At 66.2% G+C, this 45,360-nt stretch carries 38 protein-coding genes; 21 read left to right on the forward strand and 17 right to left on the reverse strand.

From position 1 onward, the window contains the following. The 4 genes from AAF184_10685 to AAF184_10700 form a co-directional block, all read right to left on the reverse strand. A partial coding sequence (locus AAF184_10685) for a MoxR family ATPase (GenBank protein ID MEO0422793.1) occupies positions 1-950 on the reverse strand: 950 nt, incomplete at its 3' end. Between the two features lie 27 nt (positions 951-977). Continuing rightward, positions 978-1,676, reverse strand: a complete 699-nt coding sequence (locus AAF184_10690) for a DUF4159 domain-containing protein (protein ID MEO0422794.1) — start codon at positions 1,674-1,676, stop codon at positions 978-980. Between the two features lie 50 nt (positions 1,677-1,726). Continuing rightward, positions 1,727-3,088 (reverse strand): TldD/PmbA family protein, encoded by a 1,362-nt coding sequence (locus AAF184_10695; GenBank protein MEO0422795.1) that lies wholly within the window; start codon positions 3,086-3,088, stop codon positions 1,727-1,729. A 39-nt stretch (positions 3,089-3,127) separates the two neighbouring features. Beyond that, positions 3,128-4,756, reverse strand: coding sequence for a metallopeptidase TldD-related protein (locus tag AAF184_10700; GenBank protein ID MEO0422796.1), 1,629 nt, complete (start codon positions 4,754-4,756; stop codon positions 3,128-3,130). Between the two features lie 274 nt (positions 4,757-5,030). Here AAF184_10700 and AAF184_10705 point away from each other — a divergent pair, with 274 nt between their 5' ends. The 3 genes from AAF184_10705 to AAF184_10715 all read left to right on the forward strand — a co-directional run bounded on the left by AAF184_10705 (position 5,031) and on the right by AAF184_10715 (position 9,280). Next, a complete protein-coding gene (locus AAF184_10705) occupies positions 5,031-6,296 on the forward strand; it encodes a hypothetical protein (protein ID MEO0422797.1) in 1,266 nt (421 codons plus the stop codon). Beyond that, positions 6,293-6,904, forward strand: a complete 612-nt coding sequence (locus AAF184_10710; GenBank protein MEO0422798.1) for an ABC transporter ATP-binding protein — start codon at positions 6,293-6,295, stop codon at positions 6,902-6,904. Before AAF184_10705 ends, AAF184_10710 begins: the two co-directional genes overlap by 4 nt. A 399-nt stretch (positions 6,905-7,303) precedes the next feature. Further along, positions 7,304-9,280, forward strand: coding sequence for a hypothetical protein (locus tag AAF184_10715; GenBank protein ID MEO0422799.1), 1,977 nt, complete (start codon positions 7,304-7,306; stop codon positions 9,278-9,280). 95 nt (positions 9,281-9,375) lie between these two features. Here AAF184_10715 and AAF184_10720 read toward each other — a convergent pair whose 3' ends face one another. Next, positions 9,376-10,296, reverse strand: coding sequence for a hypothetical protein (locus AAF184_10720; GenBank protein ID MEO0422800.1), 921 nt, complete (start codon positions 10,294-10,296; stop codon positions 9,376-9,378). 117 nt (positions 10,297-10,413) lie between these two features. Next, positions 10,414-11,034: an alpha/beta family hydrolase gene (locus AAF184_10725; GenBank protein ID MEO0422801.1), complete on the reverse strand. Its 621-nt coding sequence runs from the start codon at positions 11,032-11,034 to the stop codon at positions 10,414-10,416. 239 nt (positions 11,035-11,273) lie between these two features. Between AAF184_10725 and AAF184_10730 the strand changes: the two genes are divergently transcribed. Continuing rightward, positions 11,274-11,678, forward strand: a complete 405-nt coding sequence (locus tag AAF184_10730; GenBank protein ID MEO0422802.1) for a hypothetical protein — start codon at positions 11,274-11,276, stop codon at positions 11,676-11,678. A 115-nt stretch (positions 11,679-11,793) separates the two neighbouring features. Here the strand turns inward: AAF184_10730 and AAF184_10735 are convergent, their stop codons facing one another. The 3 genes from AAF184_10735 to AAF184_10745 form a co-directional block, all read right to left on the reverse strand. Then, positions 11,794-12,525 (reverse strand): hypothetical protein, encoded by a 732-nt coding sequence (locus AAF184_10735; protein MEO0422803.1) that lies wholly within the window; start codon positions 12,523-12,525, stop codon positions 11,794-11,796. A 334-nt stretch (positions 12,526-12,859) separates the two neighbouring features. Next, positions 12,860-13,666 (reverse strand): WecB/TagA/CpsF family glycosyltransferase, encoded by an 807-nt coding sequence (locus AAF184_10740; protein ID MEO0422804.1) that lies wholly within the window; start codon positions 13,664-13,666, stop codon positions 12,860-12,862. Between the two features lie 14 nt (positions 13,667-13,680). Further along, complete coding sequence (locus AAF184_10745) at positions 13,681-14,685, reverse strand: DUF3187 family protein (protein MEO0422805.1); 1,005 nt, start codon at positions 14,683-14,685, stop codon at positions 13,681-13,683. A gap of 50 nt (positions 14,686-14,735) precedes the next feature. Here AAF184_10745 and AAF184_10750 point away from each other — a divergent pair, with 50 nt between their 5' ends. Next, entirely contained in the window at positions 14,736-14,984 is a 249-nt protein-coding gene (locus AAF184_10750) for a GlsB/YeaQ/YmgE family stress response membrane protein (protein MEO0422806.1), read from the forward strand. Positions 14,985-15,043: 59 nt separating this feature from the next. On the opposite strand, the gene AAF184_10755 is transcribed toward AAF184_10750, so the two are convergent. From AAF184_10755 to AAF184_10765, 3 genes are read right to left on the reverse strand one after another with little or no spacing between them, the layout of a single operon-like run. After that, positions 15,044-16,408, reverse strand: a complete 1,365-nt coding sequence (locus AAF184_10755; protein ID MEO0422807.1) for a M24 family metallopeptidase — start codon at positions 16,406-16,408, stop codon at positions 15,044-15,046. A 25-nt stretch (positions 16,409-16,433) separates the two neighbouring features. Beyond that, positions 16,434-17,369 carry an EamA family transporter RarD gene (rarD, locus tag AAF184_10760; protein MEO0422808.1) on the reverse strand — a complete coding sequence of 312 codons (936 nt, stop codon included), beginning with the start codon at positions 17,367-17,369 and terminating at the stop codon, positions 16,434-16,436. 60 nt (positions 17,370-17,429) lie between these two features. Beyond that, positions 17,430-18,317, reverse strand: coding sequence for an alpha/beta hydrolase (locus AAF184_10765; GenBank protein ID MEO0422809.1), 888 nt, complete (start codon positions 18,315-18,317; stop codon positions 17,430-17,432). Between the two features lie 88 nt (positions 18,318-18,405). Here AAF184_10765 and AAF184_10770 point away from each other — a divergent pair, with 88 nt between their 5' ends. Further along, entirely contained in the window at positions 18,406-20,433 is a 2,028-nt protein-coding gene (locus AAF184_10770; protein MEO0422810.1) for a UvrD-helicase domain-containing protein, read from the forward strand. A gap of 1 nt (position 20,434) precedes the next feature. On the opposite strand, the gene AAF184_10775 is transcribed toward AAF184_10770, so the two are convergent. The 4 genes from AAF184_10775 to AAF184_10790 all read right to left on the reverse strand — a co-directional run bounded on the left by AAF184_10775 (position 20,435) and on the right by AAF184_10790 (position 25,218). Continuing rightward, on the reverse strand, positions 20,435-22,303 hold the full coding sequence (locus AAF184_10775; GenBank protein ID MEO0422811.1) for an AMP-binding protein: 1,869 nt from the start codon (positions 22,301-22,303) through the stop codon (positions 20,435-20,437). A gap of 34 nt (positions 22,304-22,337) precedes the next feature. Next, positions 22,338-24,071: an alpha/beta fold hydrolase gene (locus tag AAF184_10780; GenBank protein ID MEO0422812.1), complete on the reverse strand. Its 1,734-nt coding sequence runs from the start codon at positions 24,069-24,071 to the stop codon at positions 22,338-22,340. Between the two features lie 157 nt (positions 24,072-24,228). Beyond that, positions 24,229-24,798: a hypothetical protein gene (locus AAF184_10785; GenBank protein ID MEO0422813.1), complete on the reverse strand. Its 570-nt coding sequence runs from the start codon at positions 24,796-24,798 to the stop codon at positions 24,229-24,231. A 90-nt stretch (positions 24,799-24,888) separates the two neighbouring features. Beyond that, the gene (locus AAF184_10790; GenBank protein ID MEO0422814.1) at positions 24,889-25,218 is read right to left on the reverse strand and encodes a DUF2834 domain-containing protein; all 330 of its coding nucleotides are present in this window, start codon (positions 25,216-25,218) and stop codon (positions 24,889-24,891) included. Positions 25,219-25,346: 128 nt separating this feature from the next. On the opposite strand from AAF184_10790, the gene AAF184_10795 reads away from it, so the two are divergent. From AAF184_10795 to AAF184_10860, 14 genes are all read left to right on the forward strand, one after another. Continuing rightward, the gene (locus AAF184_10795) at positions 25,347-26,180 is read left to right on the forward strand and encodes a helix-turn-helix transcriptional regulator (GenBank protein ID MEO0422815.1); all 834 of its coding nucleotides are present in this window, start codon (positions 25,347-25,349) and stop codon (positions 26,178-26,180) included. 117 nt (positions 26,181-26,297) lie between these two features. Continuing rightward, positions 26,298-26,486 carry a hypothetical protein gene (locus AAF184_10800; protein MEO0422816.1) on the forward strand — a complete coding sequence of 63 codons (189 nt, stop codon included), beginning with the start codon at positions 26,298-26,300 and terminating at the stop codon, positions 26,484-26,486. 1 nt (position 26,487) lies between these two features. Then, positions 26,488-28,461, forward strand: coding sequence for a thiamine pyrophosphate-binding protein (locus AAF184_10805; GenBank protein MEO0422817.1), 1,974 nt, complete (start codon positions 26,488-26,490; stop codon positions 28,459-28,461). 3 nt (positions 28,462-28,464) lie between these two features. Then, the gene (locus AAF184_10810) at positions 28,465-28,704 is read left to right on the forward strand and encodes a hypothetical protein (protein MEO0422818.1); all 240 of its coding nucleotides are present in this window, start codon (positions 28,465-28,467) and stop codon (positions 28,702-28,704) included. Beyond that, positions 28,701-28,865: a hypothetical protein gene (locus tag AAF184_10815; GenBank protein MEO0422819.1), complete on the forward strand. Its 165-nt coding sequence runs from the start codon at positions 28,701-28,703 to the stop codon at positions 28,863-28,865. Before AAF184_10810 ends, AAF184_10815 begins: the two co-directional genes overlap by 4 nt. Then, the gene (locus tag AAF184_10820) at positions 28,858-29,934 is read left to right on the forward strand and encodes a ferric reductase-like transmembrane domain-containing protein (GenBank protein ID MEO0422820.1); all 1,077 of its coding nucleotides are present in this window, start codon (positions 28,858-28,860) and stop codon (positions 29,932-29,934) included. The genes AAF184_10815 and AAF184_10820 overlap by 8 nt, the downstream gene beginning before the upstream one ends. After that, entirely contained in the window at positions 29,931-30,689 is a 759-nt protein-coding gene (locus AAF184_10825; GenBank protein ID MEO0422821.1) for a hypothetical protein, read from the forward strand. Before AAF184_10820 ends, AAF184_10825 begins: the two co-directional genes overlap by 4 nt. Positions 30,690-30,721: 32 nt before the next feature. Then, positions 30,722-32,338 carry a glutamate synthase-related protein gene (locus tag AAF184_10830; GenBank protein MEO0422822.1) on the forward strand — a complete coding sequence of 539 codons (1,617 nt, stop codon included), beginning with the start codon at positions 30,722-30,724 and terminating at the stop codon, positions 32,336-32,338. Between the two features lie 438 nt (positions 32,339-32,776). After that, positions 32,777-35,743, forward strand: a complete 2,967-nt coding sequence (locus AAF184_10835) for a TonB-dependent receptor (GenBank protein ID MEO0422823.1) — start codon at positions 32,777-32,779, stop codon at positions 35,741-35,743. A gap of 751 nt (positions 35,744-36,494) precedes the next feature. Continuing rightward, entirely contained in the window at positions 36,495-38,432 is a 1,938-nt protein-coding gene (locus AAF184_10840; GenBank protein ID MEO0422824.1) for a nucleoside-diphosphate sugar epimerase/dehydratase, read from the forward strand. Next, on the forward strand, positions 38,429-39,973 hold the full coding sequence (locus tag AAF184_10845; GenBank protein MEO0422825.1) for a capsule assembly Wzi family protein: 1,545 nt from the start codon (positions 38,429-38,431) through the stop codon (positions 39,971-39,973). The genes AAF184_10840 and AAF184_10845 overlap by 4 nt, the downstream gene beginning before the upstream one ends. A gap of 91 nt (positions 39,974-40,064) precedes the next feature. Beyond that, complete coding sequence (locus tag AAF184_10850; GenBank protein MEO0422826.1) at positions 40,065-41,285, forward strand: DegT/DnrJ/EryC1/StrS aminotransferase family protein; 1,221 nt, start codon at positions 40,065-40,067, stop codon at positions 41,283-41,285. 104 nt (positions 41,286-41,389) lie between these two features. Beyond that, positions 41,390-42,685 carry a homogentisate 1,2-dioxygenase gene (hmgA, locus tag AAF184_10855; GenBank protein ID MEO0422827.1) on the forward strand — a complete coding sequence of 432 codons (1,296 nt, stop codon included), beginning with the start codon at positions 41,390-41,392 and terminating at the stop codon, positions 42,683-42,685. 252 nt (positions 42,686-42,937) lie between these two features. Further along, positions 42,938-43,741 carry a sugar transferase gene (locus AAF184_10860; protein MEO0422828.1) on the forward strand — a complete coding sequence of 268 codons (804 nt, stop codon included), beginning with the start codon at positions 42,938-42,940 and terminating at the stop codon, positions 43,739-43,741. Positions 43,742-43,751: 10 nt separating this feature from the next. Here the strand turns inward: AAF184_10860 and AAF184_10865 are convergent, their stop codons facing one another. Continuing rightward, complete coding sequence (locus tag AAF184_10865; protein ID MEO0422829.1) at positions 43,752-44,633, reverse strand: hypothetical protein; 882 nt, start codon at positions 44,631-44,633, stop codon at positions 43,752-43,754. Between the two features lie 260 nt (positions 44,634-44,893). On the opposite strand from AAF184_10865, the gene AAF184_10870 reads away from it, so the two are divergent. Beyond that, positions 44,894-45,360: hypothetical protein (locus AAF184_10870; protein ID MEO0422830.1), on the forward strand; the 467-nt coding region annotated here is incomplete at its 3' end.

Raw genomic sequence — 45,360 nt, forward strand, 5'->3', positions numbered from 1 at the left:
GCCACCACGTCGGACACGTCCTTGCCTTCCGCTTCCGCGTGGAAGTTCAGGAGCACGCGATGGCGCAACACGGGCAACACCATGGCCTGCACGTCCTCCTGCGTCGCCCCGTAACGTCCGCACAGGAGCGCCCGCGCCTTGGACGCCAACGCCAGGGCCTGGCCCGCGCGGGGCCCCGCCCCCCACTTGATCCACTCTTTCACCGCTACCACGGACGAGTGCTGGGGCCGCGTGGCGCGCGTGAGGGTGACGATGTACTCGAGCAAGGCCTCGCTGAGGCTCACCTCGCGCACGAGGCCCTGCAGCGCGATCACGACCTCCCGCGCGAGCACCGCGCTCACCGAGGCTTCGCCACCACCCGTGGTGCGCGCGATGATCTCGCGCTCCTCGGCCTCGCTCGGGTAGTCGATGTGCACGTTCAGCAGGAACCGATCGAGCTGGGCTTCGGGCAACGCGTAGGTGCCGGCCTGCTCGATCGGGTTCTGGGTGGCCAGGACGAAGAACGGTGCTTCGAGCACGTGGCTCTCGCCGGCGTAGCTGACGGACCGCTCCTGCATCGCTTCGAGCAAGGCCGCCTGAGTTTTAGGAGGCGTGCGATTGATCTCATCGGCGAGCAACAGGTGGGTGAACACGGGCCCGCGCTGGAAGGTGAAGACGCGCCGGCCGGTGGTGTGATCCTCCTCGAGGATTTGCGTGCCGATCACGTCCGAGGGCATCAGATCTGGCGTGAACTGGATGCGCCGGAAATCCAGCGAGAGAGACTGGGCGAGGGTCTTCACCAGCAAGGTCTTGGCGAGACCGGGCACCCCCTCGAGCAGGCAGTGACCACCCGCTAACAAGGCCACCAGCAACTGCTCGACCACCTCCTCCTGGCCCACGATCACCTTGGCTACGTTCTCCCGCACGCTTTGCAGCTGGGCGAGGAGCGCATCGATCTGCTGCGCACTCAGGTTCGTTGGATCACCCATCGGTAACACTCAGCGCATCAAGGCGTACATGGCGATGTTGACGGCGAAGCGCGTGTTGTCCTCGGCCAGCCAACGCTTGTTGCGGTAGTCGTAATCCCATTCGCAGCCGTAATCCTTGTTGCTGTAGAGCACCCCGACGCGGCCGTCGATCTCGATCGCCTTGAGGTAGTCGTGGACCAGATCGTCGCCCCAGCCGTTGAGCTCGAAGGTGGTGGTCGGAGGACCGTCCTCGAAGGTGAAGAAGCTGCGGTATAGGGGGTGATCGTTGGAAAGTTTGGTGAGCGCCTCGTCGCCAAACAGGCGCGCCATCTGCGCTTCGAAGCTGCGCGCGAAGAGCCCGTCGATGTCGTGATTGCAATCGTCGACGAAGACGAAGCCGCCGTTGCGCACGTAGCGCTCGAAGTTGCGCCCCTCATCCTGGCTGAACTCGACCAGGCGGTGCCCGGCGAGATAGCAGAACGGTGCGGCGAGCATCTCGGGATCGGCGAGGGGCAGCACGTGCTCGTCGGGATCCACGCGCACGCTGGTGTACTCGATCATGGAGTTCAGGAAGTTCGCCGGCATGCGCTGGTCGACATCCCAATCCCCAGACTCGTACATGAGCCGGGTGAGGGAGAAGTCGTAGGCGTTGGCGGCCACGACGTGGGTGCCGGGAACGGCGACGGCGCCGAGCCCGCAGAGTGCTTCGAGGAGCTGCCGCCGAGTCACGCGATCGACGCGGCGCGGGGACGCGCAATCCTGCCCCCGCGCCGCCTGCCTCATACGGCGTCCGAGAGGGAGGAGAAAGTGAACTCGCGGATCTTCATCGGCGGCATCATCACCGGCGTGGTGCTGATGCCGAAGCCGCCGAAGATGTTGCCGCCGCCGATGGTCACGCGCTCCGGCCGTCCCAGCTCTTCGAGGTTGTTGAGCATGATCACGGGGCTCTCGTTGAAGCGGAAGTTCTTCACGGGATAGCGGATCTTGCCGTTCTCGATGTAGAAGGTACCGTCGCGGGTGAGGCCCGTGTACAGCTGGGACTGGGGATCCACCGAACGGATATACCAGGTACGGGTGACCAGCACGCCGCGCTCCGTGTCCTCGATCATCTCCGCGAGGGACTTATCGCCGCCGGTCATGATGCCGTTGGTGGGGTTGGGGATCGATGGGTAGTCGTGCTCCCGGGCCCAGTAGCGCGAGCAGACGACGTTCTTCACCACGCCGTTCTCGATCCACTGCACCGGCTCGACGGGGCGGCCGTCGCCGGACCAGGTGCCCCCTGGGGCGCCCGCGTAGCTCGGATCGGAATAGAGGTTCACGCGCTCGTCGAAGAGCTTCTGACCGATCTTGGTCTTGCCCTCGCCCGCGGAGAGGAAGCTGCGCCCCTCGTCGGCGAGGCGCGCATCGAAGGCGCCGATCATGTTGCCGATGAGGCCCACGCTGGCCGCGGGCTCGAGGATCACCGTGTACTTACCGGGCTCCAGGGCCTTGGCGCCGCGGGAACGCACGGCCTTGTCCAGGGCCACCTCCGACGCGCCAGCGGCGTCGAGCTTGGCGATGTCGTTGGCATCGCGTGTCGCCCAGCCGGACCCTTGACCATCGTCGGTGCGCATGGTGACGGTGAAGTTGGCGTTGGTGGCGCTGTGATAGGCGAACAACCCCTTGTGGTTCATCATCGCCTGGAAGAACGCGGTGTCGTTCAGAAAGCCCGCGGCCGTCGCCTTCTGCTTGACCGCCGGGTTAATGCTGCTGGCGGCCGCCTCAGCGCGTAACGCCGGTTGGATGTTGGCCGTGCGCTCCACGAACGCATCGCTCTTTTCGAACTTGCTCGGCCCCTCCACGCTCACCCATTCCGGATTCTCCGGCGCCAGGCGAGCGAGCTCCTCGGAGCGGCGCACGGCCTTCTCCAGGGATGCATCGTCAAACTCGTTGATGGTGGCGCTGCCGAGCTTCTTGCCGTAGCTCGACTGCACCACCAGCTGCACGTCGTCGACGATGCCCGAGGTGGTGACCTTGTTCAGCGCGTAGCGGATGTTACCGGCGACGCCGCCGGAGAGATTGGCTTCGCATTCCTCCGCCTGGGAGAGCTTCATCACCCGTTCCAGGATCGCCCGCGCTTCGCCTTCGCTAATGATTGCCATGTCCTTGTCGTCCTCTCGAATCTGTTGCGACGGGGCGCGTTAGCCCAGCTTGCGCGCGGTGTTGATCACGTTGACGCCGTCGAAGCGGGCCGTGGAGCTGCCGTGGGACACGGCGCTCACCTGCGAGGGTTGCCCCTTACCGTCGAAGAAGGAGCCGCCGAGGCGATAGTCCGACTCGTCGCACAGGGCTGAGCACGAATTCCAGAACTCCTGCGTGTTCGACTGGTAGGCCACGTCCTCCACCTGGCCGGCGATCTCGCCGTCCTTGATCTCGTAGAAGAGCTGGCCGCCGAACTGAAAGTTATAACGCTGCTGGTCGATGGAGTACGACCCGTTGCCAACGATGTAGATGCCGCGCTCCACGTCCTTGATCATGTCATTGACGCTGTACTCTTGCTTGCCCGGCTCGAGGGAGACGTTGGGCATGCGCTGGAACTGCACGGAGGACCAGCTGTCGGCGTAGCAGCAGCCGTGGGAGCTCTTCTCGCCGATGATGTGGGCCTGATCGCGAATCGCCTGGTAGTTCACCAGTACCCCGTCTCGCACCAGATCCCAACCGCGCGTCTTCACGCCCTCGTCATCGTAGGCGACGGCACCGAGGGAGCCTGCTTGCGTCTTGTCCGCCACGAGGTTCACCAGCTTCGAGCCGTAGTTGAACTTCTTGGTCTCCCACTTATCGAGGGTCGCGAAGCTCGTGCCGGCGTAGTTGGCTTCGTAGCCGAGCACGCGGTCGAGCTCCAGCGGGTGGCCGACCGACTCGTGGATGGTCAGCCACATGTGCGTGGGATCGAGCACGAGATCGTACTTGCCGGGCTTCACGGACGGCGCCTTGAGCTTGGCCTGCACTTCCTTGGCCGCGTTGCTCGCATCCTCGATCATGTCGTAGGAGCGGTTGTAGGTGGTGGTGACGACACGCGTCTTATCCTCTTCGCGCCCGTCGAGGTACTCCCAGCCCATGCCCACGGGGGTGGAGAGGCTGTTGCGCGTGCGGAACTTGCCCGACTCGCGATCGACGCCGGTGGCGAAGAAGGGCGTCCACAGGCGATGCACGTCCTGGTCGACGAAGGAGCCATCCGTAGAGGCGAAGTACTTGCGCTCGTTGACCAGGAACACGATGGAGTTGATGAAGCTCGCGCCGTTGCTCAAGGCGGCGTCGTTCACCTCCATGAGCATGTCGACCTTCTCCTTGATCGGCACTTCCATGGCGTTCTTCACGATCGGCGTGCGCCACTTCACCTCGCCGGCACCCTTGACCGGTGCGAGCTGTACGGGCTCGGTCTGGTACTTGGAATTGGCCTTGGCGATGGCCACGGCGCGCTTCGCCGCGTCAGCAACGGCGCCGGGGCTCAGCTGGTTGGTGGCCGCGAAGCCCCAGGTGCCGTTGGCGATCACGCGGATGCCCACGCCGACGGACTCCGTATTCACGATGTTGTCCACCTGGCGTTCGCGGGTCACCACGAACTGCTGCCGGTAGCGCCCGATGCGGGCGTCGGCGTAGGTGGCGCCGCCCTTCTTGGCGGCCGTGAGGGCAGCTTCGGCGAGGACGGCGGCGCCGACGATCTCGTTGTTCGAGGTCAACTCCTCCGCCTCTACGGCCCGACCGCGCACCGGCAACATGATGGCTGCCATGCCCGCGCTGGACACCTTCAGGAAGTCCCGCCTCTCCATATCTCCTCCCATAGGATGACGCCCGTCTCATGCGGCGTCGTTCGTGAATACCCCTTGCGCCTCGCCGGCCACGGGAGCCCGTGGCGATGCGCGGCGCTCGATGAGCTGCGAGCACTGTTGCTGATCTTGTGCGCGCTTGCCAGCGCTAGGGCGATCGGTGCGACAAAGCTTCCCGACCCCTCGTCCGTGCAGCTCGCCAATCCTGATGCCGCACCGGACTGATTGGACGCGCCGACACCGCCCGGCGGTGCGCTACGCGGTAAGGTGATCGGCGATGACCCATGTCGATCGAGTACTCCTGCGCCTGCTGGGGTTGCCTCTCCAGCGGCGCCTGCTGCCCGCCTTTGCCGCGCTCCTGCTGGGGGTGGGCCTGGCCGACCCCATGATCGACTGGACGATCCTGCGCGCCGAGCTCAGGGCGCAAACTGCCGTGGCCTCGACGCTGCAGATCAGCACCCTGATCGGCATCTGGGTGCTCACCGTCGCGGTGGCCCTCGCGCCTGCCTGGCAGGCGGCGAGTGCCGCGTATCTTGTGCGCCAGCCGATCGGTCGCTGGCGCTGGGTGCGATTCCTGCTGCCCTCGCTGGCACCGGCACTGCTCCCGATCGTCGCGGTGTGGTGGCTGATGCCGCTGGACTCGGTCCCGACGCTGCTCGCCCTGTCGGCAAGCGCCGCCGCGATGATGATCGCCCTCTCTGCACCTCGGCTCGACACCGTGCTTACCGCGGTGCTCGCCTTCATGGTCACCGGCCTCGTGACCTACGGTGCGCTGACGTCGATGCCAGGGCACGGGGTCCTCGCCCTCGCCTCGCTCGCGCTACTGCCTCTGGCCTGCACGGGGCTGCGCGGGCGACGCGCGGGCGCCGGCGCGCGCGCAGGCCAGGAGCGGAATCTCCTGCGCAGCGCCACGCCCTGGATGGCCATCGCCCGTCGCGACCTTCTTTGCATCGTGCGCTGCGCGCCCGGGCAGCTGCGTCAACTCGCCCTCTTCGCCGTGCTCGCCGGTGCCTTCCTGCTCGCGTTGCGGATCAACGGTGGCTTCGCCGGGCGAGACCTGTTCCGGGCGGCCTGCGTGCTCCAGATGTTGGCGTTGCTGCCGCTCTACGACGTGCTGGTGACGCTGCAGCAACATCTCGGGCCCGACGTGTACCGGCGTCACTGGCCCGTCTCCCGCGCCCAGCGCGCGGCAGGTCTGCTGGCCCTCGCCGGACTCGCAGCGGGCCCGAGTAGCGTGGCGATACTGCTGGCGGGCTACGCCATGGGATCAACATGGATAGTACTTTTGCTAACACTGACATTCACCCAGATGCTCGTCCTGGTCGCCCTGTTCACCAACGCCGGCCCGCGCGCCGGCATTGCCCACGGTTGGAGCTTGTGGACGTGGCTCGCGCACACGATCGTGGCCTGCGTTCTAGCGCCTGCGGCTTACGGCGCCGGCGCGCTGGTGGCGGCGGCGCTGGCCTGGCAGCAGTCCCAGCGGGGGCTCGCACGCATCGCCGAGGATGGGGCGCAGGGGCGCCTGCGCGCACGTACCGAATGAGCACGCCACGCCTTCAGGTCAAACAACTCACCGTGCGCTTCGGCAAGGCCTTCACGATGGGGCCCCTTAAGTTCGATGCGGAGCATGGCGTGATCCACCTGGTCGGCCCCAACGGCAGCGGCAAGACGACCGCCCTGCGCGCCATGTGCGGTGAACTGCTGCCAGCGTCGGGACAGGTGCTGGTGGAGGGGGTCGACGTGCACCGGGTGCCGTCCGCGAGACGCCGTATCGCCCTGGTCCCGTCCACGCCGGAGCTGCCACCGTTCCTGACCGTGCGCGAGGCGTGGCAATTCACCTGCTCGCTGCGCGGGGCACCGGCCTGGGATGGCAGCGCGCTCTGCGACGCCCTGGCGCTCCCGCCGCACCTGCCCTTGGGGCATGGCAGTGCCGGGCAACGGCGCAAGGCCGAGCTGATCTGCGCCCTGGCCGGGGATCCGTCGATTCTGCTGTTGGACGAGACCTTCGCTCACCTCGATCGTGATGCAGTGCAGTGGCTGGCAACCTACATCAGCGACGCCGCCCGAGATCGGCTGGTGCTGCTTACCCACCACGGGGAAGCGCCTGTGCCGGTGGCACGCGAGATCCAGGTGGTGGCCGTACCGGAGTGATGGACTCGCCTCAGCCACCGAGCGAGGCAGCTCATGCTGCACCTGCTCAGAGCAGATGCACTGCAGGGCATTCGGCGACTGCACCTTGCCGCTGCAAGGTCATTGGTACCGATTGTGGTGTGTGCCTGAGCGTGTATCGCTGCAACGCAACCAGGTGCACGTCACCGACGCCACGACCTCTTGATCGACGCGCTTCCATACCTGCACAGACAGCGCCGACGACGGCTACCGAATTGCTGCACTAGCGTTATCCCGTGAGCCCAATCGCACAAAAATTGAGCGATATGTTCCCTACGTGCGCATCGGCGTATAGTGGCGGAGCCCGATGTGCTATCGGCATGGGCGAAGATGCCAACTACTAAAGTTCCGTCCCCCAGGGACAGAAGGGGAACACACTCAATGACAATTAAACTACGCAACGCAATCGGCACCGCGCTTGCCGTGGGCCTGCTTTCTGCAGGCGCTACGCAAGCTGCCGAATATGGATCCGCCAAACGATTCGACCGCACCAACCTGACCGCTCCTGAACTGATGGAGCTGCTGCCAGCAGAAGCTCGTCGCGCTGGCAACGAAGCCATCCCCAACCGTCTGAACACGCCTCTCGAGCGCCGTGCACCCACGGACCTCGAGCGTGATCCGCTGGCTGAGGGCGGCGTGAACGGTGGCGTCGCCTCGCCGACTCCAGGCGTCGACTTCATCACGGTTCAAAGTGACGACAACTCCGAAGTGCTCGGCTTCCGCGTCCAGCCGCCTGACACCAACGGCGACACGGGCCTCGAGAACGTCGTGAGCTACATCAACCTCACTTGGCAGGCCTACGACAAGATGGGTAACCCCGTCAGTCCCGCCATGCCTGGCAACACCTTCTGGGCAGGCTTCGGCGGCCCCTGTGAAGCTAACAACAACGGTGACCCCGTTGTGCTTTACGACGAAGAGGTCAACCGCTGGGTCTTCAACCAGTTCTCGCCCAACGAAAGCATTCAGTGCTTCGCCATCTCCGACGGCGAGGATCCGCTGGGTCCCTACACCCGTTACGAGTTCGAAGTCTCGCCGGGCGAGTTCAACGACTATCCGAAGTCGGGCATCTGGCGTACGGCAGACGGCTCGCAGAGCGCCTACACCTACACCGGCCGTCAGTTCAGCCTGCCGTTCTTCGGCGCCCTGGGCATCGACGCGGTCCTGTTCGATCGTGACGCCATGCTGGCTGGCGATCCCAACGCAGGGTTCGTCCGCGAAGCTCGCGTGCCGGGTGGCTTCAGCACCTACGACGGTCTGATGCCGGGTCACATGGACAACGACGCAGCACCGGCCGGTGCCTGCCCGCTGTTCGCCGTGGCCGAAGCGCCGACCCGCTACCGCTTCTTCGAGTTCTGCGCTGACTTCGCCAACGAGACCGGTACGCTCAGCGAGCTGCCGTCCGTGACGACCGCGAACTTCGACGACAATGTCGGTGACGTGCCCCTGCCCGGTGGCGACGCCGTCGACACGTTGGCGTTCTTCACCTACAACGCGGCTAACGCCCGTAACCTCGACAGCAGCGGCCACACGCTGACCCTCGGCCACACCGTGGACGTGGGCGGTGACCGTGCCGGCATCCGCTGGGCGATCCTCGACATCAACGACTACAACAACATCAGCATCAGCGACACCGGCACCTTCGCGCCGAACGACGGTCGCGAGCGCTGGATGGGGTCGGTGACGCTCGATGACGACGGCAACCTCGGCATGGGCTACACCGTGGCCGGCAACGGCACCTTCCCGGACGTCGCCTACACTGGCCGCGAGGCTGGCGACCCCGCGGGCACCCTGCGTGACGAAGTGATCTGTGAGCCCGGCTCGGGCGCGCAGACCGGCGGCGGCGGCCGTTGGGGTGACTACTCCAGCACCACCATCGACCCGGCTGATGGCTGCACCTTCTGGACCTTCCAGGAGTACGTGGTGCAGACCGGTAGCTTCGAGTGGGATACGCGCGCTTGCTCGTTCTCCTTCGACAGCTGTGGCGACGGTGGCGGCGGTGACGATCGTCAGTACTGCATCACCTTCGACAACTTCTGCGATTCCATCAGCGTCGTGAACGGCGTTGGCCAGTGGGATTACACCTGTGACGGCGTCACGCTGGCGGAAGGCGAGCAGCGCTCGCTGACCCAGGCAGCTGAGGCCTTCATCTGCACGGGCGAGTCCTGCCCGTTCGGTCCGGGTGCTGCAGAGGACTGGTCCTTCGTGTTCCGCGGCGGTCTGACGGGTGGTTTCAACCTGTTCAACCTGACCCAGGGCATTCAGTTCCAGGACGGCTCGCCCTACACCGTGTTCCCGGGCCAGACCTGCCCGTTCGGCGCACGTAACGGCAAGCCCGCTCTGCTGAGCCAAGGCCAGTAACGCGTAGGCCTTCGGGCCGAACGTAGCCAAAAAGAAGGGCCCCGGTGGCGACACCGGGGCCCTTTTTTCATGGCTCGCCTTAGCGTGTGGTAAGCCTAACGGCTGGGTGAGGCGCGCCCCTCGCGCAGCAGCAGCACTTCGATCGACTCGATCGCCGTGCGCACCACCTTCGGTGCGTTCGACCCGAGAAACGGCACCAGGGATTGCACATCCTCGGCCGTCCCGTGGTCTGCGATGGCCTCCAATGCTGCTGTCGCCAGTTGGGGCCCGTGCGTTTCCAATGCGAATTGAGGCTCGAGCTCGGCGATCACCTGGCGGCAGGCGTCACGCAACCACCGCTGAGAGCGATCCGGGAACGCCACAGCAGCCTCCAGAAGGAAGGCACGCAGCTCTTGCGTAACCTCAGGGTCGCTCACCACCTTCGCCACTCGCTCGCCTTGGCGGGGACGCATGCTCGCGTGCAGATCCGGGCGCAGCAAGAGTTCCACGACTACCAGTGCGCGCGTGCGCGCATCGGCGCGCGCCATCTGGCGGGTGAGCGCTTCCAGAACGTCGCGGCGATCGGGAGGCACCTCACGGGTAGCTGACTCGAACAGAAAACGCGTGTCGGGTGTGTCCTCGAAGAGCGCAGGATCGCCGAGTCCGCGCACGGTGATCATTCGCGGCCCCTCGGGATCCTCAAACTTCGATTCTCGAAACTGGGGGTCGCTGGTGAAGTAGGAGAAGGCGACGATGTAGGACTGCCCTTCCTGCACGTCGGCAAAGGTCTGCTCGTCCTCCATGCGCAGCACCACACTCTCCTCGACGTCCCCGGCGTAGGCCACCTGGCGCTCGAAGCGCACCTTGTTCGGGGCTATTTTCTCCGCCACCTTGCCGGCCATCACCTGGTTGTAGGGGTTGCCGGTGAACTCGGCTAAGGGCGGTTGAACCGGGCGCGCCGCGTGGGCGAGCGGCAGCATCGCAATGGCGAGGATGCCGAAAAGAGCTGCGAGGGGGGAGCGTCGAGTAGTAGTCACTGCATCTTTCTCCGTGATTATTGGCGTGGCAGCGGCGTGTTGTCTGGGGGCGCATCATAGCGAGATGCGCCGTTGCCAGCATGGGGCGTTGCACCGGCAGGCGGGGTGGCTGTCCGCTCAGGTCAGCTGGCGCAGGAAAGTGTCGATCGCTTCGAGCGCCTCGGTAAGGTTGGCCTCGTGGGTGGTGCCGCTGGCCTTGCGCGGCTTGAGGTCGTGGTTGCCGTCCGGGCACCAATGCACCCGGATCGCGGGCGACAGCGAGTAACTCTCCACCTCAGCCCGGTTGCCGAGGGCATCACGCTCGCCTTGGACGATCAAGGTGGGTGTACGCAGCGCCTCGAGGTGCGCGGTGCGCAAGCGCTCGGGTTTCCCCGCGGGATGGAACGGGTAGCCTAGGCACACGAGCCCCGCCACCTCGAGTTCGTCGGCTAGCAGACTTGCCATGCGCCCGCCCATGGACTTGCCACCGATGATCAGCTGTTGCGCGGGCGCACTCGCCAGATCGACCGCCTCTCGCCACGTGTCCAGCAGCTTCTTCTGGGAACTAGGCGGTCGGCGGCGGCCGTCCTCGCGACGCGCCGCCATGTACGGAAACTCGAAGCGAAGGCACCGATAGCCCCTGGCACCGAGATCCTCCGCCACACCATTCATGAATGGACTGTCCATAGGTGCCCCGGCTCCGTGCGCCAGAATCACCGTCAGCTGCGCCCCCTGCGGGCCGTCCTTCAGGATTTCCATTGAACCATTCTGCCCCCTCGGGGCTACCTACTGGCAAGAGCCGCTGGCCACCCTGTCGACAGCCCCGCACGAAGCGCGACAGTTGACGCCGAATCAGACACTTAAGGTGTGCAGGTGACGGGGTGTGGTCAGGTGGATGGATCTTTTCACCGTTGCGATGGTCAACCTAGTTAACCCTCGAGCAACGTGTGGCAAGCCTTCGGTCGATCAGACGTCGCTTCAAGATGAGAGGAAATCGAATGATGCGGACATCAACCACTTTTGCAGCCCTAGTGACCCTGGCCGCCGCGCTCGGTGTCTCGACGACCACCAGCGCCAGCGAAGCCGTGGACGAAGAGGTGGTCTCCAGCGCCACCTTCGACACCACCGGCGATGAGCTGCAGTGCCTCACCTTGCGCACGATCCGAGATGTGCAGTACCCGAGCGACGATAAGCTCGTGTTCGAAATGCGCGGTGGCGCTCGCTACCTGAATGAACTCAGCGGCGTATGCAACGGTCTACGTAAAGAACGGCGCTTCGATGCCAACGGCGCCAACGTCGGTCGCCTGTGCAAAGGCCAGGTAATCACGGTGACGGACCAGCTTGGCATCGTGCGTGGATCCTGCGGCCTCGGCGACTTCCAAGAGTTGGTGACGAGCCGCTAACCACCACTCCCCTTTCCCCTGCCCCCCTGGCGCGAAAAGGGCGGGCGCGTCTTCCCCTCGACGCGCCCGCCCCTGAGCGGGCACCCGCCCGCGTGCTATCGCCTTAACCAGACGACTACTCGCCGACGCGGGTCTCGATGACGGCCTGGATCGCGTCGCCGTTGCGCGTCAGCACGGCGCGGGCACCGGCCAGCGGGCTGGCGGGATCGGCGAAGCTGTAGACCGCGTCCTCACCTGACTCGCCCGCCCCGAACACGGCGAACTGCACGTCGGCACACAGGTTGTCGCCAGCGAAATAGCCGAGGTTGGGATCGGAGCAGTAGGGATCGAGGAAGTTGGCCACCTGGGCGAAGGCGTCACCGCGCTGGACATCACCGTGGGTGCGCACGATCAGGTGCACCTCCGCCTCCGGGTTGTCCAGGGCTCGGCGCAGGCCCATCGGATCGATCAGGCTCGGGCCTGCCAGGTCGAGGGCCACGCCGGCCTCGCTCTTGTAGAGGCTTGCCACCAGGCGCACGTTGCCGCGCGGGCTGGTCACCGCGCCGGTGCCGTGGATGACGGCGAGGCCTGCCTCCAGGTTGGGACTGATCAGGGCCGGATCGGGGCTGCCGTTGGCGACCGAGTCCAGGTACGCCTGACCGAACACATCCACGCTGCCGCACTGCTCGAGGCCACCGGGATTGAAGGTGCAAGCGTCGGGGCTGTTGAAGATCACCCACCACATGGTGAGGGCCTGCGGCGTCTGGGTGGGCACGGGCACGGCGGCATCGGCCATGAAGGGCACGAACAGGGCAACGGACGAGGCGAAGGCGGCGGCAGTAAGAGAGATGAGCTTGTTGGCACGCATGATGTGTACTCCTATCGACTAACGTGTTTGACGGTTGATTCAGCGAAGCTCGTCGCTTCGTGAGGCCAGTCTCCACGTCAGCCGCTGGGCACACTTGACCGCGGCGTGATCATCCCCTGACGGTTTCCTGACCGTCAGATTTCCCCATTCAAATCAGTCTATTGCAGATCGTTCAGGCGGTGAGTGCCGTTGCGAAAATTCTCGACGGCCTGCGACAGCTCCTCCCGAGAGCACATGACGAAGGGCCGTAGCGGGCCCCGGGCTGGTCCTAGGCCTTGGCATCGACCACGAGGCACGCACTGTGCTCGTGCTCACGCCGTCTTCGTCGCCTGATTCAGTGCGATGCCCCCTTGGTCTGATCATCGTCTCCGCGAGGGTAGCGTCGCAGTCCCATCAGCTCCAACGCCAGGTGAAAGACAAACTGCGGCCCCTGGACCAGGGTGCGCCGCCAGAGCTTGCGCGGCTCCGCGGCCAGGCGCCAGGCCCATTCCAGGCCGAAGCGGCCAACCCAGGCCGGTGCCCGCGACACGCGACCGCTGGCGAACCCGAAGGCCGCCCCCACGCCCATGGCCACCGGCACCTGCAGGCGGTGGCGGTGCTCGGCGATCCAGCGCTCCTGCTTAGGACAGCCCAAGCCCACCCACAGCACGTCGGCCCCGCTCGCGTTGATCGCATCGATCATCGCCTGGGTCTCCTCCGGCGCGAGGGGACGGAACGGCGGCGAACAGGTGCCGGCGATGACGTGGCCGGGGTAGAGGCGCTGCAGGTTGTCCTCGAGGGCATCGAGGGTCTCCTGCGTGTCACCGAAGAAATAGCTTCGGTAGCCCCGCTCGTCGGCACGGGCGAGAAACGCGCGCAGCACATCCGGCCCGGGTACGCGCTCGGGGATGGGCTCCCCCCGCAGGCGCGAGGCGATCACCGGCGCGATGCCATCAGCACAGGAGATGTCGGCGCTATTGATCACACGGCGGAAGCTCGCATCGCGATGGCCTTCCCAGATACCGTGGAAGCCGGTGGCGACCACGTAGCGGGCGCCCTTGTGGCTATCGCGCTCGGCGATCCACCGTTCTATCTCATCGATCGTCTGCTGCAGGGTCAGGCGGTCGACCCCCGCTCCCAGCACGTAAGCGCGCGCTCCCATTCGCTCATTATCCTTCATCGCGAGGTGGCGCCCTGGCGGGTCCATTGCAGCCGGAAAATGACATCCGGGTGGCTCGATACCAACACGTCCTCGCTGAAACCGAAGCGCACGGTGTGGCGCGGGGCCAGCGTGAGGGCGACGCCGACGTGCAGCACGCCGGCCAGGCCGTCCAGGTCCGGCACGTCAGCCTCCACCACGGCGCTGCGCAAATCCAGGCCTGCCCCCAGGCTAACCCGAGGACCGACCCGATAGTCTATGGCGCCGCCACCGAAGCCCGTCCAGGACAGAAGGTCGGCGCCCAACACCTGGCCGTCGCCAAGGCGCGCGATGCCCGCGTGGGCCTGCAGGCGCAGGCGATCGACCGCGAAGGCGCCCTCCCGATGCCAGTGGGCGGTGAGCGAGAGATCCAGGCCGTCGCTGCCGGTCAGGCGCTCGGCATCGCCCGTGGGCAGCTCGGCCCGAAGGCTCAACCAGGTCTCCCCCTGCCCGTCGTCCCGCGCACCGAGGCGCCGCGCCAGCATCAGGCCGACATCGCCTACACTTGAGGTGTCCTCGACGAGGCGGCCCACCGCGATGCCCTGGCGGGCGTACTCGAGGTTGAGCTGACCGCGGGGCACGTCGTCGCGTATCCCATCGGGCAAGCCGAAGGCGCTGTGCCAGGTGTCGATGACGCCGTCGAGCACACCGCCGCCCCAGCTGATCCAGGGCACCTGGGCCCCCACCCGCCAATGCTCGCCGAGGGCCCACAGGCCGGCCAGCTGCAGCTGGGTACTCTCGCCATCGAACAGGTAGGCGTCGAACTCGCTGGTCTGGGTGGAGGCGTGGCTCGCGATGGCGAGGCAAGTGCTGATGCCGGGATCGCTCGGGTCCAGCGTGCTCGGGCCCGCCACGGCCACCAGGCTGGCGATGGGTCCCATGGGTGTGCGGCAGGTGAGCGCCGTCGCGTGGGCGCTCGATCCAACCATCAACAACAGTGACAAGGCGCCGCACGCGCTGGCGAGGCGGGCTAGCATGGTCATCGGGGACGGCCGCTCACTCGGGCGGCATGGGTTAATCAAGGAGGAACACCATGGGTATGCTTTCCTGGGCCCTGCTGGGGTTGATCGTCGGCGCACTGGCCAAGTTCTTGATGCCGGGGAAGGATCCCGGCGGCATCCTCGTCACCATCGGCATCGGCATCGCCGGCGCCTTCGTCGGCGGTTACCTCGGCACCTTGCTCGGCATCGGTGGCGTGGGGGGCTTCGACCTCATGAGCATCGCCATCGCCACCGGCGGCGCGATGTTACTACTGTTTGCTTACCGCAATTTGAAGCGCTGAGAGGCGAGGCCGCTGCGCGGGCGTGGCACGGGTCCGCGTCGCGCCCCGGCGCCGCTCGCTCAGCGCACCACGTGCCATTGGGTCTGTCGACCCGCCAGGTAGATCACTCGCTCGCCGTCGAAGCACGCGTTCTGCTCCAACTTGATCTGCACGTACTGCTCGCCCCAGGCGCCCACCGGGCTCTTGATGTTGCCTTCGATCGCGTAGCAGGTGTTCTCGTGCAGGGGCCAATCACCGCGAATCGGGGTGCCGTCCTGGTCGTCCCACATGCCGATCGTCGGGCCCGGCGCATGGCCGAAGAAGCCGATCGGATGGGTGTAGGTGCTGCAGATCATGTCGGCCTGGGCGCAGGCGACGCGGGTCTGGGCCAGGATCTCGTTGCCCGTCCGCCCACTGACGAACGCATCCGTTAGCATGTCCTGCCAGCGGTTACCCGTGGCCAGGGCGCTGACGAGGGCCGGCGGCACGCCCTCCTCGCCCAGGCGCGGCACGTAGGCCATCTCCTGCGTGTCCGTGCATAGCTTCAGGTAGCACACGCCCACGTCCGTGTGCAGCACATCCCCCGCCTCGATCACACCGCCGCTGCCGCAGAAGGGCGAGTCGGCCTCGCAGGTCTGGCCGGCGCGCTGCAGGTTGACGTAGGGCATGAACCAGGGCGCGAGGTTGAGATCTTCGAAGCGCTGGCGGATGTACCACGCGACGTCGGCCGTGGTGGTCGCCCCCGGGGTGATCACCTGCGGCGAGAAGGCCTCGCCGATGACCATGCGGGCGAGGCTCACGATGTGGGCGTAGGTCTCCATCTCCGAGGCCGTGCGGGTCTCAGCCCAGCGCACCACGAGATCCTCGGCGGAGGTCAGCCGCGCCACGTACTCGGGCGGCAGCACCGCCACCAAACGCTCGTGCAAGGCGTGAGTCAGGCCGTCGGCGACGGGCCAATCGCGCGAGACGTCGATCCCGATCCGCGCCGGATCGCGCGCCACGATCAGGTCCCCCAGCGCTTGCCATTGATCATCGAGATCACCGCCCTCCCAGGCGGACTCGTAGGGGTCGCCCAAGGGATAGCGATTCACCGTGAGGCGCTCCACGCCTTCGTCCGTGCGATGGAACACGAGCATGGTGATGCGGCGGGCGGCGAAGGTGGGCTGGGGCACCAGCGAGAAGTAGATCGGATCCTCCGCATACTCCCGTGCGAGCACCAACCACATGTCGAGCTCGGTCTCCGCCATCAGCTGCGGCAACAGCGTGGTCAGACGCTCCGCCAGATGGCGGTTCTCGACCTCGGGCCGGGCGCGGTACGCGAGGACGTCGCGCGGCCCATTCACCACCCTACCCTGGGCGCCGTCGCCGGCCACGGCGACCGCACCCGTCAGTAGGAGTGCTGGCAGTAAGGCCCACTGCAGCAGGTGACGCATGGCATTGCTCATCTCCACTCCCTAGCTTGGATTTCGGTCAGGTCGGCGGCGTTTGCGGTCGGCGGCGCCACGCGTCGAAGGCGAACAGGCACACGGCGGACCAGATGCACGCGAAGCAGATCGCGAACGGTAGGGTCAAGGTCTCACCGAAGAGCAATCCCATCAGGAACTGCAGGGTGGGCGCCAGGAACTGCACGAAGCCTAGCGTGGCCAAGGGCAGGCGGCGCGCCGCCAGGGCGAACAGCAACAAGGGCAACACGGTGACAGGCCCCGCCAGCAACAGCAATACGGCCATTCCCGGTGCCTCAGGGCCGAACGTAGACGTGCCCGCGCCGATCAGGCTCGCTAGATAGAAGCCCGCGACGGGCAGCAGCACCAAGGTCTCGACGAACAACCCCGGCATCGCCCCCACCGGCACGGCCTTACGGATGACCCCGTAGACGGTGAACGAGAGCGCTAGGGTGATGGAAATGATGGGAAAGCCATGGCCGACCGTGGCGAGCACCATCACGCCGACGGCGGCGAGGCCGACGGAGATCAGCTGCGTGCGATTCAACCGCTCCCCGAACAACGCCACGCCCGCCACCACCGACACCAGCGGATTGATGTAGTAGCCGAGGCTGGCCTCGAAAATGTTGTCGCTCAGCACGGCGCGGATGTACACCAGCCAGTTGATCGCGATGAACGCCGCCGAGGTGGCCAGCAGGGCCAGGGTGCGCGGGTTGCGCACGGCATCCCACACATCTCGCCGTTGCCCCCGCAGAGCGATGATCAACACACCGAAGGGCACGGCCCAGACGATGCGATGGGCGAGGATCTCGAGCGCGTCGACCGACGCCACGAGCTTGAAATAGACCGGCAGCACGCCCCACAGGAGGTACGCCCCGAGGGCCGCGGCAAGCCCTTCGCGACCGGAGGCGGCTTGGGCAGCGGCATCGGCCGGCGCGGAGGTGGAGGGGTGGGCGGCGCTCATGACGCGGCATGGTACGCGCCCTGGAGCCCTTGTCGAGCCAGCAGTCCCCCGCTTCGCGACTCAGGCCACTCGCGTGCTGCGCAGATCGTTACCAACCGGCGCGGGGCCATCGAGGAATTCCGCCAGCACGCGGGCGTAGGCCTGGGTCTGTTCCACCTGCACGCTGTGTCCCGCGCCCTCGAACACGTGCAGCTGCGCGTGGGGCAGCTGCTCGGTGGTCTCGCGCACCAACGCCAGGGGCACCATCTCATCGAGGGCGCCCGCCATCACCAGCGTGGGGGTACGCACCGTGCGCAGTCGCTCCATCGCGTCGTAGCCGTCGATCGCTCGCAGGGATCGCGCGAGGTCCGCGCAGCGTCTATGCAGATGCACGCGAACGGCGGGCCAGGTGGTGAGGGCGAGACAATCGTTCAGCCAACGGGCGCGCTGAGGGTAGCTCTGATGGACCACGGCGCGAGCGAAGGCCAGGTACTCGCCGCGCTCCAGCTGGGCCGTCCACCCACGAGCCTCGTCCTGCTTGGCCGGATCCCCCCGCGCCGCGCACTGTTGCAACACCAGCCGGCGCAGCAACTGCGGGTGATCGAGAGCGAACTGCATGGCGAGGCAGCCACCGAAGGAAGCGCCTGCGATATCGATGCGTTCATCAACGATATGTTCCTGCTCGATGATCCAGCGCGCCGCGTCCGCGTAGTCGGCGGCCATCTGCACCATGCCCCAGCCCTCGGGAATCGGTCGCCGACGGCTGAGGATGTACACGGTGCGCAATGCCGCCCACGGACCGAACAGCTTTTGTCGTCGCTTGATCAACTCCTTGGGCGAGAAGGTGGCGTCGATCAATCCCGGAAAGTAGATCAGCGTTTTGGCCTCGTCTCCCTGCAGGCGCAGGAACTCCAGCCCCGACGGGGTCTGCCCAAGCGTACTCAGCGGCGCGAACTTCGCTCGATCCATGGCCGTTCTTTACTGCATCGTCCGCCCCGGCGCAAGGCGTCGGCGGCACCTCGAAACCCCCTCGAGCTGCTGTACAATCCCCGCCCCTATGGCTTCCCCCCTCTCCGACCTCAACCCGATCCAACAACGCGCCGTGCGCCACACGCAGGGGCCGTTGCTGGTGCTCGCCGGCGCCGGGTCGGGCAAAACCCGCGTCATCACGCGCAAGATCGCGTGGCTGATCCTGAACGACGGCCTCGCCCCCGAGCAGGTCACCGCCGTCACCTTTACCAATAAGGCGGCGCGCGAGATGCAGGCGCGCGCCGGGGCGCTGCTGGGCCCCAAGGTGGCGGGGGCGGTGCGGATCAGCACCTTCCACAAGCTGGGGCTCAACATCCTGCGCCGCGAATGCTCGCGCTTGGGTTACCGCTCAGGATTCAGCATCTTCGATGCGGAGGACGCGGCGACGGTGGTGCGCGAGCTCGTGCGCCGCGCCGGCGGTGACCCGAAGAAAAACGCCGTGCCGATGCAGTGGCGGATCTCGGCCTGGAAGAACGATCTGGTGAGCCCCGAGCAAGCACTCTCGAGCGCTGAGGAAGGGCTCGACGTGGCCGCCGCCAAGCTCTACGCCGACTACGAGCGCAGCCTCAAGGCCTACAACGCCTTCGACTTCGACGACCTGATCGGCCTGCCCGTGCGCCTGTTCGTGGAAGACGCCGGCGCCCTCGCCGCCTGGCGCGAACGCATCCGCTATCTCCTGGTGGACGAGTATCAGGACACCAACCTCGCCCAGTACCGGATGATGCAACTGCTGGTGGGCGACGCCGCCCGCTTCACGGTGGTGGGTGATGACGATCAGTCGATCTACGCCTGGCGCGGCGCGCGGCCGGAGAACCTGCAGCAGCTGGCGGAGGATTTCCCGAGCCTTGAGGTGGTGAAGCTCGAACAGAACTACCGCTCCTCCAGACGCATCCTCGGCGCCGCCAACCAGCTCATCGCCAACAACCCGCACCTGTTCGAGAAACGCCTGTGGAGCGACCACGGCCTCGGTGAGCGCATCCGCATCCTCGCCACCAACGACGGCGATGACGAAGCCCTGCGCGTGGTCGCCGAGCTCGTCACCCACCAGGTGAAGATGCGCTCGCGCTACGGCGATTACGCCATCCTCTACCGCTCCAACCACCAGGCGCGGGCCTTTGAAAAAGGCTTACGCCATCATCAGGTGCCCTACAAGGTGTCGGGCGGTACGTCCTTCTTCGAGCGCTCGGAAGTGCGCGATGTCGTCGCCTACCTGAAGCTGCTGGTGAACCCCGATGACGACGCCGCCTTCCTGCGCGTGGTCAACGTGCCCAGGCGCGAGATCGGCGCCACCACCATCGAGCAGCTCACGGAGCTGGCGACTGCCCAACGCGTGTCCCTGTTCAACGCGGCCGAGTTGCCGGACCTGGACGAGCGCCTGCGGCCGCGCCAGGCCGCCTCCCTGCGCGAGTTCGTCGCGCTCCTGCGCGAGAAGGCCCGCGTGGCCGATGCCGACCCCCTCCTCGCCGTGCGCGAGTTGGTGGACGAAGTGCGCTACGAGCACTGGCTGCGCGAGACCACCGACGACCCCGTGCGCGCGGGCCGACGCCTGGAGAACGTGGCCGAGCTGGTCGGCTCGATCGAGCGCATCGCCAACAAGCACATGGGTGAGGACGGCGAAGGGTGGAGCCTCGCGGAGATCCTGGCCCACATGAGCCTCCTCGACATGCTGGACAACCGCGACGAGGAAGACGGCAACCAGGTCACCCTGACCACCCTGCACGCGGCCAAGGGCCTCGAGTTTCCCTTCGTGTTTCTCGTGGGCATGGAGGAGGGCATCCTGCCCCACCAGAACTCCATCGATGGCGGCACCATCGAGGAGGAGCGACGGCTCGCCTACGTGGGCCTCACCCGCGCCCAGCGCGAGCTGATGATCAGCTACACGCGCGCCCGCCGACGCTTCGGCGAGACGGTGCTCACCGAGCCCAGCCGGTTCCTGGAAGAGCTGCCCATCGACGAACTCGAGTGGGAGGGGCGCACGGAGAAGCCGCCGGAAGAGGTGCGCCAGCAGCGCGGCGAGGATGCCCTGGCGGCCATCCGCGCCCTACTCAACCGCTGACCTAACTCAAGCGTTCGGCGATATCGTTGAGGATCTGCGGATCATCGATGGTCGCGGGCACCTCGTAGGGTTCGCCGTCGGCGATCCGGGCAAGGGTTCTGCGCAGGATCTTGCCGGAACGGGTCTTGGGCAGGCGGGCGACCACCACCGCCCGCTTGAACGCCGCCACGGCGCCCACCTGCGCACGCACCAGGGCGACGCACTCCTCCACGATCTCCCGCTCGGGCCGCTCGCATCCCGCCCGCACGCAGATGAAGCCGAACGGTAGCTGTCCCTTGACCGCATCGCGCACCCCGGTGACGGCGCACTCCACCACGTCCCCGTGCAGGGCGATCGCCTCCTCGAGGGCGCCCGTGGACAGGCGGTGGCCGGCCACGTTGATGATGTCGTCCGTGCGCGTCATGACGAAGAGGCAACCGTTCTCGTCGAGGTAGCCGGCGTCGCCTGTCTCGTAGCAGCCGGGATAGGTGCTGAGGTACGCCTCGACGAATCGATCCTCCGCCTGCCACAGGCCCGCGAGCGCCCCCGGTCCCAAGGGCAGTCGGCAGACGATAGCGCCGATCGTGCCAGGCGCTACTTGCTGGCCTGCCTCGTCCAGCACCTCGACCTCCCAGCCGGGCATGGGCTTGCCGGCGGAGCCCTCGGGCACCGGCTCTAAGCCGAAGCCCAGCGTGTTGCCCGCCACGGACCAGCCGGTTTCCGTCTGCCACCAGTGATCGATCACGGGCACGCCGAGTTGCTCAGCCGCCCAGCGTTGGGTAGGCGGATCGCACCGCTCACCTGCCAGAAACAGGGCGCGCAGCGAAGAGAGGTCATTGCCCCGCGCGTGAGTACCCTCGGGGTCCTCCCGGCGGATCGCTCGGATCGCCGTGGGCGCGGTGAACAGAGCCCTCACCCGGTGCTTGGCCACCAGGCGCCAGAAGGCGCCCGCGTCGGGCGTACCCACCGGCTTGCCCTCGTACATGAGCGTGGTGGCGCCGCGCAGGAGCGGTGCGTACACGATGTAGGAATGGCCCACCACCCAGCCGATGTCGGACGCGGCCCAGAACACATCGCCCGCGTCGATGTCGTAGACCGCCTTCATGGACCAGTGCAGGGCCACGGCGTGGCCCCCGTTGTCGCGCACGATGCCCTTGGGTTGCCCGGTGGTGCCGGAGGTGTAGAGCAGGTAGAGGGGCGCCTGCGCCGGCAGGCTCACGCAGGGCGCTGGCGGCGCACCCTGCACGAAGTCATGCCAATCGATATCGATAGGTGACTCCAGCGAGGCTGTGTAGGCATCGCGCTGTAGCACGACGTGCCGGCTCGGTGCGTGCTCACACAGGCGCAAGGCCTCGTCGAGGAGCGGCTTGTACTCGACCACGCGGTTCGGCTCGAGACCGCAGCTCGCACTCAGGATGAGGGTCGGTCGCGCGTGGTCGATGCGGGTAGCCACCTCGCGCGCGGCGAAGCCCCCGAACACGACCGAGTGCACGGCCCCCAGGCGCGCACAGGCGAGCATCGCGATCACCGCCTCGGGGATCATCGGCATGTAGATCAGGACACGGTCGCCCGTGCCCACCCCGCCGCGCGCCAAGGCCCCGGCCAGGTGGGCGACCCGATGTTGGAGGTCACGGTAGCTGAGCGTTTCCTGGCGCCCGGTCATGGCCGACTCGAAGATCAGGGCGGCCCGATCGCCGTGCGCTCCATCGGCGTGGCGATCCACGGCGTTGTAGCAGGTGTTGAGCTCGCCGCCGGGAAAGTACCGACCGGCGCCGTCATCCGCATCGAGCACCCGGTCCCAGCGCCGATCCCACACGAGCGACGCCGCGGCCGCGGCCCAAAAGCCGTCCCTGTCACCCTGCCAGTCGGCTCGGGCCTTCGTGTAGCTCACTTCAGCAACCAGTGCTGGTGAAGGAATCCCCTAGCTACCTGCAGGCCTCCGGCACGCCACCGGTCGCCCCGGGCACGGCGTAGCTCAGCACCTGTGAGCGCTCGAAGCGATCACCGCCCTGGGTGACACCCGTGATGGTCAGGGCCAGGTTGTAGACGCCCGGCTCCGCGAGGGGCACACGCAGGTCTTGCGCGTTGTCCGCGGAGAAGGCGCCGACGGCCACCGCCGGCCCCGCCGTCGAGATCCTACGCACCCGCGCTTGCGTGCGCAGAGTGCGCACGTCGCTTGCCACCGCCAGGTCGACGCCACCGGCCGCCGCTAGCGTGCGTGCAGCCGGCGAGACCACGGCCACGGACAGCGGACTCGTCACGTTCACCAGCACGGCGTAGGCGTCGTCCGCACTGGCCGTGAAGCGCAGCTGCCATTCCCCAGCGCTGCGACGCAGGGCACGACGCTCGACCCGGGCGCCGCTCACGTAGCTCCCCGCGAAGTACTCGCTCTTCGACGCCGCCGCAGCACTGAGCGTGTGGGTGCGACCGCTCGGCGACACCAACTCGATCCGCGTGTCCGCCCGCGCCGTGAGCACGCGAACATCCAAGCCCGTCACGCCCGCCTCCAAGGGGAAGCTCACGGTGCTGACGCCCGCACCGAGCGCACCGCCGCGCAAGATGTTGCCCGCGACGGCCGAACGCTGCCCCTGGCTCCGCGCCGGTGTGGCGGCGACCGGCGCCTGCGGCAGGTTGGCGTTGAACTGGCCCGCGTAGGGTTCGATGGAATCGAACACCGGCACGTAGCAGTCGTCCGGCTCCCAGAACCAGAAGAAGTCGAAGAAGCCGTTGCCCCGGCGGATCTTGTCGTGGTCCACCTCGAAGTCCGGGCTGCTCACGTCCCAGATCAGTCGATGGGTGCCGGTGACGTTGCCAGACGCGTCCCGCGATAGGGGATGACGCGCGTGCTCGAGGCAGACCACGCCGTCGTTCTCACCATCGGGGCACTGGGTGTAGAGGTAGAGTCCACCGAACTCCAGGGCGCTCAGGAACGGTCCCCAGCCCGTGCCGCCCGCCGTGTAGTAGTGCATGCGGTTGTTGACGGGATTGGCGTCGAGGAAGCCACGCACCAGATCCATGCACGCGGTTTGCATGAACTTCGTGCCCGCGTCGTTGAAACCGATCAGCTCCGCCAGCCATTCGAGCCAATCGGTCTGTGCGAGGTCGGCCAGGGGCGATCCGTAGTGGGCCCCGCCCAGGGTGACCACGCTATCGATGGGGGCGCCGAAGAGCGCAGCGAAGTTCGCATCGGGGCCGCCCTTGCTGTGGGCGACGATGTTCACCGCGTCCACGCCCCAGTAGCTACGAATCGCGTTGATCTGCTGGCGCAGCAACACGCCGTTGGTGATCGAGGACTCGGCCTCAGCGCCGACGTCGTAGAGATCGACGAAGAAGGTCTTGTAGCCGGCGGCGTAGGCCGTGTCGTACATGTCGTTACGACCGTAGTACATGGTCTCGCCGAACCAGCCTTCGCCGGTGCCGTTCAGGCCATGAACGAACACCAGCACGGGACGGTTCGGATCGAGATCCGCCGGCGTGGCACCCTCGTAGATCGCACGCGGTAGCCCCGTGGTGAGCGCCTGCGGCGCCGGTGCCACGGCGGGCGGCACGAAGTCGTCCTCATCGATGCAGACGATGGGATCGGTGGCGAAGGCGGCCTGGCTCAGGCTGAGCCAAGCGGCCAAGGCGATGAGCAACGGCGTGCGGCGCGGGTGCAGCATGGTGGAGATCCCTCCCTAGGGACGAGCCGACTCGCACAAAAGGCAGGCAAGCCCTCCGGCATGTCGACAATGAAGCGCGTAGCTGTAGCCTATAACGAATGGTCGGCGTGCGGGAGAGCCGAGCGTCAGTTGCTCATGCAACGCGCAGGGGACGCCGCTAGTAGGGTTGCACGTCGATCAGCGTGGTCCACGAGGGTGGCACCTCCGCCTCGATGAGCGGCGCGATGGCGCTGAGCGCAGCATCTTCCGCATATAAGGTATCGGCGAATGCGGCGCTCACGAGCGAATAGAACTCTCGCCCACCCACGGCCAACCCCACCTTGTAGCGATCGATGGTGTCGAGGACGGCCGCCACCTGCTCGTAGGCGTAGGCGATCGCCGCGGATTCCTCCGGATCGACACGCGCGAAGATGGCCGCGCTCAGGGCCGTCTCGTAAGCGGCACGGGTCACCGTTGGCGTGCCGAAGCCCCGATAGGCGGGCACCGAGCTCGGCACGTCGCCCGCCGCATCCTGCAGCGCCGCATCTCTCGCCGCCACGATCGCGGGCAACAGCGAGAGATGGTAGGCGCGGCTCTGTTCGATGCGTGAGAAGTTCTCGCGCAGCTCGGCCAGCATCACCTCCTGGCTGCGGGTGACGAACTCGGCGAGCTCGCGATCCTCGCGGCGCTCGTCGAGCCACAACCCGAGCAGGACGCCAAGCACGATGAGCGCGACCTCGGCGATCAATACCGGTAGCCGGCGTGTCCACGATGTGTTCGGCGACGTTTCGCTAGCGCGCATATGCGTGTGTTGGATCTCCCAAGGACGGGGGCAGACTCACACGGCGGGGGCCGCCTTGTCGAGGGCGGCTGCGTCATCGCGGGCGGCACAGAAGTACAGGTAGGCCGGCAGCGCGCAGGACAGGCCGATGGCCAGGTTGATCGCCACGAACGGCAGCGGGTTGGGGCCGCGGCGGGAGAGCATGAAGACGAGGAAGGTGATCGAACTCAGGATGAGATCGGCGGAGAGCCCGCTCACGGCGCCGTTGGCGAACCACGCGTCGACGAAACCGCCGAGGGCCACGCCATCGCTCCTCATGAAGTCGATAAACCCGAGGTAGGGTACGATCGCCCCGACCACCGCAAGCAGCAGATACACTCGTTTCATGGCGCACTCCTCGTCGCGTTCTTCGATGGCACCACACGCTACCGGGTGCGTCGAAGGAGGCCAATGACCTATGAGGTAATGGCGACGCCCACACGCGCGCCGCGACGACCGATGCTGAGGACACACTGATGGCCGCTCCCCGCGCACGCTCAGAACCGACCGTCGATTTCGGCGCACTCCTGCGCGACTGGCGCCGGCACCGCCAGATCAGCCAGCTCGCTCTGTCGGCGGCCTCCGGCATCTCCCAGCGCCACATCAGCTTCCTCGAGAACGGCCGCGCTCGCCCGAGCCAGGGCATGGTGGTGGCCCTGGCCGACGCCCTCGACGTGCCCCTGCGCGAGCGCAACACGCTCCTGATCAGCGCGGGCTACTCGGCCAACTACGCGACACAGGCCCTGCAGGGCGGCCAGCTCGCCGTGTTTCGCCAAGCCATCGATGCCCTGCTGGCGCAACAGGAGCCCTACCCCGCCATCGTCCTCGACGGTCGCTGGAACCTGGTGCAACTCAACGCGGGGGCCACCCGCTTCTTCGGCAACTTCATCGAGCTGCCGGCCCCCCAGTCCCCTGCCACCGGCGACTTTCAGCTGGTTCACCTGTGCCTGCAGGACGAGGGACTACGCCCGGCCCTGATTAACTGGGAAGAGGTGGTGCACGCGTTCTTGCAGCGCGCCCGACGCGCCCTGCTCGTGAACCCACGAGATCGCGCCTTGGGCGCACTGGTGGAGATGATCCTGCATCACCCGGATGCGCCCGAACGGTGGCACACCCCAGACTGGGACGGCGAGCCTGCGCCGGCGATCACCCTACGCCTCGAAGACGGGGGCGAGCGCTTCGAACTGCTCACCATGCATGCCCACTTCGCCGGCTCGCAACAGGTGTCCCTCGAAGAGCTCACGGTGGAATTGTTCTTCCCGGCGAACGCCCACACGGCCGCCTGGTTCGCCGCACCGCCGACCGACTGACCTCACCTACGCATAGCATTAGCTCGAGCACTCAAGCCCTTCAGGAGGACGTTTCAGGGGCCATCGAATCGCCTACCCGGCGGCGAGTTGTAACCGTCAAGCCCCACTGGAATACTGATGCTACGTGACCCAAAGGGGGGATGGGGAGCGATGATCGAGTGGTTCGAGCTCGCCGCGGTGGCTGTGGCGCTGGCCGCCGTTACCGTGCTGATCCGCACCTTCCTGAGCGTCTCCCTATCCGTGCAGCTGCACGGCCCTTGGTCGAGGCAAGCGCCGACACCTTCCACGACCACCGCAGGAGACTAGCGTGGCCCTTTCCTGGACTCGCGTTGCTGACCTGGACGAGCTGCCCAACGGTCGCGTCAAGACCGTCACCGTCGGCACCCGCTCGATGGCCCTGGTGCACTTCGACAACCAATACGCCGCCATGGACAACCGCTGCCCCCACCAGGGAGGTCCCCTCGGCGAAGGCTCCATCGAGCGCGGCGTCGGTGGTGAATGCTGGCTGCGCTGCCCCTGGCACGGGTGGGACTTCCACCCGCTCACGGGACAACCGCCCGGTGGCCACGAGGACAGCGGCCAGGAGATGTTCCCCGTCGAGGTTCGCGACGACGGCATCTACGTCGGCGTGGAGGTCGAGCCGCCGCACACTCGCACGGTCACGGACGTGATGGCCGAGACGATGGTCAACTGGGGCGTGAAGCGCGTCTTCGGCATGGTGGGCCATTCCAACCTCGGCCTCTCCGACGCCCTGCGCCGGCGGGAGGTGGACGACGAGCTCAGCTACATCGGGATTCGCCACGAAGGGGCTGCCTCCTTCGCCTGCTCCGGCTACGCCAAGCTCTCCGGCAAGCCCGCCGCCTGCTTGACCATCGCCGGTCCGGGGGCCACCAACCTGATGACCGGCCTGTGGGATGCCAAGGTGGACCGGGCGCCGGTCCTGGCCCTCACCGGTCAGGTGCAGGTGCAGGTGTTCGGGCCCGGCGCCTTCCAGGAGATCGATCTCGCCACCGCCTTCGCACCCGTAGCGCGCTTCAGCCAGGCCGTGCTGCACAGCTCCAACCACGCGGAGCTCATGTCCCTCGCGTGTAAGAACGCCATCGTCGAGCGAGACGTGGCCCACCTGATCTTCCCGGACGACGTGCAAACCCGCCCCGCCGCGGAGGACGCCCCGGCCGGATCGCCTGCCGGACGGCTGGGGGATCACGCCATCGCGCCCGCGGCGGACGCCCTCGATCAGGCGGTGGAACTGATCCGCCGCGCCGAGCGACCGATGATCGTCGTCGGCTACGGCGCGCGCGATTGCATGGCGCCGATCGTGCGCCTCGCCGAGCGGCTGCAAGCGCCCGTGGTCACCACCTTCAAGGGCAAGGGGCAGATCCCCGATGCGCACCCGAACGCCGCGGGCGTGCTCGGGCGCTCGGGAACCCCCATCGCCAGCTGGTTCATGAACGAGTGCGACCTGATCATCGCCTTAGGCTCGTCCTTCTCCAACCACACGGGCATCGAAGCGAAGAAACCCATCATTCAGGTGGATTTCGAAGCGATGCAGCTCGGCAAGCTCCACCCGGTGGAGGTGCCGATCCTCGGCGAGATCGCCCGCACCACGGAGCTCATCCTGGAGGCGCTGCCGAGCGAACTTAGCGTGCAGGACCAGCGCCCGGAACTGGCCCAGCGCTGGGCGGCCTGGCGGGAGGAGAAGGAGGGGCGTGCCAAGGACGACAACCTCCACGGCGTGAACTCCGCGGCTATCTTCGCCGCCCTCACCCGCCTGGCGCCCGAGGATGCGGTGATCGCCGTCGACGTTGGCAACAACACCTACTCTTTCGGTCGCTACTTCGAGTGCGCCGGCCAGGCGGTGCTCATGTCCGGCTACCTAGGCTCGATCGGCTTCAGCCTGCCAGCGGCCATCGGCGCCTGGTGCGCCACCCAGGACTTCGATGAGCATCGCGGACGCAAGGTGATCTCCGTCTCCGGCGACGGTGGCTTCGGCCAGTACCTGGCCGAGTTCACCACGGCCGTGAAGTACGGCATGAACATCACCCACATCCTGCTCAACAACGGCGAACTCGGCAAGATCTCCAAGGAGCAACGCGCCGGGGAGTGGGAGGTGTGGCAAACGTCCCTGCACAATCCGAGCTTCGCGGCTTACGCCGAGCTATGCGGCGGGCTCGGCCTGGAGGTGCGCGCTCTCGACGATCTGGACGCGGCCATGCGCAAGGCCCTCGCCCACGACGGCCCCGCCCTGCTCGAAATCATGACCGATGCCGAGCTCGTGTAGGGGATGGAAGCGTTCGTCCGCGCAGCCCTGCTCGCCACCGCCGTCTACGCGCTCCTGGGGGCGCTGTTCGGCCTGTGGTTCGTCAGCGCTGGCCATCGGCGCCTGGACCAGGCGCCGATGAGCGTGTGGGGGCGCATCATGATCTTCCCCGCCAGCGCCGCCCTGTGGCCACTTCTGCTCGTCCGTGTGCTCACCGTGCGCGTACCCTTGAACGCCGTCGACGGAGGCGACATCGCCCCATGATGCAAGCTCACCGCCACTGGCATCTGGCGCTCTGGTTGCTCCTCGGACCCACCATGCTGCTCGTCATCTGGTTCGCCCTGGCGCTGCGTCCGCCCGCCGCGGTCAACGACTCGCTGCCCCCCAGCCTCACCACCGCACTCGACGAGGCGACTGATGAGTGAGGGCTACGGCGCCGTCGGCTGGAACGGTTTCAAGCGACGCTACGACCTGTCGATCGCTGGCGGCGCGATCACCTATCTGGTCGTCTTTGTTGCGGTCACACTCCTGACCCGGCCCGCCGATCAACCGATGGCGGAGCTGCAGCTGCTGATCCGCGCCTTCGGCAGCCTGTCCTTTTTGATGCTGACGCTGATTCTGTGCATCGGCCCCTTGGCACGCTTCAGCCCCCGCTTCAAACCCATGCTGTACAACCGTCGTCATCTCGGCGTCACGACGTTCTTCATCGCCCTGGTGCACGCCATCGCGGTGTTGATTTGGTACCACGGCTTCGGCGTGATCGACCCGATCACGTCGCTCTTCGTCTCCAATCCACGCTACGACTCGATCGCGGGCTTCCCCTTCGAGAGCCTCGGCGCCCTGGCGCTCGCCATCCTCTTCCTGATGGCGGCGACCAGCCACGACTTCTGGAATGCCAACCTCGGCCCGGCCCTGTGGAAGGCCTTGCATATGGGCGTGTACCTGGCCTACGCCGCACTGGTCGGCCACGTAGCCCTGGGGGTGATCCAGTTCGAGAAGGACCCGCTCTACGTGACCGCTCTCGGGGCCTCGGTGGTCACCGTCACGGCCCTGCACCTGGCGGGTGCGTTTGCCAGCGCGCAGGGCAAACGCTCGCCGGCCGCCGACGGGTGGCTGGACGCCGGGCCCGCGCTCGAGATCCCCGACACACGCGCCGTGATCCTGACACCGCCCGAGGGCGAGCGCATCGCCGTGTTCCGCGACGGCCTGCAGGTGATGGCCGTCTCCAACGTGTGCCGCCACCAAGGGGGCCCCCTGGGCGAGGGGCGCATCCTGGACGGTTGCGTCACCTGCCCCTGGCACGGCTTTCAATACGATCCCGCGAACGGGCGCTCCCCGCCACCCTTCAACGAACGTATCGCCACCTACCAGACGCGCTCGGCGGATGGACGCATCTGGGTGAACCCACAGGGTAATCCTCCCGGCACACCGGTCGCCCCAACCCTTCTGCCGGCAGCAAAGGCAGACCAACAGCCCCCGGAGCGCCAGCCGTGAGCGACGACAACGACTACTTCATCGGCTACGCCGCCGAAACACCCGCGCGCGACCGACGCTTCATGCTCCGGCTCGGTCTCAGCCTGACCTTGGGCTGCGGCGCGCTTGGCGCCGGCCTGGCCGCCTTCCAACGCCAGCCAGGCAACGGCACCTGGGACGTCGAAGATCGGCAATGGCAGGGCGTCGTCCACGCGGATCCCTTCCCTATGCTGCGCACGCGAGACGTGGACGGCACCGTGCGCAGCCTCTGGTTGGTATGCCCCTTCAAATGCGGCGTGCGCACGATCGTGAGCGCCTACGACGGCCAGGCGGTGACCCTGCGCGGTAGCCTCATCGCGCGCGATGGCTTCTACATGCTGGCCGCCGCCGAGGGCTCGGATTGGATCGCGCCGGCATCGTCGACCGCGGAGCCCGCATTAGGGTTACCGGCAGCGGAGTCGCTCGAACGCGTGACGCTGGTTGGCGAGATCCTCGACATGAAGTGCTTCGCGGGCGCCATGCGTCCGTCCACGGGCAAGCCGCACAAGGCCTGCGCCTCCCTGTGCATTCGCGGCGGCGTTCCGCCGGCGTTGTTCGCCCGTGATCGCCGCGGTGCCTATCGGCCTCTGCTGCTGGTGGACGAAAACGGCGAGGCGCACAGTCCCGAGCCCCTGCTCCCCCTGGTCGCCGATCCGGTGCGTATCGAGGGCCAGCTCCTGCGCCGTAAGGACACCCTGTTCCTCAGCTCACCTATCGCTGACATTCGTCGAACCTAAGCCACCTACACGCGCCTGACCGAGAACACGCCATGAAGAAGACAGCCATCCTCGACTGGTCCTCCCTTGCCGACCGCGACCCCACCTACGCCCTGGTCGCCAACGTCGACCTCGTCGTGGTGCGCTTCGACGAGCGCGTCTCCGTGCTCTACGGCCGCTGCGCTCACCGCGGCGCGCTGATGTCGGACGGTCATATCGACGGCGACAATCTGATCTGCGGCGTGCACAACTGGGACTATCGCTACGACACAGGGGTGAGCGAGTACAACAACGCGGAGACCCTGCCCAAGTTCTCCGCGTGGGTAGACGAGGGCAAGGTCTGGGTGGACGAGGATGAGATCGCCGCCTGGCACGACGCCAACCCGCAACCCTATCGGCGCGATGAGTACCTCGGCCTCTACGCTGACCCCGTCGGCGCGGAGGAGGAGCCGCACGTCAAGCTGATCCAGCACTACGCCGAACACGGCCTGTCGCAAACCGGCCACCACGGGATGACCGCCGCCATGGGCGTCCCACGCCAGGAACTGCCCAGTTGGGACGACCTGCAGTTCATCACGGCGCAACTCCATCGCCTGCCCCTCCTGGACGATGAGGCCGTCGCCACGGAGACGGTCATCGGCCCCGAGGCAGCCAAGCCCCTGCGCCTGGAGATTCCGCTCTTCGTGTCGGACATGAGCTTCGGCGCCCTGTCGGAAGCGGCCAAGGTCTCGCTGGCCCGCGGCGCGGAGCTGGCGGGTACGGGCATCTGCTCCGGCGAGGGCGGCATGCTGCCGGAGGAGCAGGCCGAGAACTCACGCTATTTCTACGAGCTCGCGTCGGGCCGCTTCGGCTGGCACATGGACAAGGCGCGCCAGGTGCAGGCCTTCCACTTCAAGGGGGGCCAGGGCGCCAAAACCGGCACCGGCGGCCACCTGCCCGGGGCCAAGGTGCAGGGCAAGATCGCCGAGGTGCGCGGGCTTACGCCCGGCACCGCCGCCATCTCACCGCCTCGCTTCCCCGATTGGACGGAGCTGAGCCAAATCCGTGACTTCGCGAACGAGGTGCGCGAGGCGAGCGGTGGTATTCCGATCGGCTACAAGCTCTCCGCCCAACACATCGAAAAGGACATCGATGCGGCACTCGAGGTGGGCGTGGACTACATCATCCTCGACGGCCGCGGCGGTGGCACGGGCGCGGCGCCCCTGATCTTCCGCGACAACATCTCCGTGCCCACGATTCCAGCCCTGGCCCGTGCCCGCCGCCACCTCGATGGCCTCGGCCGCGACGACGTCACGCTGGTCATCACCGGCGGCTTACGCAAGCCTGCCGACTTCGCCAAAGCGCTGGCCCTCGGCGCCGATGCGATCGCCGTCTCCAACGCAGCCATTCAGGCCATCGGCTGCCTAGGCATGCGCGCCTGCCACACCAACAACTGCCCGGTCGGTATCGCCACCACTAACCCTGAGCTGACCGCCCGCCTGGAGATCGAGCGCTCGGCCGAACGCCTCGCGCGCTTCTTCAGCACCAGCGTGGACCTGATGAAAATCCTCGCCCGCGCCTGCGGCCACCGCTCGCTCGCCGAGTTCCGGCGTGACGACCTGGTGACCTGGAAGGAGTCGATGGCGCGCCTGGCTCACGTGAACTTCGGCGGCGACGCACCTTCCCCCTGAGCTGAGCCACCCTTTCTACCTCTCCTCGCCGGCGCGCATTGCCGGCGGGCTCGCTTGGCGCATCTGCCACTCGCGCCCTCTGTCGCCGTCTTAGCGTTGCACCTGGCTGCCCGCCGACCCCCGCGATTGCGCACATTCAAGCGGTGACATGGATTGCGCGCAACAGCGTCTCCGTTCATGCGCTTCGCAACATTTTAGTGTTTTCAGCAACATACCCTCTGACACGCTACAATTTAGCTACAAAAGCAACACTTTCGCTTGCATAACAACAAACCACCTCCATATGCTCGGCCGCACTGGAGAGAATGTTGCGAATACACCAATGATTTTTAGCGGCAAAACAGATAGAACGATATCTTTCGTTGCCTTTTCACAACACTCTTCAGGCCTAGCCACGTCACATCCCGCTCGCAAGGTGGGAGCCGGAGGAGTCTAGAGATGCAACGACTGAACCTATCGCGAGCTGTCCGCCACAGCCTTTTCTCCGCAGGCCGCAGGGCCGCGCTGGCCGGTGCCTTCCTGGCGTCCGCCAGTGTGCTGGTGCCTGCGACCGCGCAGGAGGCGCCCACCGAGGTCGAGGAGGTGGTGGTCACCGGATCGCGCCTGACCGACCCGAACCTGACCCAATCGAGTCCCGTCGCCACCGTCACCTCGGAGCAGGTGGAGCTGCGCCAGGCCAACTTCGTGGAGGAGTTCATCCGCGAGATCCCGGGCGTAGTGCCGAGCATCGGCGCCCAGGTCAACAACGGCAACGGCGGCTCCACCTTCATCAACCTGCGCGGCCTCGGCTCAAACCGAAACATCACCCTGCTGAACGGCACGCGAGTGGTGCCGGCCGACCTGCAGGGTCGCACCAACCTGGACATCATCCCCATCGCCCTGGTCGAGCGAACGGATGTACTCACCGGCGGCGCGGGCTCCACCTACGGCGCCGACGCCATCTCGGGCGTGGTGAACTTCATCACCCGGCAGAACTTTGAGGGCTTCGACCTGCGCGTGACGGGCGCGCGAACGGCGGAAGGAGACGGCGATACCCTGCGCATCGACCTGACCACGGGCGGCAACTTCGACGGTGGGCGTGGTAACGCGGTGTTCAGCGTCGGCTATACGGATCGTGAGGCGATCCTCCAAGGCGATCGCGACTTCGGCGTCGAGAACCTCTCCTCCGCGACGGGTGCACCGGGCGGGTCGAGCACCACCGTGCCCACGGTGCTGACCTTCCCGGGCAGCGGCGGCACGGTGCAGGTCTCCCCCGACGGCGACTCGGTAATCCCCTTCTACCAGCCCTTCAACTTCAACCCCTTCAACCTGTTCCAGCTGCCCCTGGAGCAGTACCGCTTGTACGGCTCAGCCCGCTACGAACTCGACAGCGGCATCGAGATGTACACCGAAGCGTTCTATTCACAAAGCACCAACCGCACGCAGATCGCGCCCTCGGGCACCTTCCGCAACGTCTTCACGACGCCGCTGTCCAATCCGTTCCTCCCCGCGGGGATTCGCAACCAGATCTGCGGCGCGGACTCTGACGCGGCCACCGACGGTGTCCAGCCGAACTTCTCCCAAGCGGAGTGTGACGCTGCCGCCCTGGCGACGGACCCGAACGACCCTGCCTACCGCACGATCGATCTCGACTACGGCCGACGCTTCGTCGAACTCGGCACGCGCGATAACGAGCGCCAAAGCCGCGTCTGGCAGTTGAAGGCGGGCGCCCGCGGCGATCTCGTCTCGAACCTCTCCTGGGACGCCTTCTTCGCCTACGGCGAAAGCGACCTGCGCGGCTCCCAGTCGGGCAACGGCACGCGCACCCGTCTGCAACAGGCCCTGCTGGCCACCGACCCGAACGCGTGTCTGGACCCATCCGGCGGCTGCGTGCCCATCGATCTGTTCGGCCCCCTGGGCAGCATCACCAACGAAGTCGGCGCGTTCCTCGATGTGGGCAACACCTCGAACCAATTCACCACCCTGCTCCAAGGCCAAGCGTTGGTGAGCGGCGATGTGAACACGTCCATGCCCTGGGCAGAATCGCCGATCGGCTTTGCCGTGGGTGCGGAGTACCGCGATTACGAGGCTGGCTTCGCCAACGACCTGCTGACGCAGACGCCGGGCGAAGTGCTGGGCAACGGCGCCGCCGCACCTAATGTCACCGGCAGCTACGACGTTCGTGAGGTGTTCACGGAGGTCAACGTGCCGCTGGTGCAGGGCGCCGCCTTCGCCGAAGAGGTCAGCCTCCAGGCTGGCGCTCGCCTCTCCAACTACAGCACCACCGGAGATGAGAGCACCTGGAAGGTCGGCGGCACCTGGAGCCCCGTGGGCGGCTTCCAGATCCGCGGTAACCTGCAGCGGGTGACCCGCGCGCCGAACATCAACGAGCTGTTCGCCCCGCAGGTCACGGGCCTGAACAACTTCGCGACCGATCCCTGCACGGGCAACGCGCCGCTGGAGAACGAGGATCTGCGGCAAATCTGCCTGGCCCAGGGCGCGCCGCTCGGCACCATCGGCAGCATCATCGTCGACCCCGCTGGCCAGGTGAACGCCACCACCGGTGGCAACCCCAACCTCGACGCGGAGGACGCCGACACCTGGACCATCGGCTTCGTCATGCAGCCCGACTTCGCGCCGAACCTGGCGGTGACCCTGGACTACTACAACATCGAGGTCAGCGACGCGATCACCAACCCGAACCCGGGTGACGTGTTCGCGGCCTGCTTCGGGCCTGACTTCGAGGACGGGACGCTCGCGATCAGCGGTGCCTCCGCCTCGGACCCGGCCTGCACGGGCATCCGTCGCAACCCGGCCACGGGCAACCTGTTCGGCGACGTATCCACCACCGCCGGCCTACCGTTGGTGTTGAGCAATCAGGGGGCCCTCGCCACCAGCGGCATCGACGTGTCCCTGAACTGGCAGGGCGACCTGGGCTTCGCCCGCTTCTCCAACAGCTTCAACGGCAACTGGACCCAGGAGTCTGTGTTCAACGCCAACGTCGACAACCCCGACTCCATCGATCGTGATTGCACGGGCTTCTACAGCATCAACTGTGCCTCGATCCAACCCGAGTTCAGCTTCTCCAACCGGGCGACGCTGAGCTTCGACGGCATGGATCGTCCGGTGGACGTTTCTGTGTTCTGGCGCTGGATCGATGCGGTGGAGGCGGAGCCCGAAGTGGCGGACACCTTCCTCGAGGAATTCCGGGAGATCGATGCGGAGAACTACATCGACCTCACGGCACGGGTGCAGCTGACGCAGCGCCTGCAGTTGACCGGTGCGGTGCTCAACGTGTTCGACAACTTGCCCACAATCGTCGGCAACAACATCGGCACCACGGCCTTCAACTCGGGCAACATCTACCCGAGCACCTACGATCCCCTGGGTCGGCGCTTCTCCCTCACCGTGCGTCATACCTTCTAAGGTCGCTTCAGGCAGCTGAAGACACCCCCCTGTCAGGGCCCGGAGTTCCTCCGGGCCCCTCGTTTGTCGCGCCAAGTCTCCTCCCTCCGATCAGCCTCCTGCCCATCGCGTGAGATTCCGAGGCCCCCGGCGACACTAAGAGGTTAGCGGGCACCAGTCACGCACCGATCAGGGCTCGGACAAATCCCACCCCCGCGCCCATTTTCCGGTCTCGAAATTCGGCAACTGCGCTGGCCCGCACGTTCGCGCGCCGAGGTTGCCCGCCGGCACGCCGCCAGCCCCAGAGGATCGGTCCCAGCTGCCGCCGAGCCGGGCTGCGGATTTCCTGGCGCACCATAAGTAAACGAACCGCGTTCAGTCCCGTTAGGCAAAGACAGAATCAAAAAACCGGTCGGCAGGCGGCCCAATGGAAAGTGAACTGGTGCGCAGATCTTATGCAATAGTGTGCAAAGACACCGAAAATGGCGGCAACCGCCTGATTTTCCGTGGTTCACCTCTAGGCAACCCCTTTCCTAGGAGGTACCCTGTCCACCTTCCGTGGGAGGGTGCTATGCAGCACGCCGGCAGACGGGTGGTAGCACCGCTACGACAAACCCCTCTGGTGACCCGCCCGACTTCCTGGGCACCGCCCATCGTCCTGCCAGATTCGTGCTGGCTGGGCCCCAAATGACGCTTGGATTGGAAACATAAGATGCTGGACGATCGGCTCCTCGCGACGGTCATAACGAAGGCACGCCGGCTTGCGCTTGGCATGCCCCGCCCGATGAAGCGCACCATGCTGGCAGCGGCGGATATCTGCCTGGTGTCCGCGGCGTTTCTGGCCGCTTGGTGGATCGTCTACCGGAACACGCAGAGCGCCGCGATGCCTTGGGCCCTGCTGGTCGCCGTCGCCGGCACCACGGTGGTCTTCTGGGTTCAGGGCCTCTACCGCTCGATCACCCGCTTCGTCGATGCCCGACTCGCCGTTCGCGTGTTGCGAGCCCTGCTGTACGTCGGCGTCGCCGGCGCACTGCTCGCGAGCGTCCTCAGCATTGGCGAGCCGATCGAGGCTGCCGCCCTAGTGGCCGTGTTCACCGCGTTCACAGCCATCAGCACCAGCACCGTGCGATTGATCGTTCGCAGCTTCCTGCTCCGTCCGCGCAGAGGCTGTGAGCGAGTGCTCATCTACGGCGCCGGCCAGGCGGGCATCGCCCTCGGTACCAATCTGATGCGCCAGCGCTCCTTCTATCCCGTCGGCTTCGTCGATGACGATCCGCGGCTGCAGGGTAGTTTCATTAGCGGACTGCCCGTCATTTCCCCGAACGACATCCTACGCGTGGTTCACCGCGAAGGCGTGCGCAGAGTGCTGCTGGCGCTGCCCACGGCCACCCGTGACCGGCGCCGAGAGATCCTCGACTTCCTCGAGGGGCTTCCCGTGCGCATCCAGACCATGCCGAACATCCACGACCTCATCTCAGGTCGCTCGCACCTCGCGGAACTGCGCGATGTCTCCGTGGGCGATATCCTCGGCCGCGACCCGGTGAAGGCTGACCGAGATATCATGCGTGCGCATGTCCATGGCAAGACCATCCTGCTGACGGGTGCCGGTGGTTCGATCGGCTCCGAGCTCGGCAGGCAACTGGTGGTGCACGAGCCGAAACGCATCTTGCTGTTCGAGCAGTCGGAACTCGCGCTCTACAACGCGGAGCGCAGCTTGCGTAAGTTGGCCGCCGGAATTGGTGCCGAGACGGAACTCGTGCCGCTGCTCGGCAGTGTTCAGGATCATCAACGGGTCGATTCGGCACTTACCACCTACGCCGTCGACACGGTCTACCACGCGGCCGCTTACAAGCACGTGCCGATCGTCGAACACAACATCTCCGAGGGCATCCGCAACAACGCGCTCGGCACGCGCGTCGTCGCCGAAGCCGCGCGTCGCCACGGTGTGGGGGTGTTCGTGCTCGTGTCGACAGACAAGGCGGTCGCTCCCACCAGCGTCATGGGCGCCACCAAACGCTTTGCAGAACTGATCCTGCAGGGCATGCAGAAGCTCGAAGGCAAGACCAAGTTCTGCATCGTGCGCTTCGGCAACGTGTTGGAGTCTTCCGGGTCAGTGGTTCCGCTGTTCCGCGAGCAGATCCGTTCTGGTGGACCCGTAACGGTCACCGATCCCGAGGTGACGCGCTACTTCATGACCATCCCGGAAGCATCACAGCTGATCATCCAGGCCGGCGCGATGGGCCGCGGCGGTGACGTTTTCGTGCTGGAGATGGGCCAACCTGTGCGCATCGCCGACCTGGCGACACGCATGATTCGTCTCATGGGACGCACCGTGAAGGACGCCAATCACCCCGAGGGTGAGGTGGAGATCCAGTACACCGGCCTGCGCCCGGGTGAGAAATTGCACGAGGAACTGCTGATCGACAGCGCCGTCGAGCACACGGATCACCCGGAGATCATGCGCGCGATGGAACGTTCCCTGAGCTGGGATCGGGTGAGCATGGTCATCGAGAAGATGCGCGAAGCACTCGATTCGGAGAATCTGGATGAGGTTCAAGGCCTGCTCGCCTCGGTCGTCGATGGCTACGCGCCTGAGAAACTCGATGACTACCTGATGGGAACTGCCCACGCGTCCAAGCCCGACGGTGCGTCGATCACCTACATGTCCGGAAGCTCACCGCTGCGGGTGGTCAACGCGCCACCGGAATGACCAGCGGGTTGATCGGCGACGCCACCCTACGTTTCTCGACCGTGCGTGCGAGAACGGTGGTGGCGGTCTGCGCGACCTTAGCGCTGGCCATAGCCGCGCTCGGCGACGCCATGGCGGGCCCGCTGATTCCAGCTGGCGATCTCACGCTGCGCCACGACATCGAGTTGTTGGCCGACAGTGGCGTAATCAGGGGCCCGATCAGCACCTGGCCCCTCGCCTGGGGGCCGATCCTGCAGGACGTGGATTCCGCTGACATCACCCACCTGTCCCTGACCGCCCTGCAGGCCCTCGGTCGTGTACGTGAGCGCGCCGAGTGGGAAACGCGAAGCAACGAGCTGCTACTGAGCGCCAGAACCGGAGCGGCGCTGAACCCGACCCGAATCCGGTCCTTCCAGTACACCCCACGCGGCGAGGGTGAGGTGTCCATCGGAGCCGATGCCACCTTGGCCTGGGCCGCGATCGACGTGAACCTCCAGTACGTCGGTGGCGACGGTGACAGTCAGCGTATTCGCTTCGACGATAGCTACGCCGCAGTCGTCCTCGGCAACTGGGCGTTCGGACTGAGCACGCAGCAGCGCTGGTGGGGGCCCGCGTGGGACGGCAGCTTGATCCTGTCGAACAACGGCCGTCCCTTTCCAGCGATCACCATCGATCGGGTGTTCACCGATCCCTTCGACATTCGATGGCTGCGCTGGATCGGTCCCTGGGACCTGTCGTTGATATTCGGGCGCCTTGAGTCCGACCGTGAGATTCCAAACCCACAGTTCTTTGGCGCAAGGGCCACGTTTCGCCCCCACAGTTCTCTCGAGATAGGCATTTCCCGATCAGCGATGTGGTGTGGCGAGGGCCGCCCCTGCAGCGTGGGCACCTTTGTCGATCTCCTGCTAGGACAGGACAACGTTGGCGACGGCGGCATCGACGACAGCAACGAACCGGGCAATCAACTCGGCGGTTTCGATCTGCGCTGGACGCCGCCGGGGTTCGGACGTTCAGTATCGCTTTACGGGCAATTCATCGGCGAAGACGAAGCGGGTGGCCTGCCCAGTCAGTACCTGGGTCAGTTGGGCGCCGAATGGTCTGGCACGGTGGCGGAACGCTGGTCGACGCGTTTGTTCGGCGAGTACAGCCGCACCAGCTGCGACTTCTTCGGCGCGAGCGATTTCGTAGGTAACGGGGGCTTCAACTGCGCCTACAACGGCGTGTTCCCGGACGGGTACCGCTTCCGAGGCCGATCGATCGGCCACGGTGCCGACAACGATGCTGACCTGTTCACCTTCGGCGCGGTCCTGGTCAACGAGAAACACACGCGTTGGCAGGCCCAGGTCAGGACCGGCACCCTCAACGCCAACGGCCCACCGGACAGTAGAAACTCCCTCACGCCAACGCCGCAAGATCTCCTCAGCGTTGACGTATCCCACAGCCGCAGGTTTCGCTACGGCACCTTCGAGGTCGGTGCGGGAATCGAGTTTATCGACGATCTCGAGAGCGGCGAAACCACGCAGGAAGGCCGTCTGTTCCTGCAGTTTACGACCGGGTTTTAGGCGCCTGGTAGGGCTCGTGCCTCGGTGCGCGACTCGTGGGCGTAAGCGATAGCCTCGATCCATCCGCCGCACCACCAGCTCGGACACGTGCATGCTAGACACCGAACTCGCTCCGTGGCCCTCGTTCACCCAGGAGGAAATCGACGCCGTTAGCTGCGTGTTAGCCTCCAATCGTGTCAACTACTGGACCGGAGAGGAAACCAGACGCTTCGAGGAGGAATTCGCCGCCGCCGTGGGATGCGCGCACGCCGTTGCCGTCGCCAACGGCACCCTCGCCCTAGACCTGGCCTTGAAGGGCTTGCAGATCGGCCCAGGCGACGAGGTCATCGTCCCCGCGCGCAGCTTCATCGCATGCGCATCATGCGTGGTCGCCGCCGGCGCGGCGCCCGTCTTCGCCGACGTCGACCCGCACTCAGGGAACCTCTCGAAGGCCACAATCGAGGCGGTAGTGACGCCGCGAACGAAAGCGATCATCGCCGTGCACCTCGCCGGTTGGCCTTGCGACATGGATGCCATCATGGCACTCGCTCGCGAGCAGGGACTTCTCGTCATCGAGGACTGCGCCCAAGCCCACGGCGCCCTGTACAAGGGCCGCTCAGTCGGCTCCATCGGTCATGTCGGCGCGTGGTCGTTCTGCCAGGACAAGATCATGTCCACGGGAGGAGAAGGCGGCATGGTCACCACAAACGACCCGGCGCTTTGGTCTCGCATGTGGTCCCACAAGGAGCACGGGAAGAGCTGGCAGGCCGTGCACGAGCGCCATCATCCACCGGGCTATCGCTGGCTCCACGAATCCTTCGGCACGAACTGGCGAATGACCGAAATGCAGGCAGCAATCGGACGCATACAACTGCGCCGTCTGCCGACCTGGTCAGCCGACCGCGCAGCTAACGCCCGCGCGCTGGAGCGGACCTTGGAACCCTACGCCCACCCCAATGGCCCGATTAAAGCGCCCGTCAAGGCCCGCTGCGATTCCCCGGCTTGCAACGACGAAAGCTGTTGCCGCCACGCCTACTACAAGTACTACGCATATGTGGACACCGACGGTCTTCGCCCTGGCTACGATCGAGACGAGATCATTGCGGATATCGTGGACCAGGGCATTCCGTGCGATCAGGGAACGTGCGCCGAGGTCTATCGCGAGCGCGCCTTCGCCGACACGCCCTGGCTCCCCTCCCAACGACTCCCGGTCGCCCAGCGTCTCGGCGAATCGAGCCTGATGTTCCTGGTCCATCCCACGCTCACCGAGGAGGACATGCGCCGCACATGCGCCGCCCTGGGCAATACCCTGGCTAAGTGCACCATCGGTTAGCGGATCCTCCCATCGCGCCCACCCGCGGAGCCAGCTCCGCAGAGGCACCACAGCCCCTGGAGCTGTGCGAAAATCCGCACACCAGTAGACGCCAAGGACGCGCTATGCGCCAGTACCTCACCGGTTTCGGTAACGAGCATGCGAGCGAGGCGCTCGCCGGCGCCCTCCCGGAGGGTCGCAACTCCCCGCAACGCGTCGCCCATGGGTTGTACGCGGAGAAGCTCAGCGGCACGGCCTTTACGGCGCCGAGGGCGCGCAACGCACGCACGTGGTTCTACCGCATCCGTCCCTCGGTCGCCCACCTCGGGTTCGAGCCTTGCGACATCGCACCTAACTGGCAGACGGCCCCACTTGACGGGACGACCACCCCGGCGGACCCCCTTCGGTGGGACCCCCAACCGCTTCCCGATCATCCCGTCGACTTCGTCGAGGGCATGTACACCGTCGCTGCCTGTGGCGACGCGCTGGCACAAACGGGAGCGAGCATCCACGTCTACCGCGCCAACCAGTCGATGACCTCACGCTACTTTGCCAACGCCGATGGGGAGTTGCTCATCGTCCCGGAGCAGGGACACCTCACGCTGCACACCGAATGCGGCGTGCTCAGCGTGGAGCCGCAACAGATCGCCGTGATCCCCCGCGGGATGCGATTCCGCGTCGGCCTGGAGGACTCGGCAGCACGCGGTTACGTGTGTGAGAACCATGGGGCGCTGTTCGAGCTCCCAGAGCGTGGCCCCATCGGCTCAGATGGCCTCGCCAACGAACGTGACTTCGAGTATCCGGCCGCTGCCTTCGAGGATCTCGAGGGGCCGTTCGAGCTCATCTGCCGCCTGGCAGGCACTATGCAGAGAGCTCAACTCCAGCACTCGCCACTCGATGCGGTGGCCTGGCACGGCACGCTGGCACCGTATCGCTACGACCTTCGACGCTTCAACGTCATCGGCTCGATCAGCTACGACCACCCCGACCCCTCGATCTTCACCGTACTGACCTCCCCCTCAGACACGGCGGGCACGGCGAACGTCGACTTCGTCGCCTTCGCGCCGCGCTGGCTGGTCATGAACGACACCTTCCGCCCACCCTGGTACCACCGCAACGTGATGTCCGAGTTCATGGGGTTGATCACCGGCGAGTACGACGCCAAGACAGGCGGTGGCTTCGCACCGGGCGGCGCCAGCCTGCACAACTGCATGGTGCCCCACGGCCCCGACGCGGACGCATTTGAACGGGCGAGCAACTCAACGCTCACACCCCAGTATCTGGATGCCACGATGGCGTTTATGTTCGAGTCCCGCTACCTGATCCGGCCGAGCGCGCAAGCGCTGAATTCACCGGCGCTGCAGGGCGACTACATCGATGCCTGGCAACAGCTGACTCGGCACTTTCCGAACACCCCCTAATGCGCCCGCGGACGCAGCCAGATCGCTCGCCTTGATGTAGATCACTGCAATGGCACCTGCAGTAGTCTAAGGTCAGCGACAGGATGCGTTGAGATCTGATTATGAGAAGCTCACACCGAGTCGCGAACGCATCACGGCAGCGATACCACAGCGTGACAGGTGTATCTGGCGACCTATGTAAAGCGCCACACCGCAGCGCTACGTCGGGCCGTAGCGACACTCCCACGGTCACAAGTAACTGAAGCCTCCGCGATGGGAACACCGAGACTCAGCCGCCTGAAGAACAGCGAGCACGGCACCTACGCCAGCGTATCGCGGGTTGCTGACTCCCCCTCATTGGGTGTCACTGCGGCCTCGCGCCCGCCGCCAGCGCCGAGCGTGCGCTGGACCGTGCACGCCCCCGACGAGCGCATCGTCAACGGCACCGGCGCCGCGCCTGACCTAGTACCTTCGTTAGGTTGGAAACGGGTGGCGGATGTGCTCGGCGCACTCACCCTGCTGGCGATCTTCATCGTGCCGATGGTGATCATCACCCTGCTCGCCCGCGCCGACGGCGATCGGGCCCTGTTTCGCCAGACCCGCATCGGCCACCAGGGCCGGCGCTTCACCTGCCTGAAATTCCGCACGATGCGCCCCAATGCCGAGCAGGTCCTCGAGGAGGTACTTGCCAAGGACCCAGCGGCCAAGGCCGAGTGGGAGCGCACCCGCAAGCTGCGCGACGATCCGCGCCTCACCCGCGTGGGTGTCTTCCTGCGCCGGACCAGCCTCGATGAGCTTCCCCAGCTGCTCAACGTGCTTCGGGGCGAGATGAGCCTGGTCGGCCCGCGCCCTATCGTGGAGGAGGAGCTCATGCGCTACGGCTCCCGCCTGCGTTGGTACGAAGCGGTGAGGCCGGGCATCACCGGCTTGTGGCAGGTGAGCGGCCGCAACGATACGAGCTATTCGCGCCGTGTGGCCCTGGACGTGCTGTACGTGAAGAACATGGGCTTGCGCTTCGACCTTCAGATTCTCTGGCGTACGGTCGGCGTGGTGCTCTTTGGCTGGGGCGCTTACTAGGCCGTAACCCTCACGGGAGGGCGCACTCGATGGCGCCGATCGCCACCAGCAGCGGCGCAAACACCGCCAGGGCGCGCCACAACGAACGCGTGGAAGTGCAGCGCGCCATCGTCCACGCAGCACACGCCGTCACCCCGAGGATCAGGCTGCTCACGCCGCCGATCACCCGCGCCTGCGCGCAGGCGACCGCCGCTGCCACATCGCCAGCCGAGGGCGCTACCAGGGCTGCCGCCCAGCGATAGCCGAGCGTGACCTCCAGGGTGGTCAGCGCCAGGTAGCCGCTTCCCAACCACAGCAGTTGATCGAAGCGGTCAGCGCTATCGTCGCTACCGGCAGCTTGCTCGTCGTTTCGCGATCGGAGCACAAGCGCGCAGAAGCCGAGCGCCAGCATGAAGATCAGGGTCGCAGCGCCGGTGTTTACGGCGACCGCTGCCGCCGTGAGGATGGGGCCCGATGGCCCCACCGGTAACGCCTGCAGCGCGGCGGCGAAGGGCCCGGCGAATTGCACTCCCGCAAGCCCAGCGACCAACATAGACGTGAGCACGACGGCGATCCCCACCGCGTAGAGCTGGCGCATCGTTTTGCCGAACTCACCGCAAGCGCGTGTGTCGATCCAGAACAGACGCAGCAGGGCGCTCGCCGCAAGCACCTGCACCACCCACCAGCTCGCGTGGGCCAGCGCCCAGTGCAGGCGCCCAGCGATATCCGCCGCCATCGCCGCGCTGGTGTCGGGCACGAAGGCCTCGAAGCGGCCCTCGCCTAGTTCGAGCACGAGGGGGTGGGCGAAGCCGACCATCCGTGCGGCAGCGGCCATGGCGATGACCACCGCTAGGTTGGCGAGCGCGGGAAGGTAGACCGCTGTGACGGCTGAGCGTGACCTGGATTCCGTCAAATCCCAGCCACTCCGAGATACGCAAGACAGGCATCACCGGCCATGCGGCCCAGTACCACGCCGCCCTCGAACCAGCCTGAAGAAAAAGAAATAAAAATTGGAATCAAAGTATTAGACATACTTCCAAGATTTTACATCATCACTAGAAGGCGGGGATGCGCCACCCCCTTGTTTCGTCGCATACGCTGGTCAACTATCTGCAGTAGGGGACTACAACAACTATTCGACCACTAACGGTCAATGCGACAGGGGATTATGCAATGGCACTGGGGAGCTACGACGTACAGCCGCTATTCGCCGAGCCGTACTTCCGCACCAACATCGCCCACGCCATCAGCGAGGAGCAGGTGGCGTTCATCCGCGAGCTGACAATGGTGCAAAACCAATCGAACCTGATTTCCGAGAACCTCTACATCTTGGACGAGCCGGCCCTCGCCAGCGTCAAGGAGGCGGTATCAGAAGCGCTCGCGGTGTACGCCAAGGAGGTCATGGGGATCGACCAGGAACTGTACGTCACCCAGTCCTGGGCCCTGACCAATCCGCCCGGCGTGGGAATGCACGGACACTCCCATTCGAATTCGTTGGTGTCCGGATCACTCTACTACTGCGACCTGCCGGCGCCCGTCGCCAGCATGATCTTCGACAAGCACAACAATTATCAGCAGCTCGACCTGCACCCGGGCAAGGCCAAGCGCAACATCTACAACACGCCGATGAACGTGGTCAC

It is taken from the genome of Pseudomonadota bacterium (genome assembly GCA_039815145.1).
Taxonomy (GTDB): domain Bacteria; phylum Pseudomonadota; class Gammaproteobacteria; order Steroidobacterales; family JBCBZW01; genus JBCBZW01.

What these genes read in the sequence shown, in the direction of transcription:
- AAF184_10695 (MEO0422795.1), bottom strand. Translation starts at nt 3,088, where the DNA reads ATGGCAATCATTAGCGAAGGCGAAGCGCGGGCGATCCTGGAACGGGTG.
- AAF184_10700 (MEO0422796.1), bottom strand. Translation starts at nt 4,756, where the DNA reads ATGGAGAGGCGGGACTTCCTGAAGGTGTCCAGCGCGGGCATGGCAGCC.
- AAF184_10705 (MEO0422797.1), top strand. Translation starts at nt 5,031, where the DNA reads ATGACCCATGTCGATCGAGTACTCCTGCGCCTGCTGGGGTTGCCTCTC.
- AAF184_10710 (MEO0422798.1), top strand. Translation starts at nt 6,293, where the DNA reads ATGAGCACGCCACGCCTTCAGGTCAAACAACTCACCGTGCGCTTCGGC.
- AAF184_10715 (MEO0422799.1), top strand. Translation starts at nt 7,304, where the DNA reads ATGACAATTAAACTACGCAACGCAATCGGCACCGCGCTTGCCGTGGGC.
- AAF184_10725 (MEO0422801.1), bottom strand. Translation starts at nt 11,034, where the DNA reads ATGGAAATCCTGAAGGACGGCCCGCAGGGGGCGCAGCTGACGGTGATT.
- AAF184_10730 (MEO0422802.1), top strand. Translation starts at nt 11,274, where the DNA reads ATGATGCGGACATCAACCACTTTTGCAGCCCTAGTGACCCTGGCCGCC.
- AAF184_10735 (MEO0422803.1), bottom strand. Translation starts at nt 12,525, where the DNA reads ATGCGTGCCAACAAGCTCATCTCTCTTACTGCCGCCGCCTTCGCCTCG.
- AAF184_10740 (MEO0422804.1), bottom strand. Translation starts at nt 13,666, where the DNA reads ATGGGAGCGCGCGCTTACGTGCTGGGAGCGGGGGTCGACCGCCTGACC.
- AAF184_10745 (MEO0422805.1), bottom strand. Translation starts at nt 14,685, where the DNA reads ATGACCATGCTAGCCCGCCTCGCCAGCGCGTGCGGCGCCTTGTCACTG.
- AAF184_10750 (MEO0422806.1), top strand. Translation starts at nt 14,736, where the DNA reads ATGGGTATGCTTTCCTGGGCCCTGCTGGGGTTGATCGTCGGCGCACTG.
- AAF184_10755 (MEO0422807.1), bottom strand. Translation starts at nt 16,408, where the DNA reads ATGAGCAATGCCATGCGTCACCTGCTGCAGTGGGCCTTACTGCCAGCA.
- rarD (MEO0422808.1), bottom strand. Translation starts at nt 17,369, where the DNA reads ATGAGCGCCGCCCACCCCTCCACCTCCGCGCCGGCCGATGCCGCTGCC.
- AAF184_10765 (MEO0422809.1), bottom strand. Translation starts at nt 18,317, where the DNA reads ATGGATCGAGCGAAGTTCGCGCCGCTGAGTACGCTTGGGCAGACCCCG.
- AAF184_10770 (MEO0422810.1), top strand. Translation starts at nt 18,406, where the DNA reads ATGGCTTCCCCCCTCTCCGACCTCAACCCGATCCAACAACGCGCCGTG.
- AAF184_10780 (MEO0422812.1), bottom strand. Translation starts at nt 24,071, where the DNA reads ATGCTGCACCCGCGCCGCACGCCGTTGCTCATCGCCTTGGCCGCTTGG.
- AAF184_10790 (MEO0422814.1), bottom strand. Translation starts at nt 25,218, where the DNA reads ATGAAACGAGTGTATCTGCTGCTTGCGGTGGTCGGGGCGATCGTACCC.
- AAF184_10795 (MEO0422815.1), top strand. Translation starts at nt 25,347, where the DNA reads ATGGCCGCTCCCCGCGCACGCTCAGAACCGACCGTCGATTTCGGCGCA.
- AAF184_10800 (MEO0422816.1), top strand. Translation starts at nt 26,298, where the DNA reads ATGCTACGTGACCCAAAGGGGGGATGGGGAGCGATGATCGAGTGGTTC.
- AAF184_10810 (MEO0422818.1), top strand. Translation starts at nt 28,465, where the DNA reads ATGGAAGCGTTCGTCCGCGCAGCCCTGCTCGCCACCGCCGTCTACGCG.
- AAF184_10815 (MEO0422819.1), top strand. Translation starts at nt 28,701, where the DNA reads ATGATGCAAGCTCACCGCCACTGGCATCTGGCGCTCTGGTTGCTCCTC.
- AAF184_10820 (MEO0422820.1), top strand. Translation starts at nt 28,858, where the DNA reads ATGAGTGAGGGCTACGGCGCCGTCGGCTGGAACGGTTTCAAGCGACGC.
- AAF184_10830 (MEO0422822.1), top strand. Translation starts at nt 30,722, where the DNA reads ATGAAGAAGACAGCCATCCTCGACTGGTCCTCCCTTGCCGACCGCGAC.
- AAF184_10835 (MEO0422823.1), top strand. Translation starts at nt 32,777, where the DNA reads ATGCAACGACTGAACCTATCGCGAGCTGTCCGCCACAGCCTTTTCTCC.
- AAF184_10840 (MEO0422824.1), top strand. Translation starts at nt 36,495, where the DNA reads ATGCCCCGCCCGATGAAGCGCACCATGCTGGCAGCGGCGGATATCTGC.
- AAF184_10845 (MEO0422825.1), top strand. Translation starts at nt 38,429, where the DNA reads ATGACCAGCGGGTTGATCGGCGACGCCACCCTACGTTTCTCGACCGTG.
- AAF184_10850 (MEO0422826.1), top strand. Translation starts at nt 40,065, where the DNA reads ATGCTAGACACCGAACTCGCTCCGTGGCCCTCGTTCACCCAGGAGGAA.
- hmgA (MEO0422827.1), top strand. Translation starts at nt 41,390, where the DNA reads ATGCGCCAGTACCTCACCGGTTTCGGTAACGAGCATGCGAGCGAGGCG.
- AAF184_10860 (MEO0422828.1), top strand. Translation starts at nt 42,938, where the DNA reads ATGGGAACACCGAGACTCAGCCGCCTGAAGAACAGCGAGCACGGCACC.